Source organism: Pseudomonas sp. AF03-9 (assembly GCF_020515815.1).
Lineage (GTDB): Bacteria > Pseudomonadota > Gammaproteobacteria > Pseudomonadales > Pseudomonadaceae > Aquipseudomonas.
Window position 1 is genome coordinate 57,383 of sequence record NZ_JAHPJF010000019.1, and the last position, 55,007, is coordinate 112,389.

The following is a 55,007-nucleotide window of genomic DNA, read 5'->3' on the forward strand; positions in this document are numbered from 1 at the left end:
CGCGCATCCGTCCATTGTGTTTGGCCTTGTAGAGTAATTTGTCGACCTGCTCGACAAACCCCAGCATCGAACTGGCAGGCCTGACGATATGAGTGCCAACCCCGAGGCTCAAGGTCAGCAGCCTGGACACCGGCGAAAACCCGTGTTCGATCTGGCGTTGACGCATCAGGTGCAGGCAGCGTTGCGCCACCAGCCTGGCCGAGGTTGCATCGGTCTCCGGCAACAGCCACACAAACTCTTCACCGCCGATCCGTGCGATGAAATCCCGTGGACGGTTGGCCGCCTGCGCCAGTGTATTGGCCACCTGGCGCAGGCATTCGTCACCCTTGATATGGCCGTAGTGGTCGTTGTACTGCTTGAAAAAGTCGATATCGAGAATGATCAACGACAGCGGCAACTGGCTGCGTTGGGCGCTGGTCCATTCGCGTTCGAGCACGGTATCGAACATCCGGCGGTTGGCGATGCCGGTGAGGCCGTCCTGGAAGGAGTATTCCTCCAATTGCTTTTGCAGGCGGATCAGGTGTTCCTCGGTCTTCTTGCGCTCACTGATGTCGAACATGAACCCGATCAGCGCCTCCACTTCGCCATCCTTGCGCACCACATGCACCACATCGCGGATCCACACATAGTCGCCGTTCACCGTCAGCGCACGGTAATCGGCCTCGTGGTCTACGCCGGCGCGCGATTGCGACACGCAAAAATTCACTACGTACTCGCGATCGTCCGGGTGCATGCGCGCGACCCAGTCATCCACACTGACCCAGCTTTGCGGCGTCCAGCCCAGCAGTGTTTCGATCTGCGGACCGATGTAGCTGAAGGTCATGCTCTGCCAGTCGATCCGCCAAGGGATCGCCTTGGTCGATTCCAGCAGGGTTTTGTAAACGTCGCTGTCGGGCGGGCTCGGGGGATCGATGCTCATGATCGGCTGCTCGGGGAGTGGCATAAAGCCAGAGCGTCTGGTGATCGCGGGTGGGAGTCAAGTTTTCGTCAGGGCAACAGACGAGAGGTCACGTGCTGGCTTTCTGGCGCCGGCCCGCCAGCGCTTGGCGGGAAAATATGAGACGTGGCTGGCACTTTGAAGCAATTGCCTGGCGCTGCCGAAAAGCTCATCTACGCTTGCGCCATCGAACAGCAGGGTAGAACCCAGGGAAGGGGGCTTATCATGATCTCAATCGCCGACTTCAATCGCATCATGGCTTCAGGCTTTGTACCGCTTTCCTGTGAGTGCACCCTCAATAGCGATGGCTCGCTGCGCATCAGCGTGTTCGAGCCGGTCTCCGGTCGCGTCGAGTTGCTGCTGACCTGCGTGTCCCCCGAAGGTCTGGACAGCATCCGTTCCATCTCAAACCTTATCGGTGAGCTGCGCACTGAACTCAAGGCCGGGCGCCGCGGTTTTGCGGCGGTGGGTTAGCTGTTGACGCTGGCGGTGGTGGTCGACACCGCGCCGTAATAGCGCCAGCAGCAATGCCGGTGCTCGGGCACGATCACGCAGCCGCTCAGGCTTGCGATCAATAGGGCGGCAACGAGCATGTAAAGGCGACGGGACATGGCATTTCCTCTTGGTGTGGGGTGCGTCATCTATTGAACGTCGCCACCGGCACACATCCGTCGCACACCTTTCAAACATTTCATCCAGCGTTGCCGGCCCGTGGGCAATACTTCCTCTTACGCACTGTGCGGAAAAAACCTGCGTGTCCTGCGACGGATTCTGCAGCACGTGCCGTTCAACCCATCAGCAGCGGACATTTTCGTTCGTCACCTGAAGGAGTTGCCATGAGCACACTGGCCCGATTGCGTTATGCCTTGCTGATCCCGCTGACGTTCGCCGCGTTTGTCAGCACCCCGACGTTTGCCCAGACCGAGATCATCATTCGCCAGGCGCCGCCGGTGGAGCGGGTCGAGGTGATTCCCGCCGGGCGCCCCGGTTATGCCTGGGACCGTGGCCACTGGCGATGGGAACGCGGCGCCTACGCCTGGGTACCGGGCCACTGGCAGCCGGTGATGCGCAACGCACGTTGGCAGCCAGGGCATTGGGAATCCCGCGGGCCGAACTGGGTCTGGCGTGAAGGACGTTGGATGCGTTGAAACCTGCCACTTAGCCTGCGGACCGAGAATTACCCGATTGAAAGACACTGATCCGGACGTAGAGCTGCTGGCGCGTATCGGCAACAACGAACCTGCGGCCGTCAACGAAATGGTGACGCGCAAACTCCCGCGTTTGCTCGCGCTCGCCAGCCGGATCCTGGGGGATGCCGACGAGGCCAAGGACGTGGCCCAGGAGAGTTTCCTGCGGATCTGGCGCCAGGCAGCCAACTGGCGAGTGGGCGAAGCGCGGTTCGACACGTGGTTGCACCGGGTAGCGCTGAACCTGTGCCGGGACCGCTTGCGCCGGCGCAAGGAGCGCCCGCTGGACGCGGATGAGGCGCTGGAACTGGCCGACAGCGCCCCGTCGCCGGAGGAGCAACTCGAAGCCGCCGACCGCAGCACGCAGATGGCCGCCGCGTTGGCCGCGCTGCCCGAGCGTCAGCGCGAAGCGATTGTGTTGCAGTATTACCAGGAGCTGTCGAACATCGACGCCGCCGCGCTGATGAACATCAGCGTCGAGGCACTGGAGAGCCTGCTGTCACGGGCTCGCCGTCAGTTGCGCAATAGACTTGCCGACACACCAGGGCTTGCCCGCCCAGGAAGGGAAAAACCATGACGCCCGAACGATTCGCCCACTTGGCCGACGCCTACGGCGCCAGCCTGCACCGCTGGCCGCTCGCTGAACGAACGGCCGCCCAGGCCCTGCTCGACAGTGGCAACGCCCACGCCCGCGCAGTGTTGCGTGAAGCCAGCTGGCTCGACGGGCAGTTGGATGCCCATCAACTGGCACCTGCCGATCCGGCGCTGGCGCGGCAGATCCGCCGATCCGCACCGCCACGGGCGTCATTGCTGTCGCGTTACGCCAACTGGTGGTCATCCGCCAGCCTGGTGGGCGCGGGTATCGCGGGCATCGTCGCCGGCGTGCTCGTGGCATCGATGAGCGTGCCGCTGCCGATGCTGTCCTCGGAGGTGCTGCCCAGCGTGTTCGATCAGGGCGATGCTGAAGTGGTGTTTTCCGTCAACGCCGAGGAAGCCGAGCAATGACCTCAAAGTCGCTTAAACCGTGGTTGCTGGTCTCGGTGTTGCTCAACGTGTTTTTGCTCGGTGGGGTGGGCGGTGGCCTCTACCATTGGATCGCCATGGCCAAACCTGCCGAGGCCGTGGTCAACCAGCATGGGTTGCGCCAGGCGATGTTCAAGCTGCCGCCGGAGCGTCGCAGGGAGCTGCGTCAACTGTTGCGGCACAACCGCGCCGACAGCCAGCCGTTGATCATGGCCGGTCGCGAAGCACGGCTGGGGGTGATCCAGCAACTGCAAGCGCCGACGTTGGACCGCGAGAGGCTGGTGAGTGAGTTGGCCAAGGCGCGTGAGGCCGATGCGGCATTGCGGGCGTTGGTGGATGCCACGCTGGCTGAGTTCGCGGGCAATTTGCCCCAGGACGAGCGGCAGAAACTGGTGGAAGCACTGTATTCGCGAGGGCAGGCCAAAGCCAAACAGAAATGAAGACTACAGGCGTCGCAAGAAGGATTTGACGATATGGCGGGTGGCGTCGGTGGTGTCCAGTTGATCCATCGCGGCATAGGCGTGCCAGAGGCAATCGACTATTTCATTACAAGGTTTTGCATCGGCGACGTTGACTACCGAGGCCTCGAACACATGATGCAGGGTGTCGCGGGCCTTGAGTTCCTGTAAGTACAGCAACCCGTCCACGTTCAAGCCGGTCTCTTCTTCCAGCTCCCGCGCGGCTGCGCCGACCGGGCGCTCGCCACGTTCGACCTTGCCGCCAGGCAGTGCCCATTTTGATCTGGCCTTGCGCACGAAGAGGATATGCCCCTCGTGTTCGCAAATGACCGTTGCGCGAATTTTCATCGTCTGTGCCCCCGCAGGTGGATGATTGTCATAAAAGTGTAATGCAATTGTCATGCTAAGTGCGGCTGGCGTGGGCCTCGGGGTATGTGGATACTGCGCCCTTGATGAAAACGGACGAGGAAAACAGATGAACACCGTGCGGTGGGGCATGATCGGTTGCGGCAGTGTCACTGAGTTAAAGAGTGGACCCGCTTTCTACAAAGCGCCAGGTTCGGCCTTGGTGGCCGTGATGGGGCGCCGTGAAGCGGCGGTGCGCGATTATGCAACACGCCACGGCATTGCGCGTTTTTATACCGACGCCCAGGCGCTGATCGACGACCCCGAGGTGGACGCGGTGTACATCGCCACGCCGCCTGCCAGCCACCTTGAATACAGCCTGATGGTGGCGGCGGCCGGCAAGCACTGCTGCGTCGAGAAGCCCATGTCGATGAATGCCGAGCAGAGCGAGTTGATGCAGCGCACGTTCGAGCGCGCCGGGTTGCATCTGTTTGTGTCGTACTACCGCCGCTCCTTGCCGCGTTTCCAGCAGATACGCGATTGGCTGCAAGCAGGACGCATCGGCGAGTTGCGTCACCTCACCTGGACCCTGTGCAAGCCGCAGGCCGTTGCGGACGCCCACGCCGACAACTGGCGCACCGACCCGGCGATTGCCGGTGGCGGCTACTTTGCCGACCTGGCCAGCCATGGCTTCGACCTGTTCCAGTACCTGGCTGGCGACATCATCGAAGTGGCCGGTTTTACCTCGCGCCAGGCCGGCCGTTATGCCGCGGAGGATGCGGTGACCGCCAGCTGGCGTTTTGCCTCGGGCGCATTGGGCATGGGCTGCTGGAATTTTGTCGCGGACCGACGTGAAGATCGTGTCGTGTTGATCGGCAGTCAGGGGCGTATCGAGTTCTCGGTGTTCGATGACCAACCCTTGCGGCTTGAGGGGGATACGTGCGAGGTCCTGGAGGTGCCGTGCCACGCACATATCCAGTGGCACCACGTGCTGGCCATGAACGCGCATATCCGTGGTGAGGCGCTGCATCCATCGTTGGCGATCGAGGCATTGAAAACCGACCGGATCCTGGACGCGGTGCTACAACGCAACCCCCATCACCCTGGGTAAGCACGATAGGGTTTATTTTTTCAAGGAAGCACACCGATGAAATACTGGATGCTGTTGTGGTTGGCCCTCGCCACAAGCGCAGGCGCGGCTGCGCGTAGCCAAGGCACGCCTGGGGAGTTTGATTTTTATGTGTTATCGCTGTCGTGGTCGCCGACGTTTTGCCTGACCCACCCGGACAACGAGCAGTGTTCGGGCAAAGGCTACGGCTTTGTGTTGCATGGTTTGTGGCCGCAGTACGCGCGGGGCGGCTGGCCGGCGTCGTGTGCGCCGCAGTCGCGCTTGAGCCGCGAGGAATTGGACAAGGGCGCGGCGTTGTTTCCCACACGAGCGCTGCTCAAGCACGAATGGGCCAAGCATGGCACCTGTTCCGGGCTTGAGCCGCTGGACTACCTGGCCAAGACCGACCAGGCGCTGGGCGTGGTGGTGATTCCGCCGCAATTGCAACCGTTCAACACGCCACCGGCGTTGCCGGCCCGCGAGATCGAGGCGTTGTTTCGCGAGAGCAACCCGCGCCTGGGCAACCATGGCCTGGCGGTGATCTGCAAGGGCAAGGTGTTGTCGGAAGTGCGCGTGTGCCTGACCAAGGATCTGGCGTTCGCCGGTTGCCCGCGCAGCGTCAAAAGCCAATGCCGCGACGGCGACATCCGCATTCCGGCGCAGCGCTAAGGCAACCCGCACATTCCGTTGATCAATGGTTGAGATACACCGGGCTGTCCGTGGACAGCGACGCCTTCACCCCGTGGCTGGTGTCGCTGACCAGCACTTCTTCACGGCCTTCGGCCAGTGCTTGCAGCGTGAGGGCGACCACTTCCTGGGGCGTGCTCTTGGGGGCCTGCACGTCGGCGACCATGTCGGTGTCGATGTAGGCGGGGTGCACGCCGATGACCAGGGTGCCCTGTTCGCGCAACTCGCCGCGCAGGCCGTTGGTCAGGCCCCACTGGGCGGATTTTGAGGTGCTATAGCCCCCGGCGCCCGGTGGGCTCAGCCAGCTCAATACCGAGAGCACATTGATCAGCGCGCCGCCGCCCTGGCGGGCCAGGATCGGTGCGAACGCCCGGCTCACGCGCAGGGTGCCGAAGGTGTTCACGTCAAAATGCTGTTGCAGGTTTTCGACGCTGTCGTCGGCCAGCAGCGAGCCGTACTTGAGAAAGCCCGCATTGTTGACCACCACGCTCACATCGGTGCACTGCGCGGCAGCCCGTTGCACACTGGCGGCATCGGTGATGTCGAGGGCAATCGGCGTGCTGCCGGGGATGTCGACGCTGGCGGGATCACGCGCACCGGCGTAGACCTTGGCCGCACCCGCTGCCAGCAACGCGGTGACGAACGCTTTGCCCAGGCCACGATTGGCGCCGGTGACCAGTACCACTTTTCCACGAATGTCCATGCTGAACTCCACGCTGCAAAATAGGTTTAATGATGAAACCGTTTTTATCCTGCGGCTATCGGTCCTATAATGCAACCATATTTTTCAACTGGCTGGAGGCCTGACCATGAAACGCAAATGCCTGGAAGGCGACTGCTGCCCGGTGGCCCGTGCCCTTGACGTGGTGGGCGACTGGTGGACGCTGCTGATCATCCGCGACGCGTTTGCCGGCGTGACGCGCTTCGGTGATTTCCAGAAACACCTGGGCGTAGCAAAAAATATCCTCGCCGCCCGGCTCAAGGAGATGGTTGAGCAGGGCCTGTTGCAGCTCAACGAAGTCGGCGCGCGCAACGAGTACCAACTCACCGACAAGGGGCGCGCGCTGATGCCGGTGCTGGTGACGCTGGCGCAATGGGGTGAGGCCCACACTCAGCCGCAACTGCTCGGCACGCGGCTGCTGGATGCGCATTCGCTCAAGCCGCTGCGCAAGGTCGAGATCGTGTCTGAGGACGGCCGCGTGCTGGGTGTTGACGACGTCGTCACCCAAGCGCCTGCGCCGTAACGCCCCGAGGGGCATTTTGTTCAATACCTGGCGCGTGCCGCCCTTTACCGTGACGTCATCCTCACCGTCACAGAAAAAGGGAATTGCAATGAGCTTGATCATTTCCATGGCCGCCTTCGCCCTGGCCACCTCCATCACACCGGGCCCGGTCAACGTGGTGGCCCTCAGCTCCGGTGCGCGCTTTGGCTTTGCCGCCAGCCAGAAGCATGTATTCGGCGCCGCCGCAGGGTTTACCTTGTTGCTGGTGTTGATCGGCCTGGGTTTGCACGAAGTGCTGGTGCGCTGGCCGTTGCTGACCCAGTTGATCCAGTGGGGCGGGGTGGTTTTCTTGCTGTGGATGGCTTGGAAACTGGCGTGCGACGATGGCCGCCTGCAAGCCGATAACGCCGCCACCGCGCCGTCGATGCTGTACGGCGCCATTATGCAATGGCTCAACCCCAAGGCCTGGCTGGCCTGCGTGGCGGGGATGGGGTTGTTTGTGGCGGATGGCGACGCCGCTCAAGTGTGGCTGTTTGCTGCGCTGTACCTGGTGATCTGCTACCTGTCGGTGGCCTGCTGGGCGTATGCCGGGACCTTTTTGCGGCGCTACCTGGGCAACCCGCAGGGCGTGCGCGTGTTCAACCGTTCAATGGCCGCGTTGCTGGTGGCCAGTGTGGGTTATTTGCTGATGGCTTGAGCACATCGCGGTATTGCCCCGGCGTCGCCGCAAAATGCTGTTTGAACGCCCGCTGGAAATGCGCCTGGTCGGCGAAACCTGCGGCCAGGGCCACATCGGCGATCAGTTCGCCCTGACGCAGTTGCGTGCGGGCGAACTGGATACGTTGGTTGATCAGGAACGCATGGGGCGTCAACCCGTAATACTGCTTGAACGCACGGATCAGATAGGACGGCGACAGTTCGGCGGCCAGGCAGATGTCTTCCAGTTTCAAGGCGCAGGTGCAGTGCGCGCGGATGTACTCGGCGGCGCGCTCCAGCTTGTGGTTGACCTCGCGCAACGGTGCGTCGGACGGGTTCAGGCGCTGCTGCACCTCAGTGAAGAAACCCACCAGCGCGCTTTGCTTGTGCAGGTGCTCGGCCTGGGTATCCACCAGGACCCGGTACAGCTCCAACAGCCCAGCGTAGAGCGCTTCATCGCGCACGTAGGGGATGTCGAACGGCCGGTAGCCCTGGTCGGTGCTGAAGCCCAGTTGGTGCTGCAATTCGGTCAGCCAGGGCGTATCGATGTACAGCATCTGATAGGACCAGGCCTCGTTACGGATCGGATTGCACGCGTGCACATCGCCAGGGTTCATCAGTACCACCGTACCGGCGCTGATCTCGAAGGTGTCCGTGCCGTAGTGGTAATAGCTGCGCCCGCTGGTGATCGCGCCGATGGAAAAATGCTCATGAGCGTGCCGCGCGTAGGTGACCTTGCGCCCGTCGGCGATGGTGCGCGCTTCGATAAACGCCAGCGCAGGGTCACGCCAGAAGTGCGGGGCGGTGGAAGGGGTCATGGCGGGCATTCCCTGGCGAGGAACCGAATAGGCGGACCGGCAGCGTTATACAAAATCGCGCAATGTTCAAGGCTTCAAGATTGCGCGAGTGTCATCCGGTGCAGGTCGTCGGCCCTGGGGTATTGGCTTCAGGTCAGAAGTCCCATTTGGTCGCCCGTTGCAGGCTGCGGGGCTCGCCATAGAAACCCGTGCCGAATCGCCGCCGTTGAGGCTGTCGTTCAGGTTGGGCACGGTCAAATGTGGGAGCGGGCTTGCCCGCGATGGCGTCCTGTCAGTGCCGAATCTGTCGAATGACACACTGCAATCGCGGGCAAGCCCGCTCCCACACAAGCCAACTGCCAAATGTTGAACCGTACGGGTCAGGCCGGTACGAGGAAGGCGGCTTCCAGCAACTGTCGGGTGTAGGGGTGTTGCGGGTCGGCGAAGATTGCCTTTGCATCGCCTTGCTCCACCACCTGGCCTTGTTTCACCACCATCAACTGATGACTCAATGCTTTCACCACCGCCAGATCATGGCTGATAAACAGGTAGGTCAGGTTGTACTTGGCCTGCAAGCTGCGCAACAGTTCCACTACCTGGCGTTGCACCGTGCGGTCCAGCGCCGAGGTGGGTTCGTCCAGCAGGATCAACCGTGGCTTGAGCACCAGGGCGCGGGCGATGGCGATGCGTTGGCGCTGGCCGCCGGAGAACTCGTGGGGATAGCGATGCCGGGATTCCGGGTCCAGCCCGACCTCCTTGAGCGCCGCGATAATCGCCGCTTCCTGCTCGGCCGGCGTGCCCATCTTGTGAATGCGCAGGCCCTCACCGACGATCTCGCTCACGCACATACGCGGGCTCAAGCTGCCGAACGGGTCCTGGAACACCACCTGCATTTCCCGGCGTAGCGGGCGTACCTGCTGTTGGGTGAGTGAGTCCAGTTGCTGGCCTTCGAAGCGAATGCCGCCCTTGCTGGCGATCAGCCGGAGGATCGCCAGGCCAAGGGTGGATTTCCCCGAGCCGCTTTCGCCAACGATGCCCAGGGTTTGCCCTTGGGGCAGGCTGAAGTTGATGCCATCCACCGCCTTGACGTAATCCACGGTGCTGCGCAGAAAGCCTTTCTTGATCGGGAACCACACCTTGAGGTCATTCACTTCCAGCAGGGGTGGGCCGACCACATTGGTGGCCGGGCCGCCACTTGGTTCAGCCGCCAGCAATTCCTGGGTGTAGGGATGCCGGGGCGACTGGAACAGCGTTTCGCACTCGGCCTGTTCAACGATGCAACCCTTTTGCATCACGCACACGCGGTGGGCAATCCGCCGTACCAGGTTGAGGTCGTGGCTGATCAGCAGCAAGGCCATGCCCAGGCGGGCCTGCAACTCCTTGAGCAATTCCAGGATTTTCAACTGCACCGTCACATCCAGCGCAGTGGTCGGTTCATCGGCGATCAACAGCTCCGGCTCGTTGGCCAGCGCCATGGCAATCATCACCCGCTGGCGCTGGCCGCCGGACAGCTCGTGGGGCAGGGCCTTGAGGCGCTTGTGCGGTTCGGGGATGCCGACCAGCTCGAGCAACTCCAGGGTGCGCTGGGTGGCGACCTTGCCTTGCAGGCCCTTGTGCAGGCCGAGCACTTCGTTGATCTGCTTCTCGATCGAGTGCAGCGGGTTCAACGAGGTCATCGGCTCCTGGAAGATCATCGCGATGCGGTTGCCGCGAATATGCCGCAGGGATTTTTCCTTCAGGGTCAGCAGGTCTTGCCCCGCATACCCAATGGTGCCAGACGGATGCCGCGCCAGCGGGTAGGGCAGCAAGCGCAGGATCGAGTGGGCGGTCACCGATTTGCCGGAGCCGCTTTCGCCGACCAGGGCCAGGGTTTCGCCGCGCTTGATGTCGAAGCTGACGTTGTTCACCACGCAGTGAGCGTGTTCGCCGGTGACGAACTCGACGCTGAGGTCGCGGATTTCGATCAGATTGTCCTGATTCATCTCATTTCCTCGGGTCGAAGGCATCGCGAGCGGACTCGCCGATAAACACCAGCAAACTCAACATGATCGCCAGCACGGCGAACGCGCTCATGCCCAGCCACGGCGCTTGCAGGTTGGATTTGCCCTGGGCCACCAGCTCGCCCAGGGACGGCGAACCGGCCGGCAAGCCGAAGCCGAGAAAGTCCAGCGCAGTCAGGGTGCCGATGGCGCCGGTGAGGATGAACGGCATGAAGGTCATGGTCGAGACCATTGCGTTGGGCAGGATATGGCGGAACATGATCGCGCCGTTCTGCATGCCCAGCGCCCTGGCTGCCCGCACGTATTCAAGGTTGCGCCCGCGCAGGAACTCGGCACGTACCACGTCCACCAGGCTCATCCAGGAGAACAGCAGCATGATCCCCAGCAGCCACCAGAAGTTGGGCTGCACAAAACTGGCGAGAATGATCAGCAGGTACAGCACCGGCAGCCCCGACCAGATCTCCAGGAAACGCTGCCCGGCCAGGTCGACCCAGCCACCGTAAAAGCCCTGCAAGGCCCCGGCGATCACGCCGATGATCGAGCTGAGGATGGTCAGCGTCAGGGCGAACAGCACCGACACGCGGAAGCCGTAGATCACCCGCGCCAGCACATCGCGGCCCTGGTCATCGGTGCCCAGCAGGTTGACGCTGGATGGCGGCGCCGGCGCGGGCACTTTCAGGTCGTAGTTGATGCTCTGGTAGCTGAACGGGATCGGCGCCCACAAGGTCCAGGCGTCCTTGGCCTTGAGCAGCTCCCGGATGTACGGGCTCTTGTAGTTGGCTTCCAGGGGGAACTCGCCACCAAAGGTCGTCTCCGGGTAGCGCTTGAGCGCGGGGAAGTACCAGCCGCCGTCGAAGTGCACCGCCAGCGGCTTGTCGTTGGCGATCAGTTCCGCGCCCAGGCTCAGTACGAACAGGATCAGGAACAGCCACAGCGACCACCAGCCACGCTTGTTGGCCTTGAATCGTTCGAACCGGCGGCGATTGAGGGGGGATAGGTTCATCTCAATGCTCCCGGCTGGAGAAGTCGATACGCGGATCGACCAGGGTGTAGGTGAGGTCGCCGATCAGTTTCACGATCAAGCCCAGCAGGGTGAAGATGAACAGCGTGCCGAACACCACCGGGTAGTCGCGGTTGATCGCGGCTTCAAAGCTCATCAGGCCGAGGCCGTCGAGGGAAAAGATCACTTCCACCAGCAGCGAGCCGGTGAAGAAGATGCCGATGAACGCCGAAGGGAAACCGGCGATCACCAGCAGCATCGCGTTGCGGAACACGTGGCCGTAGAGCACGCGGTGGTTGGTCAGGCCCTTGGCCTTGGCGGTGACCACGTACTGCTTGTTGATCTCGTCGAGAAAGCTGTTTTTGGTCAGCAGGGTCATGGTCGCGAAGTTGCCGATCACCAGTGCAGTGATCGGCAGGGCCAGGTGCCAGAAGTAGTCGAGGATCTTGCCGCCCCAGCTCAACTCGTCGAAGTTGTTGGAGGTCAGCCCGCGCAACGGGAACCAGTCGAAATAACTGCCACCGGCAAACACCACGATCAACAGGATCGCAAACAGGAACGCCGGGATCGCATAGCCGACGATGATCGCCGAGCTGGTCCACACATCGAAGTGGCTGCCGTGGCGCGTGGCCTTGGCGATCCCCAGGGGGATCGACACCAGGTACATGATCAGCGTGCTCCACAGCCCGAGGGAAATGGACACCGGCATCTTTTCCTTGATCAGGTCGATGACTTTGGCGTCACGGAAGAAACTGTCGCCGAAATCCAGGCGCGCGTAATTCTTGACCATGATCCACAAACGTTCCGGCGCCGATTTGTCGAAGCCGTACATCTTTTCGATTTCCTTGATCAGCGCCGGGTCCAGGCCCTGGGCGCCGCGGTAGCTGGAACCGGCCACGGCGACTTCGGCACCGCCACCGGCGATGCGGCTGGTGGCGCCGTCAAAGCCTTCGAGCTTGGCGATCATTTGCTCCACCGGGCCCCCGGGGGCGGCCTGGATGATGACAAAGTTGATCAGCAGGATGCCGAACAGCGTGGGGATGATCAGCAACAGGCGGCGAAAGATATAGGCCAACATTTAATCGCCTCCGCTCGCCGGATCGGCGCTCGTCTGGGGGGGAACGGGCGGTTGCACATTCGGTTTGCTCCACCATGTGGAGATACCGACGTCGTACAGCGGCGAAACCTTTGGATGACCGAGATTGTTCCAGTAGGCCACGCGGAAGGTCTTGATGTGCCAGTTGGGAATCACGTAGTAGCCAAATTGCAGCACGCGATCCAGGGACTTGGCGTGGGCGATCAGGCTGGTGCGGGTGTCGGAATCGATCAGTTGCTCCACCAACTGGTCGACGGCCGGATCTTTCAGGCCCATGTAATTGCGGCTGCCGGGCTTGTCGGCGCTGGTCGACTTCCAGAACTCGCGCTGCTCGTTACCTGGCGAGGAGGACTGCGGGAAACTGCCCACCAGCATGTCGAAGTCCCGCGAGCGCAGGCGGGTGACGAATTGGGAGACGTCGACCCGGCGGATCACCAGGTCTATGCCCAAGTCCGCCAGGTTGCGCTTGAACGGCAGCAGGATGCGTTCGAATTCGGTCTGGGCCAGCAAGAACTCGATGACCACGGGTTTGCCGTTGGTGTCGACCATCTTGTCGTCGACGATCTTCCAGCCGGCTTCCTGTAACAGTTGGTAAGCCTCGCGCTGCTGCGCACGGATCATGCCGCTGCCATCGGTCTTGGCCGGTTCGAAGGCCTCGGTGAAGACTTGCGGCGGGATCTTGTCGCGCAGCGGTTCCAGGATCGCCAGCTCATCCGGGCCGGGCAGGCCGGTGGCGGCCATGTCGGAGTTTTCGAAGTAGCTGCGGGTGCGCGTATAGGCACCGTTGAACAGCTGCTTGTTGCTCCACTCGAAATCCAGCAACAGGCTGATGGCCTTGCGCACGCGCACGTCCTGGAACATTGGCTTGCGCACGTTGAATACGAAGCCCTGCATGCCGGTGGGGTTGCCGTTGGGGATCTGTTCCTTGATCAGGCGTCCTTCGGTCACGGCCGGGACGTTATAGGCGTTCGCCCAGTTCTTGGCGCTGAACTCGGCCCAGTAGTCGAATTGCCCGGCCTTGAGCGCTTCCAGTGCGACGGTGGCGTCTCGGTAGTAGTCGGTGATGCGCTGGTCGAAGTTGTACAGGCCCTTGTTGATCGGCAGGTCCTTGCCCCAGTAGTCCTTGACCCGCTCGTAGCGTACGGAACGCCCGGCCTTGACCTCGGCCACCTTGTAAGGACCGCTGCCCAGCGGGAATTCGAGGTTGCCCTTGGTGAAGTCGCGGGTGGCCCACCAGTGTTTCGGCAATACCGGCAGTTGGCCGAGGATCAGCGGCAGTTCGCGGTTGTTGGTGCGCTTGAACTTGAACAGCACGCGCAGCGGGTCTTCGGCGACCACTTCGTCGACATCGGCGTAGTAGGTGCGATAGAGCGGGGTGCCGTCCTTGATCAGGGTCTGGAAGCTGAACACCACGTCATCGGCGCGCATCGGGTGGCCGTCGTGGAAACGCGCTTCGGGGCGCAGGTAGAAACGCACCCAGCTGTTGTCCGGGGCCTTCTCGATCTTGCCGGCGACCAGGCCGTATTCGGTGAACGGTTCGTCAAGGCTTTGGGTGGCGAGGGTGTCGTAGATCAGGCCGATGTTGTCGGCAGGCACGCCTTTGCTGATGAACGGGTTGAAGCTGTCAAAGCCGGCCAGGCTGGATTCCCGGAAGGTGCCGCCCTTGGGGGCGTCGGGGTTGACGTAGTCGGTGTGCTTGAAGTTTGCAGGGTATTTGGGCGGTTCGTTGTAGAGCGTCAACGCATGTTGCGGGGCGGCGTGGGCCGCGCTGCAAAGCAGCAGGCCGGCGAACAGTGCAGGTCGCAAAGACATCATTGGGCTTTCTCCGAAGCTTTCAGCCACCACGCGCTCAAGCCCAAGCTGTAGGGCGGCGTGGTGACAAAGGCGAACCGGTTGCGGTACGCCAGGCGATGATAGTTGAGATACCAGTTGGGAATGCTGTAGTGCTGCCACAGCAGCACCCGGTCCAGGGCGCGGCCGGCGGCCAGTTGCGCGTCGCGGGTCTGCGCGGCCAGCAGTTGTTCCAGCAGGTGATCGACAATCGGGTTGGCGATGCCTGCGTAGTTCTTGCTGCCCTTGATCGTGGCCTGGCTGGAGTGGAAGTACTGCCACTGCTCAAGGCCCGGGCTCAAGGTCTGGTTGAGGGTGATCAGGATCATGTCGTAGTCGAATTGATCCAGGCGCTGCTTGTACTGGGCGCGATCGACGGTGCGCAGGCGCGCGTCGATGCCGATGCTGATCAGGTTCTCGACATAGGGTTGCAGGATGCGTTCCAGGTTCGGGTTGACCAGCAGGATCTCGAAGCGCAGCGGTTGCCCGTCCGCGTTGAGCAGGCGTTGGCCGGACAGCTTCCAGCCAGCCTCGCCGAGCAGGGCCAGGGCGTGGCGCATGGTGTCGCGGGGGATGCCGCGCCCGTCGGTCTGCGGCAGGCTGAACGGCTGGGTGAAGAGGTCAAGCGGCAACTGGTCGCGGTAGGGCGAGAGCAGCAGCCATTCATGCCCGATCGGTACACCCGTCGCCGAGAATTCGCTGTTGGGGTAGTAGCTCAGGGTGCGCTTGTAGGCGCTGCTGAACAGCGTGCGGTTGGTCCATTCAAAGTCAAACATCAGGCCAAGGGCTTCGCGGACCTTGGCCTGGCTGAAGGTCGGGCGCCGCGTGTTCATGAACAGGCCCTGGCTCTGGGTCGGGATCTGGTGGGCGATCTGCGCCTTGATCACCTCGCCACGGTTGACCGCCGGGAAGTTGTAGCCGGTCGCCCAGTTCTTGGCCTGGTGCTCGATATAGATGTCGAATTCGCCGGCCTTGAAGGCTTCGAAGGCCACATCGCTGTCGCGGTAGAACTCGACTTCGACCTTGTCGTAGTTATACAAGCCCTGGTTGACCGGCAGGGCCTTGCCCCAATAATCCTTGACCCGTTCGAACACCAATTGCCGGCCCGGGGTGACTTTGGTCACGCGGTATGGCCCGCTGCCCAGCGGTGGCTCGAAGGTGGTGGCCTTGAAATCGCGGTCTTTCCAGTAATGCTGGGGCAGTACGGGTAACTCGCCCAGGCGCAGGATCAGCAGCGGATTGCCGGCGCGCTTGAACACGAAACGGATGCGATGGCGGTTGAGGATGTCGACCCGCGCCACCTCTTGCAGGTTCGTGCGGTATTGCGGATGGCCTTCGGTCAACAGGGTGCGATAGGAGAATGCCACGTCATAGGCGGTAATCGGGTGGCCATCGTGGAAGCGTGCTTCCGGGCGCAGGTTGAACACCACCCAACTGCGGTCTTCGCTGTATTCCACCGATTGGGCAATCAGCCCATAGCTGGAGGTGGGCTCATCGCCGGAGGGCGCGTACTGGCCGGTGCCGACCATCAACGGTTCGTTCAGCTCATTGACGCCGTATTGCAGGAAGTTGGGCGTGGAAACCGGGCTGGAACCCTTGAACGTGTAGGGGTTGAGCGTATCGAAGGTGCCAAAGGCCATGACCCGCAAGGTTCCGCCTTTCGGCGCTGCGGGGTTTACCCAATCGAAGTGGGTGAATTTGGCCGGGTATTTGAGTACGCCGAACTGCGTGTAACCGTGGCTCTCGGTAATCGTCGCGTTCGCGGCAAAGCTCAAGGCCAGACTTATTAGTAGAAGGAGGGGACGCTTCAAATCAGGGATCCGATCCAGGCAGCTTGGGCTTTATGATCGGTACAGTAACAGCTTGTTCCGGTTGGAAAAAGGTTGTTGGTAGGGCGAGCCGAGGGCTTGATCTATGTGAAAAGCATATGTGAGAGCTGACTTGCCTGCGATGGCATCGGCACGGTACATCTGAAGCACCGAGGTGATGCCATCGCAGGCAAGCCAGCTCCCACACAAGCCAGCGTACATATAGTCAGTAGGCGGGCTTAGCGTGGGCCTGAAACCACCAGCATCTGCCCCGGCTTCAACGCCTGGCCAGTGCGCGGGTTCCAACGCTTGAGGTGTTGCATCTCGACGTTGAAGCGCTTGGCGACGATGTACAGCGAGTCGCCTTTCTTGACCTTGTATTGCACCGGTTTCTTGCCGTCGGCCTTGGCCACCAGCTTGCGGGTGTCCTGCATCACCAGGGTCTGGCCGACCTTGAGCTGCTGGCCATTGAGCTTGTTCCAGCGCTGCAGGTCATGCACGTCGACCTTGTTCGCCTTCGCGATCAGCGTCAGGTTGTCGCCACTGCGTACTTTGTAGCTGCGGGTACGGCCAGCAACGCGCGCGGTCTCGACTTCGTCGAACACCTGCTTTTTCGGCCGCATCGCCAGCAACTCTTCTGGCTTCATCGTCGAAAGGGTGCTGGTGAGCAACTGCGCCTTGGAACTCGGCACCAGCAAATGCTGCGGGCCATCCAGGGTGGTGCGTTGTTTCAGCGCGGGGTTGAGCTGGAACAGTTCGTCTTCGTCGATCTCGGCCAGCGCCGCGACCCGGGACAGGTCCATGCTCTGCTTGACTTCAACCACTTCGAAGTACGGCTGGTTGGCAATCGGGTTCAGGTTCACGCCGTAGGCTTCGGGCGCCAGCACCACTTGGGACAGTGCCAGGAACTTGGGCACGTAGTCCTTGGTTTCCTGGGGCAGCGGCAGGTTCCAGTAGTCGGTCGGCAGGCCAAGCTTCTCGTTACGCTCGATGGCCCGGCTCACCGTGCCTTCGCCAGCGTTATAGGCGGCGAGTGCCAGCAGCCAGTCGCCGTTGAACATATCGTGCAGACGGGTCAGATAGTCCAGGGCGGCGGTGGTGGAGGCGGTGATGTCACGGCGGCCGTCGTAGGCGCGGGTCTGGCGCAGGTTGAAGTAGCGCCCGGTGGAGGGGATGAACTGCCACAAGCCGACCGCATCGCTGCGCGAATAGGCCATTGGGTTGTAGGCACTTTCGATCACTGGCAGCAGCGCCAGCTCCAGGGGCATGTTGCGTTCTTCAAGACGTTCGACGATGTAATGAATGTAGAGGCTGCCGCGTTCCCCGGCGCTCTCCAGGAAGGATGGGTTGCTGGCGAACCATAGGCGCTGTTGCTCGATGCGCGGGTTGACGCCTACGCCGTCCTGCAGTTGGAAGCCTCGTCGCATACGCTCCCAAACATCCTGGGGCACTTCGGGAGCCGGCTTTTCCGAAAGCCAGATGACGGGTTTCTGTTTGATCTTGGCGCTAAGATTTGGCTTGGGTTGCACGTTGGATTGTGCGGTGAAATTGCTTGATTGGCAGCCCGCCAGCGTGGCGGACACAGCCACCGCCACAGCTTGAGCCAGGCGGGTCAATGCGTCTGAATGGTTGGATTTACGAATAGATGACGACATTGGCTGGAAGTAAGTTCCGGGCAAAAATGTCGGGCGATTCTAGAAACCCGTTTGGTTCCGGTCAACCATTCAGAAATTACGTATCAGATTGCGTTGGCTTAGAACTTATCTTTCCAAGCCCTCAAGCTAGCAAACACCTCGGCCCCAGAGCGGTTGTCACGCCCGTTCCGTTCGTCTGCTTTTTGTTTAACGGATGTTTCAGCGGTGCGCAAAAAAGGGTTGGTGCGTTTTTCCAGCGCCAGGTTGGAAGGCAGCGTGATCTCGCCACGAGCGCGCAGTTGGCGAACGTTTTCCACCCGTTCGGCGATGTCCGCGTTGTGCGGTTCCACCGCTTGGGCAAACTTGAGGTTGCTTTGGGTGTATTCGTGGGTGCAGTACACCAATGTATCGGCGGGCAGGGCGGCCAGGCGTTCCAGAGAACTGTGCATTTGCTCCGGCGTGCCTTCGAACAGGCGCCCGCAGCCGGCGGCGAACAGGGTGTCGCCACAGAACAGTACGCCTTGGTGATAAAAGGCGATATGGCCGAGGGTGTGGCCGGGCACTGCATAAACGTCGAAGTCCCAACCCAGCGCCGTGATGCGGTCGTTATCGTGGAGGGCCACATCCCGCGCCGGGATATTTTCGTTGGCCGGGCCGTAGACCTTGGCCCCTGTAACACTTTTCAGTTGCTCGACACCACCGACATGATCATGGTGATGGTGGGTGATCAGGATGTCGCTGAGCTCCCAGCCGGGGTTACGTTCGAGCCAGTCGAGCACGGGCGCGGCATCGCCGGGATCGACCACGGCGCAGCGTCGGGTCCGGGAGTCTTGTAACAACCAGATGTAGTTATCGGTGAAGGCGGGCAGGGCACTGATCTGTATCATTCTTCGATTCGCCAAGCTGAACACATTGGTGCATCTTAGAACGTCTAGGCGAGTTGGAGAATGCAATGACTGATAAAGCGTTCGCCCAGGCCGATCCTGAGTGGCTGGCACTGATCAGCGCGGCCCGCGAATGGCTGTCCGGGCCGATCGGGCAATTTTTGCTGGATGAAGAACGGCGCATGCTCGAAGACGAGTTGGGCCGGTTCTTTGGTGGCTACCTGGTGCATTACGGCCCGTCGGCCGAGACTCCGCCCTCGGCGCCGCAGGTGCAACGCAATGTACGCCTGGGCGCGCCGCTGCCGGGGGTGGAGATTGTCTGCGAGGAGCAGGCCTGGCCGCTGAGCGAGCATGCCGCCGATGTGGTGGTGTTGCAGCATGGCCTGGATTTCTGCCTGTCGCCCCACGGCCTGTTGCGTGAAGCGGCGACCAGCGTGCGCCCGGGTGGGCATTTGTTGATTGTCGGCATCAATCCCTGGAGCAGTTGGGGGTTGCGCCATGTGTTCGCCCACGATGGGCTGCGCCAGGCGCGCTGTATCTCGCCCCAACGGGTGGGCGACTGGCTGAACCTGCTGGGCTTCGCGCTGGAGAAACGCCGCTTCGGGTGCTATCGTCCGCCGCTTGCCTCGACCAAGTGGCAGGCTCGCCTGGCCGGCTGGGAACGCCGTGCGGGTACCTGGCAACTGTCGGGTGGCGGCTTCTATTTATTGGTCGCGCGCAAGATCGCGGTGGGCCTGCGGCCGGTGCGCCAAGTGCGACGCGAGCCCATGGGCAAGCTGGTGCCGATGCCGATGGCCAAGGTCAACCGCAAGCAGAGCGAACCGTAAACCTTTTTTGATTTCAGACCGAGCAACCGATGACCGATAGCGTAGAACTCTTCACCGATGGCGCCTGCAAAGGCAACCCGGGCCCTGGCGGCTGGGGCGCGTTGCTGGTGTGCAAAGGCGTGGAGAAGGAACTGTGGGGCGGTGAACCGAACACCACCAACAACCGCATGGAGCTGATGGGTGCCATCCGTGGCCTGGAGGAGCTCAAGCGCCGTTGCAACGTGCTGCTGGTGACCGACTCGCAATACGTGATGAAAGGCATCAACGAGTGGATGGTCAACTGGAAAAAACGCGGTTGGAAGACCGCCGCCAAGGAACCGGTAAAAAATGCCGACTTGTGGCAGTTGCTCGACGAGCAATGCAATCGCCATGACATTACCTGGAAATGGGTGCGCGGCCACATCGGTCACCCCGGCAACGAACGCGCCGACCAACTGGCCAACCGGGGTGTGGACGAAGTGCGGGGCTACAAGCAGGGCTGATGCCGGCTCACGTGTTAACATCGTGCCCTTTGACACACACCACACCGTTGAGAGCTGAACCCTGATGGCCATCCGATCTGTTGTACTCGATACCGAAACCACCGGCATGCCGGTGACCGACGGCCACCGGATCATTGAAATCGGCTGTGTCGAACTCATGGGTCGACGCCTCACCGGTCGTCATTTCCACGTCTACCTGCAACCGGACCGTGACAGTGACGAAGGCGCGATTGGCGTCCACGGCATCACCGACGAATTCCTCAAAGGCAAACCGCGCTTTGCCGAAGTGGCCGATGAGTTCTTCGAATTCATCAACGGCGCCCAGCTGATCATCCATAACGCGGCGTTCGACGTAGGCTTCATCAACAACGAATTCGCCCTCATGGGCCAGACGGATCGTGCGGATATTTCCAAGCACTGCTCGATCCTCGACACCCTGATGATGGCCCGTGAGCGGCACCCGGGCCAGCGCAACAGCCTCGATGCATTGTGCAAGCGTTATGGCGTCGACAACTCCGGCCGTGAACTCCACGGCGCCTTGCTCGACTCCGAGATTCTTGCCGACGTCTACCTGACCATGACCGGCGGGCAGACCAGCCTGTCCCTGGCCGGTAACGCGTCCGATGGCAGTGGTTCGGCGGAAGGTTCGGGCAACCGCCCTTCGGAAATCCGCCGCCTGCCGGCGGATCGCAAACCGACCACCATCATCCGCGCCAGCGAGCAGGATCTGGCCGAGCATGCCGCACGGTTGGAAGCTATTGCCAAGTCGGCGGGTGCGCCGGCGTTGTGGACCCAACTGAGCGAACAGTAATCCCAGGCGGAATGCCATCCAACATGTGGGAGCTGGCTTGTGTGGGAGCGGGCTTGCTCGCGAATGCGGTGGATCAGTTACAGGGTTGTTAACTGACACACCGCATTCGCGAGCAAGCCCGCTCCCACATTTGATCTATATCGGCTTCGAAATCTTCATTCGCTACATCCGCTCCCAGCTTCTACCCTTGAGTGCATAGCCCCCTGGACTAAGCGCACTCATGTACAAAGACCTGAAGTTCCCTGTCCTTATCGTGCACCGCGACATCAAGGCCGATACCGTTGCCGGTGACCGGGTCCGCGGCATTGCTCGGGAGTTGGAACAAGAAGGCTTCAGTATTTTCTCTGCAACGGATTACGCCGAAGGCCGGCTGGTGGCTTCTACCCATCATGGCCTGGCGTGCATGCTGATCGCCGCCGAAGGCGCCGGGGAAAACACTCACCTGCTGCAAAATATGGTCGAACTGATCCGCCTGGCACGGCTGCGTGCGCCCAACCTGCCGATCTTTGCCTTGGGCGAGCAAGTCACCCTGGAAAACGCTCCGGCCGATGCGATGAGCGAACTCAACCAGTTGCGCGGCATTCTCTACCTGTTTGAAGACACCGTACCGTTTCTGGCCCGCCAAGTGGCCCGCGCTGCCCGTGGCTACCTGGATGGCCTGTTGCCGCCATTCTTCAAGGCGCTGGTGCAGCACACGGCCGACTCCAACTATTCCTGGCACACTCCCGGCCATGGCGGCGGCGTGGCTTATCGCAAGAGCCCGGTGGGGCAGGCGTTTCATCAGTTCTTCGGGGAAAACACGCTGCGCTCGGACTTGTCGGTCTCCGTCCCGGAGCTGGGCTCGCTGCTGGACCACACCGGCCCCCTGGCCGAAGCCGAAGCCCGCGCTGCGCGTAACTTCGGCGCCGATCACACGTTCTTTGTGATCAACGGCACATCTACCGCGAACAAGATTGTCTGGCACTCCATGGTCGGCCGTGACGATCTGGTGCTGGTGGACCGCAACTGTCACAAGTCGGTGCTGCATTCGATCATCATGACCGGCGCGATCCCGCTGTACCTGTGCCCCGAGCGCAACGAACTGGGGATCATCGGCCCGATTCCCTTGAGTGAGTTCAGCCCGGAGTCGATCCGCGCGAAGATCGATGCCAGCCCGCTGACCCGTGGCCGTGCGCCGAAAGTGAAGATGGCAGTGGTTACCAACTCCACCTACGACGGCCTGTGTTACAACGCCGAACTGATCAAGCAGCAACTGGGCAACAGTGTCGAGGTGTTGCACTTTGACGAAGCCTGGTATGCCTATGCGGCGTTCCACGAATTTTTCGCCGGGCGCTACGGCATGGGCACTTCGCGCACGCCGGACAGCCCCCTGGTGTTCACCACCCATTCAACGCACAAGTTGCTGGCCGCATTCAGCCAGGCGTCGATGATCCATGTGCAGGACGGCGGTGCACGGCAGCTGGACCGCGACCGTTTCAATGAAGCGTTCATGATGCATATCTCCACTTCGCCGCAGTACAGCATCATCGCTTCGCTGGACGTGGCCTCGGCCATGATGGAAGGCCCGGCCGGGCGTTCGTTGCTGCAAGAGATGTTCGATGAGGCCCTGAGTTTTCGTCGCGCCCTGGCCAACCTGCGCCAGCATATCGCCGCCGAAGACTGGTGGTTTTCCATCTGGCAGCCGCCCTCCGTCGCGGGCATCGATCGGGTTGCAACCGCCGATTGGTTGTTGCATCCCGGGGATGATTGGCACGGCTTTGGCGATGTTGCCGAAGATTACGTCTTGCTTGACCCGATCAAAGTCACGCTGGTGATGCCCGGCCTCAATGCCGGCGGCGCGTTGAGCGATTGCGGGATTCCCGCTGCAGTGGTCAGCAAATTCCTCTGGGAGCGTGGGCTGGTGGTGGAAAAGACCGGGTTGTATTCCTTCCTCGTGCTGTTTTCCATGGGCATCACCAAGGGCAAGTGGAGCACCTTGCTCACCGAGTTGCTCGAATTCAAGCGCAGCTACGACGCCAATATCAGCCTGGCCAGTTGCCTGCCATCGGTTTATGCCCAAGGTACGGCGCGCTACCAAGGGCTGGGATTGCGCGACCTGTGCAACCAATTGCACAACTGCTATCGCAGCAACGCCACCGCCAAACACCTCAAGCGCATGTACACCGTGTTGCCGGAAATTGCGATGAAACCGGCCGACGCATACGACCAATTGGTTAGAGGTGAAGTGGAAGCGGTATCCATTGACGCCTTGCCAGGACGCATTGCAGCGGTAATGCTGGTGCCTTACCCGCCGGGCATCCCGCTGATCATGCCGGGGGAGCGCTTTACCGAGTCGACGCGGTCGATCATCGACTACCTGGCGTTTGCTCGCACGTTCGATAGCAGCTTCCCTGGTTTTGTCGCGGATGTTCACGGGTTGCAACACGAAGACGACGGCAGTGGTCGTTGTTACACCGTCGATTGCATCAAGGGTTAAGGATGTTTATGCAAGCTGTAATGAACCCGAAGTATCCAGGGCTCAGTGTGCGGGTCGCCGACGAAGGCTTCGATGCCTACGTGTGGGGCAATGACTTCAGCTTTGAGGTCAGCGGCTACAGCGTGCCAGAGATGGGCGCGCGGGTCGATCAATGGCGTGTGGAGCGTATCCTGCCGTACCGCAAGTGTTATGGCATCGATCCGGAGGAGTTCGCCAGTTTCCGCGATGCGCCCGACAGCGCGGTCTTCATGGCGTACCTCGACGACCGGGCGGTGGGGCATATCGTGGTCAGCACCAACTGGAATGGTTTTGCCCATGTCGATGAGCTGGCGGTGGCCTTGCCTGCGCGGCGCCACGGGGTGGCCAAGGCGTTGCTGGATGTGGCGCAGTTCTGGAGTCGCAAGAAAAACCTGCCGGGCATGATGCTGGAAACCCAGAACAACAACCTCGGGGCTTGCCGCTTGTATGAGCGTTGCGGCTACGTAATGGGCGGGATCGACCACTTGCGCTATCGCGGCATTGATCCGCAGACCCGTGAGGTGGCGATTTTCTGGTATCGGCTGTTCAAGACCGAAGTCGACAAACCTTAACCGGCCAACAGGCTTTCAGCCTTCTGCGTGACGATCTCCAGCAGTGCGTTCAGTGCTGGGGACGTCACGCCGTCCTTGAGGGTCAGCGCATACAGGTTGACCATCACGGGCGGTGACAGCGGGCACGCATCCAGGCCCGCGTCGCGTGCGCCGTACGCGGTGAAGGGGTCGACAATCGCCAATCCTTCTCCCGCTTCCACCATGCTGCGCATCATCTGGTAGGTCTGCACGCGGGTCTGCACCACGGGCAGCGGGCGCAAGGCTTGCAGCTTGGCGTCCAGCAGACGGCTCAGCGGGTCCTGGCCTTCCAGGCCGATCATTGACTGGCCTGCCAGATCTTGCAGGGCGATGTACTTCTGCTTTGGCTTGAGCCAGCCGTGTGGCGCGAGCAATTGCAACTTGCCCTGGGCCAGCACGCTGCTGTGGATTTGCGGGTGTTCGGGGTCATGCAGGCTCAGGCCGACCTCGGCCTCGTGCAACAGCAGGCTGCGGACGATGTCGCGGGTCGGCTGGCTGGACAGGTTGCACGGGGTGTCCTGGAAGCGTCGGCGCAGCAGCGCGATGCTTTGCGGCAACAGCTGATTGGCCAGCGGTGGCGTGCACAGGGCGCGCAGGGGTGGGGCGTGATGGTGCTTCAAGCGGCTGGCCAGGCGTTGCAGCGGCTCCAGCGCTTCATATACATGGGCGATTTCGGCTTGCAGTTCCAGGGTTTCCCGGGTGGCCTGCAAGCGTCCGCGCACACTGGCGAACAACATGAAACCAAGCTGTTGCTCGGCGTCCTTGAGCGCTGCGTCCACATCGCCCACGCAGAGTTGCAACCATTCGGCGGCCGTGCCGAGGTGTCCGGTCTGCAAGATGGCCTGAATCACTTCGATATGACGTAAACGCATCGCCGGAGTCTATGTGCAGCGCGCCGGGGATTCAATAGAATGGCTGCGCTGATCAACAACGACCAAAGCCGGCTAGCGGCACTTACAACAAGAACAGGTCTGGTCTCATATGCCTCTACCCTCGATATTCTTCGGGGTAACGGCCAAGCAGCTGGTGGTCCTGGTGACCGTTGGGTGCGTGGCTGCTTATCTCTTCAACAATCATGACGACACTGCGCCGGACAACCTGGCCCTTGAAGCGTTTGTCCGCTCTGAGGAGCAGGTGATCGAGCAGGTAGGCGCGGTGCTGGATATTGCGCTGGTCAGGCAGGTGGTCGCGCACCCCAGCAATAACGCAGCGGGCTACACGCGTTCGATGTATGCGGTGGAGGGCGAGCGGGGCAAGTTGCTGGTGACGCTGAAGGAGGCAGCGGGGGGCCGGGAAATCGAAGTCACGGAGATCCGCCGCCCCTGATCACCCCAGCCCAGCCAACGCCATGCATGGCCAGGACTGGGCTGGTAGGCAGGGCGAGGTCTTACGAAGCGAGGGTAGTTTGCGACTCGCGCACGATAATGATGCCCGACTGAATCAACTTGAACTCATCGCCCTCCAGCTTTTCTACACGGTCGCCAATGGCCAGCTTGTAGGTAGTGGTGGGCGTCGAGCCTGCCAGGTCGCCCTGCGCCGGATTGGATTCCTGGAACTCATGCACCGAATACACGCGTCCCTCTGCGTCTCTGGCATGAAACTGTCCGACTAGTACTGCTGCCATCTGTTTAGAACCTCTGGAGATAATCACTCGATTTGCGGTTCTGTAGACCGTTATGGAGCGGTGTAGTTTACCTACGTTAAAAAAATACTATTCGCTGGCGATTTCGGATGAATCCTACAAGGTGGGGCGTTTGGAGGATTATCAAAAACCTTCTGGTGAACCCGCCGCGAAGACTCTATAACTACAAGCTCCTTTATTCAGACGTCGGGAAAACCTCCATGAGCAAGGTCTACACGATTGCCGTCCTGGTTGGCAGCTTGAGAAAAGAGTCGATCAACCGCAAGGTCGCCCTGGCCCTGGCCGAACTGGCCCCTGCCAACCTCAGGTTGAAGATTGTCGAAATTGGCGATTTGCCGCTCTACAACGAGGACATCGACGGTGCAACACCGCCGGCAGCCTACAGCACTTTCCGTCAGCAGGTGAGTTCATCCGACGCGGTGTTGTTCGTGACCCCGGAATACAACCGTTCCGTGCCTGCGCCGTTGAAGAACGCGATTGACGTGGGCTCCCGTCCATACGGCCAAAGCGCCTGGAGTGGCAAGCCGGGTGCGATCATCAGTGTGTCGCCAGGAGCCGTCGGTGGTTTCGGCGCCAACCATCACCTGCGCCAATCCCTGGTGTTCCTTGATGTACCGTGCATGCAGCAGCCGGAAGCCTATGTGGGCGGCGCGGGAAGCTTGTTTGATGAGGCCGGAAAGCTGTCGGAAAAGACCAAGCCATTCTTGCAGGCGTTCATCGACGCTTATGGCAAGTGGGTAGCCAAGCAAACAGCCTGACTTGGCAATGAGATGAGAAAGTGGGAGCGGGCTTGCTCGCGAATGTGCTGTGTCAGTCAACGATGCGTTCACTGATCCACCGCATTCGCGAGCAAGCCCGCTCCCACATGGGGTTTAGCGCAGCCAGTTCGTGCGTGCCAGCTCAATGACCTCATCGCCACGGCCACTCATCACCGCCTTGAGCATATACAGGCTGAATCCCTTGGCCTGCTCCAGCTTGATCGTCGGTGGCATCACCAGTTCCTGAGTCGCGGTCACCACGTCCACCAACACCGGCCCATCATGGGCCAGTGCGCGACGCAGTGCCGGTTCCAGATCTTCGGACTGCTCCACGCGAATCCCGAGGATGCCCATGGCGTTGGACATGGCGGCAAAGTCCGGGTTTTTCAGTTCGGTGCCGGCGTCCAGATAACCTGCGGCTTTCATCTCCATGGCGACAAAACCCAGGGATGAGTTGTCGAACACCACCACCTTGACCGGCAGTTTCAGCTGGGCCAATGAAATGAAGTCCCCCATCAGCATGGCAAAGCCACCGTCGCCGGACATTGAAATAACCTGCCGACCTGGAAACGCTGCCTGCGCGCCAATTGCCTGGGGCATGGCGTTGGCCATCGAGCCGTGGTTGAACGAGCCGATCAGTCGACGCTTGCCATTCATCTTCAAGTAACGCGCGGCCCACACGGTGGGCGAGCCGACGTCGGCGGTGAAGATCGCATCGTCGTCCGCCAATTCGCTGAGCAGGCGCGCCACGTATTGTGGGTGGATCGGCCGATTGGCCTTGGACGGTTGCGCCAGGTCGTCGAGGCCTTGGCGGGCTTTCTCGTAATGCTTGAGCGAGGTCTCGAGAAAGCTGCGGTCGGCCTTGCGGGTCAGGCGCGGCAGCAGGGCAGCGATGGTTTCGCTGACGTCGGCGCAGATGCCCAGGTCCAGGGTGGTGCGGCGCCCCAGCGCTTGTGGGTCGCGGTCGACCTGGATGATCTTCGCATCGGTGGGGTAGAACTGACGGTAAGGGAAGTCCGTGCCGAGCATGATCAAGGTGTCGCAGTCGAGCATCGCATGGTAGCCGGAACTGAAGCCGATCAGGCCGGTCATGCCCACGTCGAACGGGTTGTCCCATTCCACATGCTCTTTGCCGCGCAGGGCGTGTACCACGGGAGCGCCGAGGGCGTCGGCCAAGGCGACCACTTGATCATGGGCACCGGCACAACCGCTGCCGCACAGCAGGGTGGTTTTCTGACTGCTTTGAAGGATTTCGCTGAGGCGTAGCAGGTCTTGTTCCGCTGGCAAGGTGCGCGGTGCGTGCAGGGCCGGCCACGGTTTGAGCTTGTCTTCCACTTCCAGCAGCGACACGTCGCCCGGAATCACCACCACCGCGACGCCGCGATTGAGGATCGCCGAGCGCATGGCGCGATGCAGCACGTGGGGCATCTGCTCGGGGCTGGTCACCAGTTCGATAAAGTGGCTGCATTCCTTGAACAGTTCCTGGGGATGGGTTTCCTGGAAGTAGTTCAGGCCAATCTCGGTGGAGGGAATCTGCGCCGCGATCGCCAGCACGGGTACGTGGTTGCGATGGCAGTCGAACAGGCCGTTGATCAAGTGCAGGTTGCCGGGCCCGCAACTGCCGGCACACACCGTCAACTCGCCGGTGGCAGCGGCCTCGGCACCCGCCGCGAAGGCCGCGACTTCCTCGTGGCGCACATGCATCCACTCGATACTCTCCATGGTGCGCAGAGCGTCGGTGAGGCCATTGAGGCTGTCACCGGTCAGGCCCCAGATGCGCTTGATACCCGCCTGTTCAAGCGTGGTCGCCAATTGCTGGGCCAGGTTGATTTTCGCCATGAAAAACTCCAATCGTCAGTGAGGTTAAAAACTGCTGATCAATAGGGGACAGTTCGATCACGGCGAATGCTCCGCCTTTATTGTGAAGACTGCGCCATGGCCGCACGGTACTGCCGAGTGCGCCTGGCCAGAAACCATTGGTCACGCACCAGCGCCATGCACGGCGCTACCTTGGCGCTTGGCGCGCGACCGTGGCTGAGGCGGCGCATCTGGTGGCGCACCACCGCAAGGATGGCCAGGGACGCCAGAGGCTTGCGCTTCCAGTCCATGGGCTCGAGTTGCGGGTTGGGGTCGCGCCCTTCACGCCAGTGCTGGATCAACTGCGGCTCCAGGGTCAGGGCGGTGGCGATGCCGGCCATGTCGATGCCGCTGTCGAGCACCTGTTGCACGATCGGCAGGCGGCGGATGCCGCCGGTGACCATTACCGGCATCTTGGCGATACTTGCCAGTTCAGTGGCCATGTCCAGGAAATACGCTTCACGGGCCAGCGTGCGCCCGTCCCGCGCTTCGCCCTGCATCGCCGGCGCCTCATAGCTGCCGCCGGACAACTCCAGCAGGTCGATGGGCAACGGGTTGAGCATTTCGACCACGGCGCGCGCATCGGCCTCTGCAAAACCACCGCGCTGGAAGTCCGCCGAGTTGAGTTTGAGCGCCACGCAAAACGCCGGGCTGACGCTGGCGCGCACCGCGTGGATCACTTCCAGCAGCAGGCGTGCACGGTTTTCCAGCGAGCCACCCCAGCGGTCGTTGCGATGGTTGCTCAACGGCGAGAGAAATTGGCTCAGCAGGTAGCCGTGGGCGCCGTGGATTTGTACCCCGGTAAACCCGGCCTTTTCGGCGAGGCGGGCGCTGGTGGCAAAACGCTTGATCACCTCCTGGATGTCGTCTTCGGTCATGGCCTGTGGCTTGGCGAACATCTTCGAGAATCCACCCAGGTCGAGGGCTACCGCAGACGGCGCCATGGCTTGCTGGTGCAGGTTGGCCGGGGTCTGGCGTCCGGGATGGCTGAGTTGCATCCAGAACTGCACGCCCCTGTCGCGTGCCACAGCGGCCCATTCGCGAAAACTGTCCAGTTGCTGCTCGTCTTCCAGGGCCACGCCACCGGGGCCGGTCATGGCGCGGCGGTCGATCATCACGTTGCCGGTGATCAGCAAGCCGGGCTCGCCCTCGGCCCAGGCCTTGTACAGTTGCTTCAATTCGCGGGACGGGGCCTGTTGCGCATCGGCCATGTTCTCTTCCATCGCGGCTTTGGCGATGCGGTTGGAGATGATCTGGCCATTGGGCAGTTGCAGGGCTTCAAAGGGTGACATGGGTTGACTCCTGAGCAGGGGAGGCCTCAGGCTAAGCTTAAAGTTAACTTTAATGTCAAGCAGGTGATGGTGATGAATATTGGCGAGCTGGCAAAGCAGAGTGGGTTGGCGGCGTCACGTATCCGCTTTTATGAAGCGCAAGGCCTGATCAGTCAGGTGGGGCGCCAGTCCAACGGCTATCGACGTTATTCGGCCGAGGCGTTGCAGACCTTGCAACTGATCCAGAGCGCACAACAGGCGGGCTTCACCTTGCAGGAACTCAAGGCGTTGATGCCGGCGCCGGGCGAACACAAGCGCGAAGAGCTGATCGAGGCATTGGAGCGCAAGGTGGCGCAGATTGAGCAGATGCAGGCGCAACTGGCCCACAGCAAGGCCCAGTTATTGGGTGTGATCGAAGCGGTTCGGGCGCAGCCGGAAGGCGTGCCGTGCTCCATGGGGCAGAAGCAGGTGCTGGCGTCGATCCAATTCAATGGATAAAAAAAGCCCTGGCAGGCCAGGGCTTGATCATGCGCTGAAACTCAGCGGCGACGGAACAGTGGCAACGGTTCATCCGTTGCAGCCTGGTACGTCACCGAGAAGTCCTTGAGGCTTTCCAGCGCTTCGTACGGGTCTTTGTCGGCGCGCAAGGCGAAGGCATCGAACCCGCAACGGTGCAGGTAGAACAACTGATCGCGCAGGATGTCGCCAATCGCACGCAGCTCGCCTTTGTAACCATAGCGGTCACGCAGCAGGCGCGCGTTGGAGTAGTTGCGCCCGTCGGTGAAGGCCGGGAAGTTCAGGGCGATGACCTGGAAGTGTTCCACGTCGTCGCCGATTTCTTCAGCTTCTTCATCGGCGTCCAACCATACACCCAGGCCGCCGTCGCGGGCCTTGAGTGCATGAGCGTGCTCGCGCCACAGGGCCAGCGGCACGATCAGGTCGTCGCAGTTGGAGATGCCGTCAAAGCTCGCGTCCTTGGGCAGCAGGTGCCAGGTTTCGTCGAGGACTTCGTTGTTCTTAATGATTCGCTGCATAGACGCGCTCCTTGAACAGGTCAATGCCGATGCGCTGGTAGGTGTCGATGAAACGCTCATCTTCGGTGCGCTGTTCGATGTACACGTCGATCAGCTTGCCGATCACCTCGGGCATGGCTTCCTGGGCGAAGGACGGGCCGAGGATCTTGCCCAGGCTCGCGTCGCGGCTGGCGCTGCCACCCAGGGACACTTGGTAGAATTCTTCGCCTTTCTTGTCCACGCCCAGGATGCCGATGTGGCCGACGTGGTGGTGGCCACAGGCATTCATGCAGCCGGAGATGTTCAGGTCCAGCTCGCCGATGTCGAACAGGTAGTCCAGGTCGTCGAAACGGCGCTGGATCGATTCGGCAATCGGGATCGACTTGGCGTTGGCCAGGGAGCAGAAGTCGCCGCCCGGGCAGCAGATGATGTCGGTCAACAGGCCGATGTTCGGCGTGGCAAAACCACCTTCGCGCAGTTCGCCCCACAGGGTGAACAGTTGGCTCTGCTCAACGTCCGCGAGAATGATGTTCTGCTCGTGGGAGGTGCGCAGTTGGCCGAAGCTGTAGCGCTCGGCCAGGTCGGCGACGGCGTCCAGTTGCTTGTCGGTGATGTCACCCGGCGCAACACCCGTAGGTTTGAGCGACAGGGTCACGGCAACGTAGCCCGGCTTCTTGTGCGCCAGGGTATTGCGGCCACGCCAGCGGGCGAAACCCGGGTGCTCTGCGTCGAGGGCGGCGAGTTCGGCGTCCTGATTGGTCAGGGCCTTGTACTCGGGGTCGACGAAGTGCTTGGCGACGCGATGTACTTCGGCTTCGGTCAGAGTGGTCTGGCCGCCGCGCAGGTGTTCCATTTCAGCGTCGACTTTCTGGGCGAACACCTCAGGGGTCAGCGCTTTTACCAGGATTTTGATCCGGGCCTTGTACTTGTTGTCACGACGGCCGTAGCGGTTGTAGACCCGCAGGATGGCGTCGAGGTAGCTCAACAGGTCCTGCCACGGCAGGAACTCGTTGATGAACGCGCCGACCACCGGGGTACGGCCCAGGCCGCCACCTACCAGCACACGGAAGCCCAACTCGCCAGCGGCGTTGTACACCGGCTCCAGGCCGATATCGTGTACTTCGATGGCAGCGCGGTCCGAGGTCGAGCCATTGATGGCGATCTTGAACTTGCGCGGCAGGTAGGCGAATTCCGGGTGGAAGGTGGTCCACTGGCGGACGATTTCACACCAGGGGCGCGGGTCGATCAGCTCGTCGGCGGCAACGCCGGCGAATTGGTCGGTGGTCACGTTGCGCAGGCAGTTGCCGCTGGTCTGAATAGCGTGCATCTGCACGGTGGCCAGTTCAGCCAGGATGTCCGGCACATCTTCCAGCGCCGGCCAGTTGAACTGTACGTTCTGGCGCGTACTGATGTGCGCGTAGCCTTTGTCGAAGTCGCGGGCAATCTTGGCCATCATGCGCACCTGACGCGAGGTCAGTTGGCCATACGGCACGGCTACCCGCAGCATCGGCGCAAAGCGCTGAACATAAAGGCCATTTTGCAGGCGCAGAGGGCGGAACTCTTCTTCGCTCAGTTCACCTGCTAGGTAGCGTCGGGTCTGATCACGGAACTGCTTGACGCGGTCCTCGATGATGCGCTGATCGTATTCGTCGTATACGTACATATAGGTCCTGTTCTCGGCAAATCTGCGCGCACGGCCGCGCACTCCCAACGGAGCCGCCGCACGATACCAGTTTGCGTTTATGCGCAAAAGTGATGTTTGAGTATATGCAAATAACCAAATCGACTAATGAGAACTGTTATCGCTATACCCACATTTGTCATGCGGGCAATCTTGAACTTTACTGTGGTCGAGTCTTGATGCAGTCACCTAATAAAACCGATAAGAGGCGATGCGATGAGCAACCCAACCAAAGCCCGTAAGCCCGACAGTACCGTTGATGCCTGGGCCATTCTGTTTCTGATAATCCTGGTGGTCGGCACCGCTGTATTCTGGGTGAGTCACCAATAAACGACGTTGATTGAGCCTCGATTGAGCGGTTAATTGCCACTATCATGGCGGCCACTCTTCAAGGCTTGGATAACGATGCTGAAGGTTCTGATTACGTGCATGTGGTTGCTGGGGGCTGCGTATGGCGCAGCGGCCCATGCGACGTCCGTGGTGTTTCTCAACCCTGGTACGTCGACGGAAACCTTCTGGGTCAGTTACACGCAATTCATGCAGGCCGCGGCCAAGGACCTCGGCCTGGATTTGCGTGTGCGTTATGCCGAACGTGATTCCGGCAACACCCTGGCGCAGGCCAGGGACACGCTGCAAGGCCCCGTACGACCCGATTATCTGATGCTGGTGAACGAGCAATATGTAGCCCCACAGATTCTGCGCATGGCCCAAGGCAGCGGGGTCAAGCTGTTGATCGTGAACAGCACGCCAACCCCCGACCAAGTGCAGATGCTCAATGAGCGCAACGACGCTCACTGGATCGGCAGCCTGGTGCCCAACGACGAAGAAGCGGGCCATATGATGCTCGTCGATCTGGTGCACAAGCATGGGCCGATAGCCCCCGGCCAGACCCTCGACCTGCTGGCCTTTTCCGGCGCGAAGAACACGCCGTCCGCACAGTTGCGTGAACAAGGTTTGCGCCGTGCATTGGCGCAGTATCCGCAAGTGCGCCTGCGTCAGTTGGTTTATGGCGAGTGGAACCGTGAGCGGGCTTTCGAGCAAGCCACTCAGTTGTTCAAGCGCTACCCGCAGACGGCGCTGGTGTGGTCGGCCAACGATCAGATGGCGCTGGGCGCGATGCAGGCGCTGCAAGGCAGCGGGCGGGTACCGGGAAAGGACGTGTTGTTCAGCGCGGTAAACAGTTCACCCGAGATATTGCGGGCACGCCTGGACGGGCGTTTGACGACGTTGGTGGCCGGGCATTTCACCCTGGGCGGATGGGCGCTGGTCTTGATCAGTGACGATGCCAAGGGCGTGGATCTGGCCGCCCACGGCGGGCGCGATCGCCAGGCCGCGCTGTTCCAGTTGATCGATGGCGTGCAGGCCCAGCAATTGTTGGGGCCGTTGCCGGCGGTGAATTTTCGCGCACTGTCGGCCAAGGGCAAGCCCGAGTCCTACCGCTACCCGTTCAGCCTGCAACTGCTGCTGCATTAAACCCCGGCCAGTAGCAGTACCAGTTTGACGATGCCAAACAGCGTCAGTGCAAACACCGCCGTGAACAGGATACCTAGCAGCACAAAGTGACTGGGCTTGCCGTGGGTAAAGTCGCGGGCGCGGTTCTTGCCACTCTGCACGCCAAAGGCCGCCGCCATGACGCTGTGCAGCATCTGCCAGAAGGTTGGAGGCTTGTTGTTGACTGGATCGTCCATACATCCCTCGACACAAGGTGTGTGAGGGACAGCATAGCCGACGATCCTGCGAATGTAGTGAGCGGGCCTGCCCCGCGCTGGGGGGCGAAGCCGCCCCAAATCCAGGCGCCTCGGTCTTTCTGATACACCGAGTTGCCTGGGTTTGGGGCGGCTTCGCCACCCAGCGCGGGCAAGCCCGCTCACTACAAGGGCGTGCCCAGGAGTTGGGCGGGAGATCAGTTGTCGTAACCCAGGTTTGGCGCCAACCAGCGCTCGGTCACGGCCAGGTCCTGGCCTTTGCGTGCGGTGTAGCTGGTGACTTGGTCCTTGTCGATCTTGCCCACGGCAAAGTACTGCGCCTGCGGGTGCGCGAAGTACCAGCCGCTGACTGCCGCCGCCGGGAACATCGCATAGTGCTCGGTGAGGAACACGCCGCTGCGGCCGGCCTCCATCTCACGTGCCTCTGGGTCGAGCAATTGGAACAAGGTGCCTTTCTCGGTGTGATCCGGGCATGCCGGGTAACCCGGGGCAGGGCGGATGCCGCTGTACTGTTCCTTGATCAGTGCTTCGTTGTCCAGTTGCTCATCCTTGGCGTAACCCCAATAGTCCTTGCGCACTTGCTGGTGCAGCCACTCGGCGCAGGCTTCGGCCAGGCGGTCGGCCAGAGCCTTGACCATGATCGAGTTGTAGTCGTCGCCCGCGTCCTGGTAAGCCTTGGCGACTTCTTCGGCGCCGATGCCGGCGGTGGTGATAAAACCACCCACGTAGTCGGTCACGCCGCTGTCTTTTGGCGCCACGAAATCGGCCAGGGAGAAGTTCGGCTTGCCGTCGGTCTTGATGATCTGCTGGCGCAGGTGATGCAGGGTCGCCAGCGGCCGGCCGTCGTCGCCGTAGACCTCCAGGTCATCGTCCTTGACCTGGTTGGCCGGCCAGAAACCAAACACCGCGCGGGCGCTGATGAGTTTTTCGTCGATCAGCTTCTTGAGCATTTCCCGGGCGTCGGCGTACAGCGTGGTAGCGGCTTCGCCTACCACTTCATCGGTCAGGATGCGCGGGAACTTGCCTGCCAGGTCCCAGGAAATAAAGAACGGCGTCCAGTCGATGTACTCGGCCAGAACGTTGAGGTCGATGTTGTCCAGCACCTTGGCGCCAGTAAATGTCGGCGTCACCGGGGTGTAGCTGCTCCAGTCGAACTGCGGCTTCTTGGCAATGGCCGCCGCGTAGCTCAGGCGTTCGGTGCGGGCACTGCGGTTGGAGGTGCGTTCGCGCACTTCCACATACTCTTCGCGGGTGCGCTCGACAAAACCGGCCTTCAGCTCCTTGGACAGCAACTGCGTGGCCACACCCACCGCACGCGAGGCGTCGGTGACGTACACCACGGCGTCGTTGCTGTACTTGGGCTCGATCTTCACCGCCGTGTGCGCCTTGGAGGTGGTCGCGCCACCGATCATCAGCGGCAGGTGGAAGTCCTGGCGCTGCATCTCACGGGCCACGTGCACCATCTCATCCAGGGACGGCGTGATCAGGCCGGACAGGCCGATGATGTCGCACTTCTGCTCCTTGGCCACCTGCAGGATCTTCTCCGCCGGCACCATCACGCCCAGGTCGACGATGTCGTAGCCGTTGCAACCAAGCACCACACCAACGATGTTCTTGCCGATGTCATGTACGTCACCCTTCACCGTGGCCATCAGTATCTTGCCCTTGGCTTCCGGCTTGTCGCCTTTTTCCAGTTCGATGAACGGGATCAAGTGGGCCACGGCCTGTTTCATCACGCGGGCGGATTTAACCACCTGCGGCAGGAACATTTTACCGGCGCCGAACAGGTCGCCGACGATGTTCATGCCGGACATCAGCGGGCCTTCGATCACTTCGATCGGGCGCGCGAACGATAGGCGCGACTCCTCGGTGTCTTCGACGATGTGGGTGGTGATGCCCTTGACCAGTGCATGCTCCAGGCGCTTGTTGACTTCCCAGCCGCGCCACTCCTCGGTCTCGGCTTCTTTTACGCTGCCGTCGCCCTTGTACTTGTCGGCGATGGCGAGGAGGGCATCGGTGCCGTCCGGGGTGCGGTTGAGCACCACGTCTTCCACGGCGTCACGCAGCTCGGCCGGGATCTGGTCGTAGATCTCCAGCTGGCCGGCGTTGACGATACCCATGGTCAGGCCGTTGCGAATCGCATGCAGCAGGAACACCGAGTGGATCGCTTCGCGCACCGGGTTGTTGCCACGGAACGAGAACGACACGTTGGACACGCCACCGGAGGTCAGCGCATACGGCAGCTCATCGCGGATGTAGGCGCAGGCGTTGATGAAGTCGACGGCGTAGTTGTTGTGTTCTTCGATACCGGTGGCGACCGCAAAGATATTCGGGTCGAAGATGATGTCTTCCGGCGGGAAGCCGACTTCATTCACCAGGATGTCGTAGGAGCGTTTGCAGATTTCCTTCTTGCGCGCTTCGGTGTCGGCCTGGCCGGCTTCATCGAAGGCCATCACCACCACGGCGGCGCCGTAGCGCTTGCACAGCTTGGCGTGGTGGATGAACTGCTCGACGCCTTCCTTCATGCTGATGGAGTTGACGATGCCCTTGCCCTGGATGCACTTCAGGCCGGCTTCGATCACGTCCCACTTGGAGGAGTCGATCATGATCGGCACGCGGGAGATGTCTGGCTCGCCGGCGATCAGATTGAGGAAGGTCACCATGGCCTTCTTCGAATCGAGCATGCCCTCGTCCATGTTGATGTCGATCACCTGGGCGCCGGCTTCTACCTGCTGCAGGGCGACTTCGAGGGCTTCGGTGTAGTTGTCTTCCCGGATCAGCCGGGCGAACTTGGCCGAACCCGTGATGTTCGTGCGTTCGCCGACGTTGACGAACAACGAGCTGCGATCGATGGTGAACGGTTCCAGGCCCGACAGGCGGCAGGCCTTGGGGATGTCCGGAATCGGGCGCGGCGCATAACCGGCCACGGCCTGGGCGATGGCCTCAATATGGCCTGGCGTGGTGCCGCAGCAGCCGCCAACGATATTGAGGAAGCCACTCTGGGCGAATTCTTCGATGACCTTGGCGGTTTGCGACGGCAGTTCGTCGTATTCGCCGAACTCGTTGGGCAGGCCGGCGTTCGGGTGCGCGGAGACGTGGGTGTTGGCTTTGTTCGACAACTCTTCCAGGTACGGACGCAGCTCGCTGGCGCCCAGGGCGCAGTTGAGGCCCACGGAGATCGGCTTGGCGTGGGCCACCGAGTTCCAGAACGCTTCGGTGGTCTGGCCCGACAGGGTGCGGCCGGAAGCGTCGGTGATAGTGCCGGAAATCATGATCGGCAGTTCGAGGCCCAGTTCTTCGTACACCCCTTGCACGGCAAAGATCGCGGCTTTGGCGTTGAGGGTGTCGAAGATGGTTTCGATCAGGATCAGGTCGGCGCCGCCCTCGATCAGGCCTTTGGTGGCTTCGGTGTAGTTTTCCACCAGCTCATCAAAGGTCACGTTGCGGTAGCCGGGGTTGTTCACGTCCGGCGACAACGAGCAGGTACGGCTGGTCGGGCCCAGCACGCCGGCGACGAAGCGCGGCTTGGCCGGGTTTTCCAGGGTCTTGGCGTCGGCGATCTTTCTCGCCAGGCGTGCGCCTTCTACGTTCAGCTCGTAGGCCAGTGCTTCCATGCCGTAATCGGCCATGGAAATACGCGTGGCGTTGAAGGTATTGGTCTCAAGGATGTCGGCGCCGGCATCCAGGTAGGCTTTTTCGATACCGCCGATCACGTCCGGACGGGTGAGAACCAATAGGTCGTTGTTACCCTTGACGTCGCTCGGCCAGTCGGCGAAGCGTTTGCCACGGTAGTCTTCTTCTTCCAGTTTGTAGCTCTGGATCATCGTGCCCATACCGCCGTCGAGGATCAGGATACGTTCCTTGAGGGCTTGATGAAGGGCTTGCAGACGAACGCTACGATCGGACATGGGACTACTCTAGGTCAGGCATTACGGAGGGCGTGAATCATAGCAAACCTGTGCCGATTTGGAGCATGTGCAGGTTTTGCATGAATATCGTTCATGTTGGCAGGGGGTGTGGCCCGGTAGAATCACCAGCAAATTTTCAGCGCACGCATTGAATCGGGACCGGATACATGTCACTTCGTCTTATCGTCAGCGCCGTTCTGGCCTTGATCGCCAGTACCGCCCAGGCTCAAGGGCCCGCCCCGGAGATTTCCTATACCCGTGATGTTCAGCCGATCTTCACCGAGAAATGTGTGGCGTGCCATGCCTGCTACGACTCGGCCTGCCAGCTCAACCTGGGCAGCGCCGAGGGTGCGGCGCGTGGGGCGAGCAAAGTGCCGGTGTATGACGGCGAGCGCAGCCAGGCCACCCCGACCACCCGATTGTTCTATGACGCCTTTGGCAAAGCCGCTTGGCAGCAGAAAGGCTTCCATTCGGTGCTGGACGCCCAGGGCAGCCAGGCCGCGTTGATGGCGCGCATGCTCGAACTGGGCCACAACGCGCCGCTGCAGCCCAATGCCAAATTGCCTGAAGAGATCGTGCTGGGGCTCAACCGCGAAAACATGTGCGCCATGCCCGGCGAGTTCAATGCCTATGCCGGCGCCCATCCCAAGGAAGGCATGCCATTGGCTGTCACCGGCCTGACCGATCAGCAATACCAGACCCTGCAGCGCTGGCTCGCGTCCGGCGCGCCGATTGATGAGCAGGGCTTGGCGCCGAGTGCCAAGGAAGCCCTGCAAGTGCAGCAGTGGGAGAACCTGCTCAACCAGCCAGGCGCCCGTGAGAGCCTGGTGGCGCGCTGGTTGTTCGAGCATTTGTTCCTCGCTCATATCTATTTCGAGAACGGCGAGCCGGGGCATTTCTTCCAGTGGGTGCGTTCGCGCACGCCCAGTGGCCAGCCGATTGACCTGATCGCCACTCGCCGGCCGAATGATGACCCGGGCACCCGCGTGTATTACCGCCTGTGGCCGGTGCAGGGGGTAATCGTGCATAAGACCCACATCACGTACCCGTTCAGTGCCGAGAAAATGGCGCGGATCAAGGCGCTGTTCTACGCCGGCGACTGGCAGGTCAATGCCTTGCCGGGTTACGGGCCGGGCCGTCGCGCCAATCCGTTCGAAACGTTCGAGGCCATACCGGCCAAGGCGCGTTACCAGTTCATGCTGGATAACGCCGAGTACTTCGTGCGCACCTTTATCCGCGGGCCGGTCTGCCGTGGACAAATCGCCACGGACGTCATCCGCGACAACTTCTGGACCCTGTTCCAGGACCCTGACCACGACCTGTACATCACCGATGCGCGCTATCGTGGCCAGGCCACGCCACTGCTGGCCATGCCGGGGCAGAACGACGACGTCGGCAGTGTGCTCAGCCTGTGGCTGGCCTACCGCGACAAGCGCAACGAATACGAGGCCCTGCGCCGTGACAGTTATGCCGATGTGCCGCCGCCGAGTTGGTCGAGCCTGTGGGCCGGTAATGACAACGCGTTGCTGAGCATCTTCCGCCACTTCGATAGCGCCTCGGTGAACAAGGGCTTGATCGGTGAAGTGCCGCAAACGATGTGGTTGTTCGACTATCCGTTGCTGGAGCGCACCTATTACCAGTTGGCGGTGAACTTCGACGTGTTCGGCAACGTTTCGCACCAAGCCCAGACACGCCTGTATTTCGACCTGATCCGCAACGGTGCCGAGCAGAACTTCTTGCGGTTGATGCCGGCGAACTCCCGCGACGATTTCCTCGATGACTGGTATCAGAACAGCGGCAAACTCAAGTTGTGGCTGGACTACGAAGCTATTGACGACGACAAGCCGAGCGGCTTGCACCTGGACGCCAAAGACCCGAAACGCGACTTCGCCAACCAATTGCTCAGCCGCTACGGCGACCTCAACGCCAGCCCGGACCCGATCAACCGCTGCAACGGCGCCTACTGCTCGCGTGACGGCATCAATCCGGCACTACAGGATGCCGAGCAGGCCCTCAGCCGATTGACCTCACGCCCGGCGGCGGGGCTCAAGGTTATCGACCAATTGCCGGAAGCGACGATGCTGCGCATCGAAACCAGCAATGGCAAGCGCGTGTTCTATAGCATGCTGCGCAACCGTGCCCACAGTAACGTGGCGTTCCTGCTGGGTGAGGCCTATCGCTACCAGCCGGGCCTGGACACCGTGACCATCTATCCCGGCGTGCTGAGCAGCTACCCGAACTTCATGTTCAATATTCCGGCGCAGGATGTGCCTGAGTTCGTCGCCGAAATGGAGCGGGCCAAGGACGCCGATCGCTTTGAAAAAATCGTCGATCATTGGGGTGTGCGTCGCAGTCATCCATTGTTCTGGCAGTACTTCCACGATTTATCGCAGTACATCCGCGAAACCACGCCGGTGGAAGAGGGCGTGCTGGACATGAATCGCTATGAAAACCTATAAAGGTTTCAGTGATCCGCTCATCCCTCTAGGCGGGTGCTGAAGCAGTCGGATATCTACCATGCAGCAATGGAAAAGGTACCCCGAAGATGCTGGTTTCAGTGCAGGCACTACGCGCCTTGGCGGCTTGGGTTGTGGTGGGGCATCACTTCATCCAGGTGTTTTTCAACTTTGAGGTCGATACCCCGCTGGCCTATTTGTTCGCCGATAAAGGTGCCATCGGCGTGGACGTGTTCTTTGTCATCAGTGGCCTGGTGATTTTTCTCGCAACAGCCGACAAGGCACTGACACCAGGGCGTTTCATGCTCATGCGCGTGGCCAGGATCGCTCCCGCGTATTGGTTCTATACGCTGCTCATGGCGTTACTGGTCATGACGGTGCCTTCGATGTTTCCAGAAACGTATGTGGTGCCCAGCCATGTGCTGCAGTCGCTGCTGTTTATTCCGGCTGAACACCCCGGCGGCTTTGGGCGTTATCCGCTAGTGGATGTCGGCTGGACCCTTAACTTCGAGATGCTGTTTTATGGGCTGTTCGCCCTGACCTTGTGGTTTCGCAGGGCCTACCGGTTGTGGATAGTCGCCACACTGCTGTACCTGGTGTGTGGCGGAGTCAGCCCCGCCTTCGACCTGTTTGGCGGTTTTTACCGCAACGACATTGTCCTCGAATTCCTGATGGGCATCGTCATCGGCATGCTGTATCACCGTGGCCTGTGCCGAGCCCCGGCGTGGTTGCCGTTGCTGGGTATCGTGGCGGCCTTGGCCGCGATTTATCACGGCGCGGACGTTCCGCGCGCGCTGGAGTGGGGGGTGCCCAGCGCGATATTGGTCATCTGCTTTGTCACGCTGGAGCCTTTTTTTCGTCATTCGCGTGTCCTGAAGATGCTCGGAGATTGCTCCTACTCGGTGTATTTGCTCCACACCATGGTGCTGTGCGCCGGGCGATGGTTTGCCGAGCGCACGGGCGTTGATCCCTACGTGATGCTGCCCGTTTGCATCCTGGTGACGGCGTTCGCCTCATTTGGCAGCTACCACTGGCTGGAAAAAGCGGCGTACAGCAGGCTCAAGCAGTGGTTGGGCATTGATCAGCCGCCCATCCTTTCCCGACAAAAATACTAGGACTTTGTACCTGCGTAATATTTTGGCGTAAACTGCCGGCAAGCCTGTGAGGAGTTTCCATGACTGCCATAACCATTACCGACGCCGCCCACGATTACCTGGCTGACCTGCTGTCCAAGCAGAACACCCCGGGTATCGGTATCCGCGTCTTTATCACCCAGCCTGGCACCCAGTACGCCGAGACGTGCATTGCCTACTGCAAGCCAGGTGAAGAGAAGCCTGAAGACACCGCGCTGGGGCTGAAAAGCTTTACCGCGTATATCGACGCCTTCAGCGAAGCCTTCCTCGACGACGCCGTAGTCGACTACGCCACCGATCGCATGGGCGGCCAATTGACAATCAAAGCGCCCAACGCCAAGGTGCCAAATGTCAACGCTGACAGCCCGGTGAACGAGCGTATCAACTACTACCTGCAGACCGAGATCAACCCGGGGCTGGCCAGCCACGGCGGCCAGGTCAGCCTGATCGATGTCGTGGACGACGGCATCGCGGTGCTCAAGTTCGGTGGTGGTTGCCAGGGCTGCGGCCAGGCGGACGTGACCCTGCGCGAAGGTATCGAGCGCACCCTGCTGGAGCGTATTCCAGAGCTTAAAGGTGTACGTGACGTGACCGACCACACGCAGAAAGAAAACGCCTACTACTGAGTCAGGTGTTCACTGCGAAGAAAAAACGGCGCCCCGTGAGCGCTGTTTTTTTATGCATGATTTTCAACGCCTTACGCTGTTTTTCTAACAAATTGGTTTAGGTGTGGGAGTGGGCTTGCCCGTATTCCGTCAAGGGCGGTAAAGGTGTGCGTGGCCTGCCCGGTACAGCGACGACTCGCTGAAACTGTCACTGGCCAACACCCGGCCCACCACAATCAGTGCGGTACGCCGAAACCCCTTGGCTGCGACCTTCTCGGCAATATTACTCAAGGTCCCGACCGCCCAATCCTGATCCGGCCACGTCGCCCGGTGCACCACCGCAATCGGGCAATCAGCGCCATAGTGCGGCAGCAGTTCAGCGACGATTTTCTCCAGATGGTTGACCCCCAGGTGAATCGCCATGGTCGTGCCGTGCCGCGCCAGGCTGTCGAAGTCCTCGCCGGGGGGCATGCTGGTCTTATCCGCATAACGGGTCAGGATGACGCTCTGGGCGATGTCCGGAAGCGTCAGCTCGGTCTCCAGTAGCGCCGCGCAGGCGGCCACGGCGGTGACGCCAGGGATGATCTGGAAAGGGATGCCCAGCTCGCGCAAACAGCGGATCTGCTCGCCAATCGCGCCATACAGGCTCGGATCGCCGGAGTGCACACGTGCCACATCCTGGCCTTTGGCGTGGGCGGTTTTGATCAGTTCGATGATCTGTTCCAGATGCAACTCAGCGCTGTTGACGACGATTCCTGCCTGGTGACCTTCCAAAACCGCCGCTGGCACCAGGGAGCCGGCGTAGATGATCACCGGGCAACTGCGGATCAGCCGCTGGCCTTTTACGGTGATCAATTCCGGGTCGCCGGGGCCTGCGCCGATGAAGTAGACGGTCATGGGGAATTCCTGGTGAAAAGCGGGCGAGCATGAAGATTGCTCATGATCGGGAAGGGCGATTATCGGGATTTTAGTCGGCGCAAGCCAACGCAAAGGTGGCCTGGGCGGTTTTTTTGCGGGTGATCAGCAGGCGCGCAGGCGCGCCAGTGAGGTGCTCGGCCAGTGCCAGGGCGGCGCTTTCGGCGATGCCGTAACAGCCGGTATGGGCGAAAGCGACAGCGGATCTGTGGCTCAGGCGGTCGGCATAAACCCCTAGCCCGGCCGCGCTGAAGCAGTGCAGTGGCAGGTTCAACAGCGCGGCCAGGGCGAGTAATCCGGGTTCATCACGTTTGCGATCAATACTCGCCAAGGCCGTAACGTGCCGGCGCTCGATACCACCCTCGGCGAGGGCGGCGTCGAACAGGCTCAGCAGGGTGTGAACATCACAACCCCGCTGGCAGCCCAGGCCGGCCACCAGGGTCATGCCGAGTATTGATCGTCACGGTTGCGGCGGAACAGCCAGGCGCTGATCAGGCCCAGAGCCAGCCAGAACGCCACGTTGGTCAACTGCGATGTGATCTTGAACTGCGCTTCCAGCGCTTCTGGTGCCAGCATCGAATGCACTTCCGGTTGCGGTGCGCCAATCACGTGGGGAACCACCAGGATTGCCGCCCCCAGTGCTTTGAGCAGCCAGTTGCGACCGAATACGATCAGCGCGATACCGGCGGCGGTGGACGCTGCGGTACCGATCCACCACGTCTGGCGCAGTGCGAGGTCGGCGGCAGCCGTGCCCGGTAGCTCAGGCGGCAGCCCCAGGGTCGGTGCCAGTACGAAGGTCGCGTAACCAGCCAGCCCCCATAGCAGCCCTTGGGCGGTGCGGGTTGGCGCGCGCAGGGTGTACAGACCGGCGAGCATCAGTGCGAAACCGACCGCCACTACCAGGTTGCCACCTGTGGTAGAGAGTACGCGCTGCCAGCCGTCTTCCGGCTCCCAGGCTTCGGCGTCGTGGGTATGGGCAGCGGTGCCGGCGGTATGCTCGTGCATCACCTCGGCAGGGGCTTTTTCAAAGGTTTCCGCCTGCAAAATCAGCGGGGCGACCCAGAAACTTTGCAGCAGGGTCAGCAGCAGGGCGGCCAAAAGTCCGGTGAACCCTGCGGTTTGCGCAATACGCTTGATCATGTCGGCAGGTCTCAATGGCACGGGAACGCGGCGCTGTGGCGGGTATCGTGGGCAGCGTTGTGCACCGCCTCGATATGCGAGAAACCGGCGAAATACACCAGGCACGCGCCGAGGATCGACGCACCGATGGCGGCGGTCAGGCGTTGGCTCAGGGTAGAGGTGCGGCTGGCGGAGTGCGAGGTGCTGCTGATGATCGACATGGCGCGTCCCTTTCAGGTGTCTGGGTGAAACGAGCGCATGAAAACCCCGCGAGCCAGGCACGCAGGGTTCTGAACAGCGCCCGCCCACCGCGGGTTTGTTATCTGATTTTTTCGGGCCGGTCTCCGGGCTTGCGAGGGGCTCAATGCCTGAAAACGTCGCCTTCCCATGCCTTGGGCACAGTGGATATGACGTTTCGCTCGCTTACCGTTGCGGGGGCAGCACCGGACTGTCATGCGTACATGAGTCACCGGTTTCCCGTTTCACCCTTTGCAGGGCACCCGAAACAAGATGTGTAGGAGAGCATGGGGGTGGGAGGGGAGTCAATTGGGATGTGGTTTTTGGTGGTGGTGGTGGTGGTGGTGTACATATCCGTTTCTTCGGTAACGGCCGCTTATGGTTCCGCTCTTACAGCGGGTCACTTTGGAAAAGCCCCAAAGTAACCAAAGGGCTCTTGCCCCAACACTCGGCACCTCGCCTAGGCTCGGTGTGCCCTCACTCCGGCTTGAATCCGTGGGCCGCCGTCATGGGCCATCCCTGGCCCAGGACGGCTAACCCGGCGTCCTGCCGGGTTGCCCACGGATTCAAGCCTGCGTTCGGCCAGCGTGTTTAACGGGGCAAGTGAGATCAAAAGCCAGAGCGCGGCGGCCTTAGAGCCGACCGGTATTTTTTATGGTGTTCACCCTCGACTGTGGGAGCTGGCTAGCCTGCGATGCAGGCGCCTCGGTACATCAGGCACACCCAGTTGATGCCATCGCAGGCAAGCCAGTTCCCACAGGGGAACCCGCCCGCTTTCTCGATCAGGCCGGCTGTCAGGCCGCCCAAATCCATGTCGGATTAAGGGCACACCGAGTCTGGGCGAGGTGCCGAGTGTTGGGGCAAGAGCCCTTTGGTTACTTTTGGGCTCTTTCCTAAAGTGAGCTGCCGTAAGGAGTCGCCGTTACCTAAATAACGGATATGTACACGAACCCAACCCCATCATTGACCATCCCCCAAGCACTGCGTAGCCTTGCACCCTCGAGGTTCTTCGGCCCAGGCCGAAGCTAAGAAGGGAACGCGGTCCAAGCCGCGGCTGCCCCCGCAACTGTAAAGGGTCCAGTTGACTGCCACGCCACTGCCGACAAGGCGGGAAGGCGCAGCCAGCGCCGGTCGCAAGACCTGCAAGCCCCAAGCCAGGAGACCTGCCTCGCAATCGATTTTTCAATTCAACCGGGCGGGGTGATCCGGTGACGAAATCCGCTGCTGCGCACTGTCGCAGGGCCTATCGTCCCGTATGCCCGCCCCCAAGGGCATCCGATGAAAACACTGGCCAAACTCCCCGTCACCATCGTTACCGGCTTTCTTGGCTCGGGCAAAACCACCTTGCTGCGCCATATGCTCGACAACGCCCAGGGCCGTCGTATCGCCGTGATCGTCAACGAATTCGGCGAGTTGGGCATTGACGGTGAAATCCTCAAGCAGTGCTCCATCGGTTGCACCGAAGAAGAAGCCAACGGCCGTGTCTACGAGCTGGCCAACGGCTGCCTGTGCTGCACCGTGCAGGAAGAGTTCTTCCCGGTGATGCGCGAGCTGGTTGCCCGGCGCGGCGACCTCGACCATATCCTCATTGAAACCTCCGGCCTGGCTCTGCCAAAACCCCTGGTACAAGCCTTCCAATGGCCGGAAATCCGTAGCGCCTGCACGGTTGACGCGGTGATCACCGTGGTCGATAGCCCAGCCGTGGCCGCCGGCACCTTCGCCGCATTCCCGGACCAAGTCGACGCCCAGCGCAAACTCGACCCGAACCTGGACCACGAATCGCCGCTGCACGAATTGTTCGCCGACCAACTGGCCAGCGCCGACTTGGTGATCCTCAACAAATCCGACCTGATCAGCCCGGAAGACCTGGCCCGTGTGCGCCTGGAAGTCGCCGAAGAACTGCCGCCGGCCGTGAAGATCATCGAAGCCAGCAGCGGCCGTCTGCCGCTGGACGTGCTGATTGGCCTGGGCGCCGGCGCCGAAGAGCATATCGACGCTCGCCACAGCCATCACGATCATCACCACGAAGGTGAAGACGACCACGACCACGACGCCTTCGACTCGATTTCCATCGACCTGCCGCAAGCCGACGAGGCGCTTTTGCTCGACGCCCTGACCCAGCTGGTGGTGCAACACGGCATCCTGCGCGTCAAAGGCTTCGCCGCGATCCCGAACAAGCCGATGCGCCTGCTGATCCAGGGCGTAGGCACGCGTTTCGATAAGCACTTCGATCGCGCCTGGGCTGCCGACGAAGCACGCATCACACGTCTGGTACTGATCGGTCAGGACCTCGATGCGGCGGGTCTCGAAGCGCAACTGCGCGCTGCGCTCAGCGTTTAACCCATGCACCTGCTCAGGACCCAGCCCGGTGGTTTCGTCTCGGACGACAATATTGCCGACCTTGGCCAAACCCCCGCTGAACTGGTGATCCTGTGCAGCGGCGACTCCAGCCTGGCGCTGCTGGCCGAAGCGGCCCAGCAGTTGCCCGACGATTACCCGAGCCTGCGCCTGGCCAACCCCATGCAGGTGCAGAACCACGCCTCGGTCGACCTGTATGTCGACGAGGTGTTGCGCCACGCCAAGGTCATCCTGATCTCGCTGCATGGTGGCATCGGCTATTGGCGTTACGGTATCGAGCGTCTGGTGGAGCTGGCCGAACGCGGTGTACAACTGATCCTGGTGCCGGGCGACGATCGCCCCGACCCGGAACTCAGCGGTTTGAGCACCGTTGGCGCACAAGAACGTGATCGCCTGTGGCACTTCCTGCGCCAGGGTGGCTTGGGCAATGCGCTGGATTTCTATCGCTGCCTGGCCAGCGCTTACCTGGGGCGCGACTATGCCTGGGCCGAGCCGCAAACCCTGCCGCGCACGGCGATTTATCACCCGCACAAAGCCAACCCCCGCTTGAATGACTGGCAGGCGGATTGGCAGGCCGAGTTTCCGGTGGCCGCGGTGCTGTTCTACCGCTCTCACTTGCAGGCCGCCAATACCGGTTTTATCGATGTGTTTTGCCAACGCTTGCAGGCTGCGGGTCTGAACCCGTTGCCGATAGCGGTGGCCAGTTTGAAAGAGCCCGGCTGCCTGACGGTCGTCGAGGACCTGCTCGATGAGGTCGGCGCGGGGCTGATCCTGAACACCACCGGGTTTGCCCAATCCAGTCCGGAAGCGCCGCATTTGCGCCCGTTTCGCCGCAATATCCCGGTGATCCAGGCGATTTGCGCCCAAGACAACGAGCCGGGCTGGCAGGCCAGTGAACAAGGCCTGGGCCCGCGCGACTTGGCGATGCACATTGCCTTGCCGGAGCTGGACGGGCGCATCATCAGCCGGCCGATCAGCTTCAAGGATCTGGCCTGGCGCAGTGAGCGCAGCCAGTCGGATGTGGTGTGTTACCGCGCCGCGCCCGAGCGCATGGATTTTGTTGCCGAACTGGCGCGTCGTTGGGTCGAATTGGCACGGGTGCCGAATGCGCAGAAACGCATCGCGCTGATCCTCGCCAACTACCCGACCCGCGACGGCCGTATCGGCAACGGCGTGGGCCTGGACACACCGGCGGCGGCGCTGAACATCCTGCGTGCCCTGCAAGCCGAAGGGTATCCGCTGCCCGCCGAATTGCCCCCGAGTGGAACGGCCCTGATCCATGACCTGCTCGGTGGCGTCACCAACGACCTCGACAGTATTGATCTGCGTCCCTGTCACCAAAGCCTGGGCCTGGACGACTATGAGGCGATGTTCAAACGCCTGCCCGAAGCCAATCGCCAGGCGGTTATTGAGCGTTGGGGCGCGCCCCATAACGATCCGATGTTCCGCGACGGCCGCATGATGATCGCCGGCCTGCGCCTGGGCCTGACTTTCGTCGGCATCCAGCCTGCGCGGGGTTATCAGGTGGACGCCAGCGCGGTGTACCACGATCCCGATCTGGTGCCGCCTCATGGCTACCTGGCGTTCTACTTCTGGCTGCGTCACACCTATGGCGCCCACGGCGTGATCCATGTGGGCAAGCACGGCAACCTGGAATGGCTGCCGGGCAAGGGCGTTGGCCTGTCGGAAAACTGCTGGCCCGATGCGCTGCTGGGGCCGTTGCCGAATATCTACCCGTTTATCGTCAACGATCCGGGCGAGGGTGCCCAGGCCAAACGCCGCACCCAGGCGGTGATCATCGACCACCTGATGCCGCCGCTGACCCGTGCCGAAACCTACGGCCCATTGCGTGACCTGGAACTGCTGGCGGACGAGTATTACGAAGCGCAACTGCTCGATCCTCGCCGCGCCCTCGAGCTGCAAAAGGACATCCTCAAGTTGGTGCGCGAAACCCGCATCGACCAAGAGCTTGAACTGGATAAAGAAGCTGACGCCGCCATCTGGCTCCCGCGCCTCGACACTTATCTGTGTGACTTGAAGGAGTCACAGATCCGCGACGGCCTGCACATTTTTGGCGAGTCGCCTGACGGCCGTTTGCGCATCGACACTTTGCTCGCGCTGCTGCGTATCCCCCGTGGTGATGGGCGCGGTGCGCAGTCGAGTTTGCTGCGGGTATTGGCCAAGGCCTTCGAGTTGGGCTTCGATCCGTTGGATTGTGCACTCGCCGAACCCTGGACCGGTCGTCGTCCCCTGGTGTTGCAGAAGATCGACCCGCAGTTGTGGCGTACCGCCGGCGATACCCGCGAGCGCCTGGAGCTCTACGCGGCGCGCTTGATCGAACAGGCTCTGGAAGGCCCGCTTGAGCAACTGGAGGAGCCTGGCTGGGAAGGCGTGAAGGCCGTCATTGAAAGCCTGCGCATCGTCGTTGCGCCGCGCCTGGATGCCTGTGGCCCGGCGGAAATGCGCGGCCTGCTGGATGCCTTGAGCGGGCGGTTCGTGCCGGCGGGGCCGAGCGGTGCGCCGAGTCGCGGGCGCCTGGATGTACTGCCCACCGGGCGTAACTTTTTCACGGTGGACGTGCGCAACCTGCCGACCACCACGGCCTGGCGCATCGGTTTTCAATCCGCCAACCTGATCCTTGAGCGGCACTTGCAGGATCACGGCGATCACCTGCGCCAGCTCGGTTTGTCGGTATGGGGCACGGCCACCATGCGCACCGGCGGCGACGATATTGCCCAGGCCATGGCGCTGATGGGCGTGCGCCCGGTCTGGGCCACGGGCAGCCAGCGGGTGGATGACTTTGAAATCCTGCCGATCAGCCTGCTGGACCGCCCGCGTGTTGACGTCACGCTGCGGGTGTCGGGATTCTTCCGTGATGCCTTCGCCAACCTGATCCGCCTGTTCGATGCGGCGGTGCAGGCGGTGGCGGCATTGGACGAGCCGGACGATCTGAACCCGTTGGCGGCCAAGGTGCGCAGTGAGCGCGAGGCGTTGCTGGCGTCTGGCCTGGACGCAGAAGCTGCGGCGAAACAGGCCGGCTGGCGCATCTTCGGCGCCAAGCCCGGAGCCTATGGCGCGGGCGTGCAGGGTGCGATCGACGGGCGCCTGTGGCAAAGCCGCGAGGACTTGGCCGAGGTCTACCTGAACTGGGGCGGCTATGCGTATGGCGGCTCCGACGAGGGCACCGCCGCCCGTGGGCAGTTTGCCCAGCGCCTGAGCCAGGTACAGGCGGTATTGCAGAACCAGGACAACCGCGAGCATGACGTGCTCGATTCCAACGACTACTACCAATTCCAGGGCGGCATGCTCGCTGCCGTGGAAACCCTGAGCGGCGACAAGGCCGCCAGTTACCATGGCGACCACAGCCAGCCGGACTTGCCGAAAATCCGTACCTTGAAGGAAGAGCTGAACCGGGTGATCCGCTCCCGCGCCGCCAACCCCAAGTGGATCGAAGGCGTGAAACGCCACGGCTATAAAGGTGCGTTTGAAATGGCTGCGACCGTGGACAACCTGTTCGCTTTCGACGCCACCACCGCGCTGATCGACGATCACCAATACGCGCTGCTTGCCGACGCCTATTTGCTCGACCCCGACACCCGCGCCTTTGTGCAGCAACACAACCCCGCCGCCCTGCGTGACATGGCCGAACGCATGCTTGAAGCCCAGCAGCGCGGCATGTGGCAGGAGCCGGGGGCTTACCGTGAGGCGTTGGAAAACCTGTTGCTGGATATAGAAGAAGACAGCTGATGACTGATATCCCCCATTTCCCGCTGTCCGCCGTGGTCGGCGCCGACGCATTGAAACTGGCGCTGTGCCTCACCGCCATCGACCCGAAGATCGGCGGTGTGCTGATCGAAGGCCCGCGTGGCATGGCCAAGTCCACCCTGGCGCGGGGCTTGGCGGACCTGCTGGTCAGTGGCCAGTTTGTCACCTTGCCGCTGGGCGCGACTGAAGAGCGTCTTGTTGGCACGCTGGATCTGGACGCGGCATTGGGTGAGGGGCGGGCGCAGTTTTCGCCGGGGGTGTTGGCCAAGGCTGATGGCGGCGTGCTGTATGTCGACGAAGTCAATCTGCTGCCCGACCATCTGGTGGATCTGTTACTGGACGTGGCTGCCAGCGGCACCAATCTGATCGAGCGTGACGGCATTTCCCATCGCCATTCGGCGCGTTTCGTACTGATCGGCACGATGAACCCGGAGGAGGGCGAACTGCGCCCGCAACTGCTTGATCGCTTCGGCTTTAACGTGGCGCTGAGCGGGCAGACCTTGCCCACGGAACGCGGGCAGATCATCCGTCGGCGCTTGGATTTTGACACTGACCCCGCGGCGTTCTGCGCGCAGTGGGCCGAGCAACAAGCCGCTCTACAGAGGCGCTGCACCGAGGCGCGAGCGCGGCTTGAGGCTATTGCGCTGGATGACCAGACCTTGGCGCAGATCACCGAGCGTTGTTTCGCCGCCGGCGTCGACGGCTTGCGCGCGGACTTGGTCTGGCTGCGCGGCGCCAGGGCCCATGCGGCCTGGCGTGGTGCCAGCGCCATTGACGAAGAGGACATCGAGGCCGTCGCCGACTTTGCCTTGCGCCATCGCCGCCAAGAGCAATCTCCGCCGGCCAGCCCGCCGAATCAAGGGCAATCCCCCAAGTCCTCTGACACCTCTCCCGGCCAAGGCCAATGGGGCGACATGCCCGCCGCCGCCTTACCCACGGGCGCCCGGCGGGAAGTCCCCACCTGGCCAAAAAAGCCCTAGGCATTCGCCCTCGACCTGACGCGGGGGCGGATGCCCGACCCAAGGCAGGACGCGTGGACAAAGGCCGGCACGGCAAGGCACGTAGCGCGCAGTACGGCTCGATCAACTGGCCGGGCACCCTGCTCGGCGGCCGCCCGCAATCGCGGGAGGACTTGCTGTTTCACCTGCGCAGCCGCTCGGCCCATGAGCTGTGGCTGGTGATCGTCGATGCCTCGGCCTCCACCCGCCGCCATCAAGCATTGACCGACGCCAAGGGCTTACTGGCCCAGTTGTTTGACGACGCCTATCGCCAACGTGCGCGCATGGCGTTGCTGACGGCCAGTGGGCACGCGCCCACGTGGCAAGTGCAGGGTCTGAAGGCCGCCAAAGGCTTGGCGGGCTGGCTGGCCCAACTCGGCGCTGGCGGAGGCACGCCGCTGCTCGCCGCACTGACCGAGGCCGGACATTGGTTGGCGGCGCGGCGTAAACGCTATCCGGCTGAGCAACAGCGCTTGTTGCTGATTACTGATGGGCGACTCAAGGCTATCGACGGGTTGCCGCTGTTGGAGTGCCCTGGGTTGCTGGTGGATATCGAGCGCGGGCCGATCAGGTTGGGTCGGGCGCAAGCGCTGGCTGCGGGGCTGAAAATTGATTACCGGCATATCGATGGTTTGTAGGTCTTGAAGGGAGATCGGGAAGGGTCGCTCTTGTAAAGTCGAATCTTCCGACATTCATCGTTGATAGCAACTCTTTACTCTGTGGGCCTTCACGCGTTCAGGGGTAAAGGGATGAATTCCTGCGTAATACAGGGTGTTTGTTATTGCCACGCCTTGGCAGGCAAGACGCTCCGTTCAACTCGCCACTTGGCTGCCCCCGCGCGTACCACTCTCGATCAAGGGCTGGTATGAACGACTCACTGCATTACACGGATACGCTCAATCCCTTCAAGGACTTTATTGGCGGCAAGCAGATCCAGCATTGGGTCGAGTTCCAGTTGGTTGACGAACTAGGCCAACCTTTGGCGAATCTGCCTTATCGTGCGGCGAACGAGGCTTCGCGTGGGGGCTATGTGCCTGAGTTCGCGGGGTATACCGATGCCGAGGGCGTGATTCGTCTCGAGGGTCTGCATCCCCTGCCCATTACGTTGTGGGTGGGAGCAGACCTGCTGGCCGAGCAACTGCAAACCCGGCGCCTACGTGCTGTACGTGCAGAGCCACCCCGCCCGGGAATAGGCGACCGTACGCCGTTGTATGGGCCTCAGCGTGCGGGGTTCTCGCCGTTTGAAAAGGCTGCGCTTGCGAAAGGTCACGACTACCACTATTTACGGATCGGGCAGTTATGCGATCGGCGGCCCACCTTTCAGCCACCGTTGGCTGATCCGCGTGAGCTTCCTGCGTTTCACTTTCCTGATGAGACGTTCGGTGGTTTTACTGTGAGCGGCGATCACCTGGACCGTCGGCATGTACTGGAAGTCTGCCCGTTTCGCGCGTGGTCGCTGGTTTTGCATCATCAGGAGGAGTACAGCCTGGTGAATGCTTACAACCTGGGGTTGATGAGTATTTTGGCGTATAGCACGCGGAGCGAAAGCGAGCTGGGTTCCGCCAACGAACTCTTCGAGCAGCAATGTCTAGATTTATCACGCACTCCACGTGTTTGGGACAACGGTCAGGCGTGGCCTTGTGTTGTGGTGGATGTGCCGTTCAGCGAGCGCTATACAGCGGTCAAATCTTTGGATACGGATAAAGCTGATCCGCCGGAAGGTCATACTCAACTGTTTTACGTCATCAGTGCATCCCAAGTGTTAGTGGCTTGGCGCGGTACAGAAATGGAGGGGCTTGCAGACTTAATCACCGATGCAACCTTTCGTCCTGTAAAACCTGAGATTGCAGCGCTGTGTGAGCCCAAGGTTCCTTGTCCAGACCTGACCTCTGTGGGTAGTGTGCATCTTGGTTTTCGTGATGCCTTTGAAGTTGCACGAAGGGTTTTTGCCAGGGACTTGGGTGAGACAGTTCTTACGGATATTGATAGTAAAAAACTATTCATTTGCGGCCACAGCCTCGGCGGTGCTCTCGGCCTAATCCACGCCGCTTCGTTACTCAAACATGACCCCTTGCTATACACCTACGGCATGCCCCGCACCTTCACCCTGCACGCCGTGCAATACCTAGGGGATCTTTGGCACTTCCGTCATGTCAACGACACTGATTTGATCCCACGCGTGCCCCCCGAGGCTGCGCTGGACAATGACCTGTATGACCGATACGGCCCACTTGGCAACGTATTCGGACTTCAACGGTCAGTAGGCCAAGCGTTAATTGGCATGGTGTACAAGCACGAGAACGCGTTCAGCCATCACGGCAAGATCGCCATGTTCTTCAAGGCTGAACAACACCATTATCAAGAGTTCGGGTCATACCCCGCCTATCGAAAGCCGGATGGCACACCCATTCGCGGCACGATCACTGCTGAGTTACCTGAGAAAGCCAAGCTGTATCTGGTGCCCAGTCTCAGTGAAACCGATGAACAAGAAGCCGAGGAGGCTACGCGGCGTTTCAACGCTTCGCTGAGTCCTGAAAACCGTGCCCGGTACTTTCCGCACTACAGCAACACCCCAGTGGGCCGCGTGTTGCGGATTGGCGACCACTTCATGTCGCAGTACCAACCCTATATCCACAACCAATTGCTGGAATCCATCAATCCAGCGCGCGAACCCTTGCTGGAGCGCCAGATACAACGGCGCAAATTCGAACAGCAGATTAAGGACTACTACGGGCGTGTTCCTGAGGAGGAGTTGGCTCGCAACCGTGTGTTTCTCGACTTGCAGCGTTTGGTGGATAAAGCCCTGCGTGTCACAAAGCAAGCCGATGGGGGCAAAGAAGCACTAGAGCGTTTTGATGCCATCGCCGATCCACGGGCCTATTACGAGAAAACCTATGGTTAAGCAAATCAATGCGCTTAAGAACTCAACCAGCGCCCTCCGACTGGCCGTGGTCATGTGCACACTTCTTTTCACTGTTGGTGGTTGCCGTCAGGACTACAGCCTGTCACCGCCTGCTGATAGTGAAAAGATAACCGTGACGGTAAAGCTGCCGGAGGGACTGAAAAATAAAACCATGTGGGTCATGTATCGTTCGGCCACCTGTAAACACATCAGCATTGGAGCCAGCGGCCAGCGCACCGAACAGGATGGTCACCACTCGATTTACAGGGAATTAGAGCGGCAGGGGCAAAGCGACCTCTATCAGGTGGAACTTCCAAAGGATGGTGGTGGCGCGTGCCGCTGGCATCTGGCGAATGTGACCTTTGGCGTGGAATATGCCGACCTGACCCGTTTTGGCGAGAATGTGATTTGGGGGGGAGGTGGTGGCGTAGTAGTAATGTTTGACCACAATAATTCGCCACGAGGGGGCGCGGACTTCAAAGTTGACGGGGATCTAACAATCCGTAAGGACTATTACCCTTGGTTGAGTGAAGCCTTTATAGGCGGTTATAAAAAACATATCAGTCTAGCCGGTGAAGGGCCCATCTATCTGAAGTATCAAGCGTTACAGGCTAACCGTATCTATTTTGAGCCTGTGTTTCATTCGGACTATCGTGTTTTCTCCGCTCAACCGAGAGAGAGAAAAGAGGGTGATTACACAAAATTTACCTACCCCGACGGCAGTGTCGTAGCCGATGGTCGATCACAGCCCGACTTTTTAAAGCTT

At 61.3% G+C, this 55,007-nt stretch carries 51 protein-coding genes and 2 riboswitches (1 of these 53 cut by a window edge); of the genes, 27 read left to right on the forward strand and 24 right to left on the reverse strand.

Annotated features, from left to right (window positions below; translation table 11 throughout):
• Nucleotides 1-919, reverse strand: partial view of a GGDEF domain-containing protein gene (locus LIY36_RS22420; protein ID WP_192299723.1) — the 5' portion only. It extends 26 nt beyond the left edge of the window; only the first 919 of its 945 coding nucleotides appear in the window; the start codon lies at nt 917-919; the stop codon falls past the left edge of the window.
• A 243-nt stretch (nt 920-1,162) separates the two neighbouring features.
• Here LIY36_RS22420 and LIY36_RS22425 point away from each other — a divergent pair, with 243 nt between their 5' ends.
• Nucleotides 1,163-1,411 carry a DUF1652 domain-containing protein gene (locus tag LIY36_RS22425; RefSeq protein WP_226457203.1) on the forward strand — a complete coding sequence of 83 codons (249 nt, stop codon included), beginning with the start codon at nt 1,163-1,165 and terminating at the stop codon, nt 1,409-1,411.
• Here LIY36_RS22425 and LIY36_RS22430 read toward each other — a convergent pair.
• Complete coding sequence (locus tag LIY36_RS22430) at nt 1,408-1,548, reverse strand: hypothetical protein (protein WP_226457204.1); 141 nt, start codon at nt 1,546-1,548, stop codon at nt 1,408-1,410. The two genes, LIY36_RS22425 and LIY36_RS22430, sit on opposite strands and share 4 nt — an antisense overlap.
• Nucleotides 1,549-1,773: 225 nt before the next feature.
• Here LIY36_RS22430 and LIY36_RS22435 point away from each other — a divergent pair, with 225 nt between their 5' ends.
• The 4 genes from LIY36_RS22435 to LIY36_RS22450 are packed head-to-tail and all read left to right on the forward strand — an operon-like array spanning nt 1,774 to nt 3,587.
• Nucleotides 1,774-2,085 carry a YXWGXW repeat-containing protein gene (locus LIY36_RS22435; protein WP_226457205.1) on the forward strand — a complete coding sequence of 104 codons (312 nt, stop codon included), beginning with the start codon at nt 1,774-1,776 and terminating at the stop codon, nt 2,083-2,085.
• Nucleotides 2,086-2,122: 37 nt separating this feature from the next.
• A complete protein-coding gene (locus LIY36_RS22440; protein ID WP_226457206.1) occupies nt 2,123-2,701 on the forward strand; it encodes an RNA polymerase sigma factor in 579 nt (192 codons plus the stop codon).
• Nucleotides 2,698-3,129 (forward strand): hypothetical protein, encoded by a 432-nt coding sequence (locus LIY36_RS22445; protein WP_192299719.1) that lies wholly within the window; start codon nt 2,698-2,700, stop codon nt 3,127-3,129. Before LIY36_RS22440 ends, LIY36_RS22445 begins: the two co-directional genes overlap by 4 nt.
• Nucleotides 3,126-3,587, forward strand: coding sequence for a periplasmic heavy metal sensor (locus LIY36_RS22450; protein ID WP_226457207.1), 462 nt, complete (start codon nt 3,126-3,128; stop codon nt 3,585-3,587). The genes LIY36_RS22445 and LIY36_RS22450 overlap by 4 nt, the downstream gene beginning before the upstream one ends.
• A gap of 3 nt (nt 3,588-3,590) precedes the next feature.
• On the opposite strand, the gene LIY36_RS22455 is transcribed toward LIY36_RS22450, so the two are convergent.
• Nucleotides 3,591-3,953 carry an NUDIX hydrolase gene (locus LIY36_RS22455; protein WP_226457208.1) on the reverse strand — a complete coding sequence of 121 codons (363 nt, stop codon included), beginning with the start codon at nt 3,951-3,953 and terminating at the stop codon, nt 3,591-3,593.
• A 127-nt stretch (nt 3,954-4,080) separates the two neighbouring features.
• On the opposite strand from LIY36_RS22455, the gene LIY36_RS22460 reads away from it, so the two are divergent.
• Complete coding sequence (locus tag LIY36_RS22460) at nt 4,081-5,061, forward strand: Gfo/Idh/MocA family protein (protein ID WP_226457209.1); 981 nt, start codon at nt 4,081-4,083, stop codon at nt 5,059-5,061.
• Nucleotides 5,062-5,097: 36 nt separating this feature from the next.
• Complete coding sequence (locus LIY36_RS22465) at nt 5,098-5,727, forward strand: ribonuclease T2 (protein ID WP_226457210.1); 630 nt, start codon at nt 5,098-5,100, stop codon at nt 5,725-5,727.
• Between the two features lie 22 nt (nt 5,728-5,749).
• Here the strand turns inward: LIY36_RS22465 and LIY36_RS22470 are convergent, their stop codons facing one another.
• Nucleotides 5,750-6,448, reverse strand: a complete 699-nt coding sequence (locus LIY36_RS22470) for an SDR family oxidoreductase (protein WP_226457211.1) — start codon at nt 6,446-6,448, stop codon at nt 5,750-5,752.
• Between the two features lie 106 nt (nt 6,449-6,554).
• Here LIY36_RS22470 and LIY36_RS22475 point away from each other — a divergent pair, with 106 nt between their 5' ends.
• Both LIY36_RS22475 and LIY36_RS22480 read left to right on the forward strand, forming a co-directional pair.
• On the forward strand, nt 6,555-6,989 hold the full coding sequence (locus LIY36_RS22475) for a winged helix-turn-helix transcriptional regulator (RefSeq protein WP_226457212.1): 435 nt from the start codon (nt 6,555-6,557) through the stop codon (nt 6,987-6,989).
• A gap of 88 nt (nt 6,990-7,077) precedes the next feature.
• Nucleotides 7,078-7,665, forward strand: a complete 588-nt coding sequence (locus tag LIY36_RS22480; RefSeq protein ID WP_192299714.1) for a LysE family translocator — start codon at nt 7,078-7,080, stop codon at nt 7,663-7,665.
• Here the strand turns inward: LIY36_RS22480 and LIY36_RS22485 are convergent.
• The 8 genes from LIY36_RS22485 to gloB form a co-directional block, all read right to left on the reverse strand.
• Nucleotides 7,607-8,482, reverse strand: a complete 876-nt coding sequence (locus LIY36_RS22485) for an AraC family transcriptional regulator (protein WP_192299713.1) — start codon at nt 8,480-8,482, stop codon at nt 7,607-7,609. The two genes, LIY36_RS22480 and LIY36_RS22485, sit on opposite strands and share 59 nt — an antisense overlap.
• A 359-nt stretch (nt 8,483-8,841) precedes the next feature.
• Nucleotides 8,842-10,443, reverse strand: coding sequence for an ABC transporter ATP-binding protein (locus LIY36_RS22490; protein WP_192299712.1), 1,602 nt, complete (start codon nt 10,441-10,443; stop codon nt 8,842-8,844).
• Nucleotide 10,444: 1 nt separating this feature from the next.
• Nucleotides 10,445-11,464 carry an ABC transporter permease gene (locus LIY36_RS22495; protein ID WP_192299711.1) on the reverse strand — a complete coding sequence of 340 codons (1,020 nt, stop codon included), beginning with the start codon at nt 11,462-11,464 and terminating at the stop codon, nt 10,445-10,447.
• Between the two features lies 1 nt (nt 11,465).
• Entirely contained in the window at nt 11,466-12,539 is a 1,074-nt protein-coding gene (locus LIY36_RS22500; RefSeq protein ID WP_226457213.1) for a microcin C ABC transporter permease YejB, read from the reverse strand.
• The gene (locus LIY36_RS22505) at nt 12,540-14,372 is read right to left on the reverse strand and encodes an extracellular solute-binding protein (protein ID WP_226457214.1); all 1,833 of its coding nucleotides are present in this window, start codon (nt 14,370-14,372) and stop codon (nt 12,540-12,542) included.
• A complete protein-coding gene (locus tag LIY36_RS22510) occupies nt 14,369-16,198 on the reverse strand; it encodes an extracellular solute-binding protein (RefSeq protein WP_226457215.1) in 1,830 nt (609 codons plus the stop codon). The genes LIY36_RS22505 and LIY36_RS22510 overlap by 4 nt, the downstream gene beginning before the upstream one ends.
• A 236-nt stretch (nt 16,199-16,434) precedes the next feature.
• The gene (locus LIY36_RS22515; protein ID WP_226457216.1) at nt 16,435-17,850 is read right to left on the reverse strand and encodes a lytic transglycosylase domain-containing protein; all 1,416 of its coding nucleotides are present in this window, start codon (nt 17,848-17,850) and stop codon (nt 16,435-16,437) included.
• Between the two features lie 98 nt (nt 17,851-17,948).
• Nucleotides 17,949-18,716 carry a hydroxyacylglutathione hydrolase gene (gloB, locus tag LIY36_RS22520; protein ID WP_226457217.1) on the reverse strand — a complete coding sequence of 256 codons (768 nt, stop codon included), beginning with the start codon at nt 18,714-18,716 and terminating at the stop codon, nt 17,949-17,951.
• 65 nt (nt 18,717-18,781) lie between these two features.
• On the opposite strand from gloB, the gene LIY36_RS22525 reads away from it, so the two are divergent.
• From LIY36_RS22525 to LIY36_RS22545, 5 genes are all read left to right on the forward strand, one after another.
• Entirely contained in the window at nt 18,782-19,540 is a 759-nt protein-coding gene (locus tag LIY36_RS22525; RefSeq protein WP_226457218.1) for a class I SAM-dependent methyltransferase, read from the forward strand.
• A gap of 29 nt (nt 19,541-19,569) precedes the next feature.
• Nucleotides 19,570-20,022 (forward strand): ribonuclease HI, encoded by a 453-nt coding sequence (rnhA, locus tag LIY36_RS22530; protein ID WP_192299704.1) that lies wholly within the window; start codon nt 19,570-19,572, stop codon nt 20,020-20,022.
• Nucleotides 20,023-20,092: 70 nt separating this feature from the next.
• On the forward strand, nt 20,093-20,833 hold the full coding sequence (dnaQ, locus tag LIY36_RS22535; RefSeq protein WP_226457239.1) for a DNA polymerase III subunit epsilon: 741 nt from the start codon (nt 20,093-20,095) through the stop codon (nt 20,831-20,833).
• Nucleotides 20,834-21,053: 220 nt separating this feature from the next.
• The gene (locus LIY36_RS22540) at nt 21,054-23,309 is read left to right on the forward strand and encodes an Orn/Lys/Arg decarboxylase N-terminal domain-containing protein (protein WP_226457219.1); all 2,256 of its coding nucleotides are present in this window, start codon (nt 21,054-21,056) and stop codon (nt 23,307-23,309) included.
• 8 nt (nt 23,310-23,317) lie between these two features.
• Nucleotides 23,318-23,899 carry a GNAT family N-acetyltransferase gene (locus tag LIY36_RS22545; protein WP_192299702.1) on the forward strand — a complete coding sequence of 194 codons (582 nt, stop codon included), beginning with the start codon at nt 23,318-23,320 and terminating at the stop codon, nt 23,897-23,899.
• Here the strand turns inward: LIY36_RS22545 and LIY36_RS22550 are convergent.
• Entirely contained in the window at nt 23,896-24,789 is an 894-nt protein-coding gene (locus LIY36_RS22550) for a LysR substrate-binding domain-containing protein (protein WP_226457220.1), read from the reverse strand. The two genes, LIY36_RS22545 and LIY36_RS22550, sit on opposite strands and share 4 nt — an antisense overlap.
• Before the next feature lie 109 nt (nt 24,790-24,898).
• On the opposite strand from LIY36_RS22550, the gene LIY36_RS22555 reads away from it, so the two are divergent.
• Complete coding sequence (locus LIY36_RS22555) at nt 24,899-25,243, forward strand: hypothetical protein (protein ID WP_226457221.1); 345 nt, start codon at nt 24,899-24,901, stop codon at nt 25,241-25,243.
• 61 nt (nt 25,244-25,304) lie between these two features.
• On the opposite strand, the gene LIY36_RS22560 is transcribed toward LIY36_RS22555, so the two are convergent.
• Nucleotides 25,305-25,541: a hypothetical protein gene (locus LIY36_RS22560; RefSeq protein WP_122310093.1), complete on the reverse strand. Its 237-nt coding sequence runs from the start codon at nt 25,539-25,541 to the stop codon at nt 25,305-25,307.
• Nucleotides 25,542-25,759: 218 nt separating this feature from the next.
• On the opposite strand from LIY36_RS22560, the gene LIY36_RS22565 reads away from it, so the two are divergent.
• A complete protein-coding gene (locus LIY36_RS22565) occupies nt 25,760-26,317 on the forward strand; it encodes an NADPH-dependent FMN reductase (RefSeq protein WP_226457222.1) in 558 nt (185 codons plus the stop codon).
• Nucleotides 26,318-26,431: 114 nt separating this feature from the next.
• Here the strand turns inward: LIY36_RS22565 and poxB are convergent, their stop codons facing one another.
• Together poxB and LIY36_RS22575 are read right to left on the reverse strand one after the other, a co-directional pair.
• Nucleotides 26,432-28,156, reverse strand: coding sequence for a ubiquinone-dependent pyruvate dehydrogenase (gene poxB, locus LIY36_RS22570; RefSeq protein ID WP_192299697.1), 1,725 nt, complete (start codon nt 28,154-28,156; stop codon nt 26,432-26,434).
• Between the two features lie 77 nt (nt 28,157-28,233).
• A complete protein-coding gene (locus LIY36_RS22575; protein ID WP_226457223.1) occupies nt 28,234-29,466 on the reverse strand; it encodes an NADH:flavin oxidoreductase/NADH oxidase family protein in 1,233 nt (410 codons plus the stop codon).
• A gap of 72 nt (nt 29,467-29,538) precedes the next feature.
• Here LIY36_RS22575 and LIY36_RS22580 point away from each other — a divergent pair, with 72 nt between their 5' ends.
• Nucleotides 29,539-29,943 (forward strand): MerR family transcriptional regulator, encoded by a 405-nt coding sequence (locus tag LIY36_RS22580; protein ID WP_226457224.1) that lies wholly within the window; start codon nt 29,539-29,541, stop codon nt 29,941-29,943.
• A 41-nt stretch (nt 29,944-29,984) separates the two neighbouring features.
• Here LIY36_RS22580 and LIY36_RS22585 read toward each other — a convergent pair whose 3' ends face one another.
• The gene (locus LIY36_RS22585) at nt 29,985-30,479 is read right to left on the reverse strand and encodes a DUF934 domain-containing protein (protein ID WP_192299694.1); all 495 of its coding nucleotides are present in this window, start codon (nt 30,477-30,479) and stop codon (nt 29,985-29,987) included.
• Entirely contained in the window at nt 30,463-32,121 is a 1,659-nt protein-coding gene (locus tag LIY36_RS22590; RefSeq protein WP_192299693.1) for a nitrite/sulfite reductase, read from the reverse strand. The genes LIY36_RS22585 and LIY36_RS22590 overlap by 17 nt, the downstream gene beginning before the upstream one ends.
• Nucleotides 32,122-32,544: 423 nt before the next feature.
• Between LIY36_RS22590 and LIY36_RS22595 the strand changes: the two genes are divergently transcribed.
• Nucleotides 32,545-33,612, forward strand: coding sequence for an ABC transporter substrate-binding protein (locus tag LIY36_RS22595; protein ID WP_226457225.1), 1,068 nt, complete (start codon nt 32,545-32,547; stop codon nt 33,610-33,612).
• Here the strand turns inward: LIY36_RS22595 and LIY36_RS22600 are convergent.
• Both LIY36_RS22600 and metH read right to left on the reverse strand, forming a co-directional pair.
• Nucleotides 33,609-33,827 carry a DUF2970 domain-containing protein gene (locus LIY36_RS22600; protein ID WP_192299691.1) on the reverse strand — a complete coding sequence of 73 codons (219 nt, stop codon included), beginning with the start codon at nt 33,825-33,827 and terminating at the stop codon, nt 33,609-33,611. The two genes, LIY36_RS22595 and LIY36_RS22600, sit on opposite strands and share 4 nt — an antisense overlap.
• A gap of 215 nt (nt 33,828-34,042) precedes the next feature.
• On the reverse strand, nt 34,043-37,753 hold the full coding sequence (gene metH, locus LIY36_RS22605; protein WP_226457226.1) for a methionine synthase: 3,711 nt from the start codon (nt 37,751-37,753) through the stop codon (nt 34,043-34,045).
• Between the two features lie 167 nt (nt 37,754-37,920).
• On the opposite strand from metH, the gene LIY36_RS22610 reads away from it, so the two are divergent.
• The 3 genes from LIY36_RS22610 to nfuA all read left to right on the forward strand — a co-directional run bounded on the left by LIY36_RS22610 (nt 37,921) and on the right by nfuA (nt 41,968).
• A complete protein-coding gene (locus tag LIY36_RS22610; protein WP_226457227.1) occupies nt 37,921-40,212 on the forward strand; it encodes a fatty acid cis/trans isomerase in 2,292 nt (763 codons plus the stop codon).
• 86 nt (nt 40,213-40,298) lie between these two features.
• On the forward strand, nt 40,299-41,324 hold the full coding sequence (locus tag LIY36_RS22615; RefSeq protein WP_226457228.1) for an acyltransferase family protein: 1,026 nt from the start codon (nt 40,299-40,301) through the stop codon (nt 41,322-41,324).
• Between the two features lie 59 nt (nt 41,325-41,383).
• Nucleotides 41,384-41,968, forward strand: a complete 585-nt coding sequence (gene nfuA / locus LIY36_RS22620; RefSeq protein WP_003190728.1) for a Fe-S biogenesis protein NfuA — start codon at nt 41,384-41,386, stop codon at nt 41,966-41,968.
• A 129-nt stretch (nt 41,969-42,097) separates the two neighbouring features.
• On the opposite strand, the gene cobM is transcribed toward nfuA, so the two are convergent.
• From cobM to LIY36_RS22640, 4 genes are all read right to left on the reverse strand, one after another.
• Entirely contained in the window at nt 42,098-42,844 is a 747-nt protein-coding gene (gene cobM / locus LIY36_RS22625; RefSeq protein ID WP_226457229.1) for a precorrin-4 C(11)-methyltransferase, read from the reverse strand.
• Between the two features lie 70 nt (nt 42,845-42,914).
• Entirely contained in the window at nt 42,915-43,307 is a 393-nt protein-coding gene (locus LIY36_RS22630; RefSeq protein ID WP_226457230.1) for a cobalamin biosynthesis protein, read from the reverse strand.
• Complete coding sequence (locus LIY36_RS22635) at nt 43,304-44,002, reverse strand: CbtA family protein (protein WP_226457231.1); 699 nt, start codon at nt 44,000-44,002, stop codon at nt 43,304-43,306. Before LIY36_RS22635 ends, LIY36_RS22630 begins: the two co-directional genes overlap by 4 nt.
• Before the next feature lie 11 nt (nt 44,003-44,013).
• Nucleotides 44,014-44,202: a CbtB domain-containing protein gene (locus tag LIY36_RS22640; protein ID WP_192299684.1), complete on the reverse strand. Its 189-nt coding sequence runs from the start codon at nt 44,200-44,202 to the stop codon at nt 44,014-44,016.
• Nucleotides 44,203-44,299: 97 nt separating this feature from the next.
• A riboswitch (cobalamin riboswitch) is annotated at nt 44,300-44,500 on the reverse strand.
• 703 nt (nt 44,501-45,203) lie between these two features.
• A riboswitch (cobalamin riboswitch) is annotated at nt 45,204-45,403 on the forward strand.
• 93 nt (nt 45,404-45,496) lie between these two features.
• On the opposite strand from LIY36_RS22640, the gene cobW reads away from it, so the two are divergent.
• The 6 genes from cobW to LIY36_RS22670 all read left to right on the forward strand — a co-directional run.
• A complete protein-coding gene (gene cobW, locus LIY36_RS22645; RefSeq protein ID WP_305392550.1) occupies nt 45,497-46,558 on the forward strand; it encodes a cobalamin biosynthesis protein CobW in 1,062 nt (353 codons plus the stop codon).
• Nucleotides 46,559-46,561: 3 nt separating this feature from the next.
• Entirely contained in the window at nt 46,562-50,323 is a 3,762-nt protein-coding gene (cobN, locus tag LIY36_RS22650; protein ID WP_226457232.1) for a cobaltochelatase subunit CobN, read from the forward strand.
• On the forward strand, nt 50,323-51,321 hold the full coding sequence (locus LIY36_RS22655; RefSeq protein WP_226457233.1) for an ATP-binding protein: 999 nt from the start codon (nt 50,323-50,325) through the stop codon (nt 51,319-51,321). Before cobN ends, LIY36_RS22655 begins: the two co-directional genes overlap by 1 nt.
• Before the next feature lie 53 nt (nt 51,322-51,374).
• A complete protein-coding gene (locus LIY36_RS22660; protein ID WP_226457234.1) occupies nt 51,375-51,977 on the forward strand; it encodes a vWA domain-containing protein in 603 nt (200 codons plus the stop codon).
• 227 nt (nt 51,978-52,204) lie between these two features.
• On the forward strand, nt 52,205-54,241 hold the full coding sequence (locus LIY36_RS22665) for a lipase family protein (protein WP_226457235.1): 2,037 nt from the start codon (nt 52,205-52,207) through the stop codon (nt 54,239-54,241).
• Nucleotides 54,234-55,007, forward strand: a 774-nt coding sequence (locus LIY36_RS22670; RefSeq protein WP_226457236.1) for a hypothetical protein, incomplete at its 3' end; no start/stop codon positions are given. The genes LIY36_RS22665 and LIY36_RS22670, both read left to right, overlap by 8 nt.

Excerpts from the sequence above, each read along its gene's own strand:
- LIY36_RS22425 (WP_226457203.1), top strand. The coding sequence starts at position 1,163 with ATGATCTCAATCGCCGACTTCAATCGCATCATGGCTTCAGGCTTTGTA.
- LIY36_RS22430 (WP_226457204.1), bottom strand. The coding sequence starts at position 1,548 with ATGTCCCGTCGCCTTTACATGCTCGTTGCCGCCCTATTGATCGCAAGC.
- LIY36_RS22435 (WP_226457205.1), top strand. The coding sequence starts at position 1,774 with ATGAGCACACTGGCCCGATTGCGTTATGCCTTGCTGATCCCGCTGACG.
- LIY36_RS22445 (WP_192299719.1), top strand. The coding sequence starts at position 2,698 with ATGACGCCCGAACGATTCGCCCACTTGGCCGACGCCTACGGCGCCAGC.
- LIY36_RS22450 (WP_226457207.1), top strand. The coding sequence starts at position 3,126 with ATGACCTCAAAGTCGCTTAAACCGTGGTTGCTGGTCTCGGTGTTGCTC.
- LIY36_RS22455 (WP_226457208.1), bottom strand. The coding sequence starts at position 3,953 with ATGAAAATTCGCGCAACGGTCATTTGCGAACACGAGGGGCATATCCTC.
- LIY36_RS22460 (WP_226457209.1), top strand. The coding sequence starts at position 4,081 with ATGAACACCGTGCGGTGGGGCATGATCGGTTGCGGCAGTGTCACTGAG.
- LIY36_RS22465 (WP_226457210.1), top strand. The coding sequence starts at position 5,098 with ATGAAATACTGGATGCTGTTGTGGTTGGCCCTCGCCACAAGCGCAGGC.
- LIY36_RS22470 (WP_226457211.1), bottom strand. The coding sequence starts at position 6,448 with ATGGACATTCGTGGAAAAGTGGTACTGGTCACCGGCGCCAATCGTGGC.
- LIY36_RS22475 (WP_226457212.1), top strand. The coding sequence starts at position 6,555 with ATGAAACGCAAATGCCTGGAAGGCGACTGCTGCCCGGTGGCCCGTGCC.
- LIY36_RS22480 (WP_192299714.1), top strand. The coding sequence starts at position 7,078 with ATGAGCTTGATCATTTCCATGGCCGCCTTCGCCCTGGCCACCTCCATC.
- LIY36_RS22485 (WP_192299713.1), bottom strand. The coding sequence starts at position 8,482 with ATGACCCCTTCCACCGCCCCGCACTTCTGGCGTGACCCTGCGCTGGCG.
- LIY36_RS22490 (WP_192299712.1), bottom strand. The coding sequence starts at position 10,443 with ATGAATCAGGACAATCTGATCGAAATCCGCGACCTCAGCGTCGAGTTC.
- LIY36_RS22495 (WP_192299711.1), bottom strand. The coding sequence starts at position 11,464 with ATGAACCTATCCCCCCTCAATCGCCGCCGGTTCGAACGATTCAAGGCC.
- LIY36_RS22500 (WP_226457213.1), bottom strand. The coding sequence starts at position 12,539 with ATGTTGGCCTATATCTTTCGCCGCCTGTTGCTGATCATCCCCACGCTG.
- LIY36_RS22505 (WP_226457214.1), bottom strand. The coding sequence starts at position 14,372 with ATGATGTCTTTGCGACCTGCACTGTTCGCCGGCCTGCTGCTTTGCAGC.
- LIY36_RS22515 (WP_226457216.1), bottom strand. The coding sequence starts at position 17,850 with ATGTCGTCATCTATTCGTAAATCCAACCATTCAGACGCATTGACCCGC.
- gloB (WP_226457217.1), bottom strand. The coding sequence starts at position 18,716 with ATGATACAGATCAGTGCCCTGCCCGCCTTCACCGATAACTACATCTGG.
- LIY36_RS22525 (WP_226457218.1), top strand. The coding sequence starts at position 18,782 with ATGACTGATAAAGCGTTCGCCCAGGCCGATCCTGAGTGGCTGGCACTG.
- rnhA (WP_192299704.1), top strand. The coding sequence starts at position 19,570 with ATGACCGATAGCGTAGAACTCTTCACCGATGGCGCCTGCAAAGGCAAC.
- LIY36_RS22540 (WP_226457219.1), top strand. The coding sequence starts at position 21,054 with ATGTACAAAGACCTGAAGTTCCCTGTCCTTATCGTGCACCGCGACATC.
- LIY36_RS22545 (WP_192299702.1), top strand. The coding sequence starts at position 23,318 with ATGCAAGCTGTAATGAACCCGAAGTATCCAGGGCTCAGTGTGCGGGTC.
- LIY36_RS22550 (WP_226457220.1), bottom strand. The coding sequence starts at position 24,789 with ATGCGTTTACGTCATATCGAAGTGATTCAGGCCATCTTGCAGACCGGA.
- LIY36_RS22555 (WP_226457221.1), top strand. The coding sequence starts at position 24,899 with ATGCCTCTACCCTCGATATTCTTCGGGGTAACGGCCAAGCAGCTGGTG.
- LIY36_RS22560 (WP_122310093.1), bottom strand. The coding sequence starts at position 25,541 with ATGGCAGCAGTACTAGTCGGACAGTTTCATGCCAGAGACGCAGAGGGA.
- LIY36_RS22565 (WP_226457222.1), top strand. The coding sequence starts at position 25,760 with ATGAGCAAGGTCTACACGATTGCCGTCCTGGTTGGCAGCTTGAGAAAA.
- poxB (WP_192299697.1), bottom strand. The coding sequence starts at position 28,156 with ATGGCGAAAATCAACCTGGCCCAGCAATTGGCGACCACGCTTGAACAG.
- LIY36_RS22575 (WP_226457223.1), bottom strand. The coding sequence starts at position 29,466 with ATGTCACCCTTTGAAGCCCTGCAACTGCCCAATGGCCAGATCATCTCC.
- LIY36_RS22580 (WP_226457224.1), top strand. The coding sequence starts at position 29,539 with ATGAATATTGGCGAGCTGGCAAAGCAGAGTGGGTTGGCGGCGTCACGT.
- LIY36_RS22585 (WP_192299694.1), bottom strand. The coding sequence starts at position 30,479 with ATGCAGCGAATCATTAAGAACAACGAAGTCCTCGACGAAACCTGGCAC.
- LIY36_RS22590 (WP_192299693.1), bottom strand. The coding sequence starts at position 32,121 with ATGTACGTATACGACGAATACGATCAGCGCATCATCGAGGACCGCGTC.
- LIY36_RS22595 (WP_226457225.1), top strand. The coding sequence starts at position 32,545 with ATGCTGAAGGTTCTGATTACGTGCATGTGGTTGCTGGGGGCTGCGTAT.
- LIY36_RS22600 (WP_192299691.1), bottom strand. The coding sequence starts at position 33,827 with ATGGACGATCCAGTCAACAACAAGCCTCCAACCTTCTGGCAGATGCTG.
- metH (WP_226457226.1), bottom strand. The coding sequence starts at position 37,753 with ATGTCCGATCGTAGCGTTCGTCTGCAAGCCCTTCATCAAGCCCTCAAG.
- LIY36_RS22610 (WP_226457227.1), top strand. The coding sequence starts at position 37,921 with ATGTCACTTCGTCTTATCGTCAGCGCCGTTCTGGCCTTGATCGCCAGT.
- LIY36_RS22615 (WP_226457228.1), top strand. The coding sequence starts at position 40,299 with ATGCTGGTTTCAGTGCAGGCACTACGCGCCTTGGCGGCTTGGGTTGTG.
- nfuA (WP_003190728.1), top strand. The coding sequence starts at position 41,384 with ATGACTGCCATAACCATTACCGACGCCGCCCACGATTACCTGGCTGAC.
- cobM (WP_226457229.1), bottom strand. The coding sequence starts at position 42,844 with ATGACCGTCTACTTCATCGGCGCAGGCCCCGGCGACCCGGAATTGATC.
- LIY36_RS22630 (WP_226457230.1), bottom strand. The coding sequence starts at position 43,307 with ATGACCCTGGTGGCCGGCCTGGGCTGCCAGCGGGGTTGTGATGTTCAC.
- LIY36_RS22635 (WP_226457231.1), bottom strand. The coding sequence starts at position 44,002 with ATGATCAAGCGTATTGCGCAAACCGCAGGGTTCACCGGACTTTTGGCC.
- LIY36_RS22640 (WP_192299684.1), bottom strand. The coding sequence starts at position 44,202 with ATGTCGATCATCAGCAGCACCTCGCACTCCGCCAGCCGCACCTCTACC.
- cobW (WP_305392550.1), top strand. The coding sequence starts at position 45,497 with ATGAAAACACTGGCCAAACTCCCCGTCACCATCGTTACCGGCTTTCTT.
- cobN (WP_226457232.1), top strand. The coding sequence starts at position 46,562 with ATGCACCTGCTCAGGACCCAGCCCGGTGGTTTCGTCTCGGACGACAAT.
- LIY36_RS22655 (WP_226457233.1), top strand. The coding sequence starts at position 50,323 with ATGACTGATATCCCCCATTTCCCGCTGTCCGCCGTGGTCGGCGCCGAC.
- LIY36_RS22665 (WP_226457235.1), top strand. The coding sequence starts at position 52,205 with ATGAACGACTCACTGCATTACACGGATACGCTCAATCCCTTCAAGGAC.